Genomic DNA, 57,671 nt, shown 5'->3' with positions numbered 1-57,671 from the left:
CGGCCGCCTGACGGGCGGATCGTTCCCGCTGGCGCTTGTACTTGGCGCTGTCACCCCAGCTTGTGGAATGGCCGCACGTGCGCCGCGCACGGTACCCCTCGCTCCTTCCGTCAGCCAATCCCATGGCGGCGGATCGCCGAACGATTCCACAAGCTGAGGTGACAGCGCCTTGCACTTCCCGCAGCATTTCTTCAACTTTCCGCACCGTGGGGCGTGCGCCCCGTGTTAGCGCTACCTCAGCCGTGGCGATGGCCGTATCATGCCGTCACCCGAACATACGGAGGAGACAATGCGCTTTACCCCCCTGCTGCTGGGCGCCCTGCTGCTGACTTCCAGCGCGCTGGCCCAGCAAAGAACGATTGCCGTCGACGCAACGGCCATTCAAGGTGACCTGAACAGGAATTTCAATATGGTGGTCGGTGCCGGCCGCGCCAATGAAGGATTGCGCGCCGACTGGCAACAGCAATTGGCGGAAATTCGCCGCGATGCCGGCTTCCGGTATATCCGGATGCATGGCCTGCTGTCCGACGACATGGGCGTCTATAAAGTGGATGCGCAGGGTCGCGAACAATATAACTTCCAATATATCGATGCGCTATACGATTATCTGCTGAGCGTCGGCGTGAAACCCTTCGTCGAATTGGGTTTCATGCCGGCGGCAATGGCCAGCGGCGAGAAAACCATATTCTGGTGGCGCGGCAATGTCACGCCGCCGCGCAGCTACGAGAAATGGGAAAAACTCGTCAAGGCATTGACGCAGCACTGGACCGAGCGTTACGGCCAGAAGGAAGTGGCGAGCTGGTATTTCGAAGTCTGGAACGAACCGAACCTGGATGGCTTCTGGGCCGGCACGCAGGACGAGTACTTCAAGCTGTATGCGCATGCGGCGCGGGCCATCAAGAGCGTCAGCGCCGACTACCGGGTCGGCGGCCCCGCCACGGCCGGTGCCGCGTGGATTCCGGAAACGATCGCCTACGCCGCCAAGCACGACGTGCCGCTCGATTTCGTCAGCACCCACACCTATGGCGTCGAGCAGGGCTTTCTGGATGAATTCGGCACGCACGGCACGGTGCTCAGCAAGGATGCCGGGTCCATCAGCAACGACGTGCTGAAGAACCGCCGCGAGATCGCCGCGTCCAGCAAGCCGCGGCTGCCGCTGCATTACACGGAGTGGAGCTCGTCGTACACGCCGTCCGACCCCACGCACGACAGCTATCACCAGGCCGCCTACATCCTGCAAAAGCTGAAACAGGTGGGCGACGCGGCGCAGTCGATGTCGTACTGGGTGTTCACCGACATCTTCGAGGAAGCGGGTCCCCGCTTCGAAGCCTTCCATGGCGGCTTCGGGCTGATGAACACGCAAGGTATCAAGAAGAGCGCGTACTTCGCCTACCAGTTCCTGAACCAGCTGGGCCCGAAGACGCTCGCCAACGGGGACGAGCAATCGATCGCCACCGTCGACGGCACGGGCAACGTCGCCGTGCTGCTGTGGGATTACACGCGCACGCTGCCCGATGGCGTCAACAACCAGCAGTACTTCATCCGCGACCTGCCGCCGCGGGACAAGGGCAGCGCGCAGGTGGCGCTGCGGGGCCTGAAGCCGGGCACGTACACGCTGGCCGTGTCGCAGGTCGGCTATCGCAAGAACGACGCCTACACGGCCTACATCGGCATGGGCGCGCCCAGGCAGTTGACGCGCGCCCAGGTGACGGAGCTGAAGGCGCAGGCCACCGGCAAGCCGTCCACGCTGCGCACCGTGCGCATCGGCCGGGACGGCACGTACACGTTGCCTCTGCCGCTGCGCGAGAACGACGTGTACCTGGTGCGCCTGACGAAGGGAGGCCGGCCATGATCAGCCGCCGCGTATTGTTCAAGGCCGCCGCCGCCGGCACCGTTGCCCTGCCGGCCGCATCGATGTCGCAGGCGGCGGCCGCGCCCTGCCCGCCCGCGCCCGTGCCGCGCTGGGGCCGCGGCATCGAAGGCCAGCGCAAGGCCGACCTGGGCGACGGCACCTACCTGAACCCGATCGTCGCCGGCGACCACCCGGATCCGACGATCCTGAAGGACGGCGCCGACTACTACATGACGTTCTCGTCGTTCTATTCGTACCCCGGCCTCGTGATCTGGCATTCGACGGACCTCGTGAACTGGGCCCCGATCGGCCCGGCCCTGTCCAAGCCGCTGGGCACGATCTGGGCGGTGGACCTGTGCAAGCAGAACGGCCGTTATTTCATCTACATCCCCGCCGCGCCGGACGGCAGCAGCTGGTCGATCTACGCGATCTGGGCGGACGATATCCGCGGACCGTGGAGCGATCCGGTGGACTTGCAGATCCGCGGCTGCATCGACCCGGGCCACGCCGTCGGCGAGGACGGCAAGCGCTACCTGTTCGTCAACGGCATCCGCAAGATCCGCCTGACGGACGACGGCCTGGCCGCCGACGGCGCGCTGGAACATGCGTACAGCCCGTGGCGCTATCCTGACGACTGGGTCGTCGAGAACTTCGCGCCGGAGGGGCCGAAGCTGCTGCGCCGCGGCGGCTGGTTCTACCTGGTGACGGCGGTCGGCGGCACGTCCGGCCCGCCGACCGGGCATATGGTGATCGCCGCGCGTTCGCGCTCGATCCACGGGCCATGGGAGCATTGCCCGCGCAACCCGCTGGTACGCACGGTCGATGCGAGCGAGCCGTGGTGGTCGAAGGGCCACGCGACGCTTGTCGAAGGGCCGGCCGGCGACTGGTGGATGGTGTACCACGGCTACGAGAACGGCTTTCGCACGCTGGGCCGGCAGACGCTGCTCGAACCGATCGAGTGGACGGCGGACGGCTGGTTCCGCGCCACCGGCGGCGACCTGTCCAAGCCGCTGCGCAAGCCCAAGGGCGGCCGCGCAGGAGCTGCCGGCCAGCCGCTGTCGGATGATTTCAGCCGCAACCGTTTCGGCGTGCAATGGTCGTTCCACGATCCCGCGCCGGACGAGATGGCACGCGTGAAGTACGAAACGACGGCGGCACCGGCGGCCTTGCTGCTGCGGGCGAAAGGCAAGTCGCCGGCCGACAGCGCCCCGCTGACGTGCCCCGTCGGCGAACGCGCCTACGAGGCCGAAGTAACGCTGGAACTGCAGGGCGATGCCGAAGCGGGCCTGCTGCTGTTCTACAACCACAAGGCATTCGTCGGCGTCGGCTTCGACGGCGGCGCGATCCGCACATACAGCGCGGCCGAGGAACAGGGCTGGATGAAGAAACCGTTCGCCGGCCGCAAGCTGCGCGTGCGGTTGACCAATGACCGCAACGTCGTCACCTACCGCTATTCGGACGACGATGGCGCGACGTGGCAGCTGCACGGCCTGCGGATGGAGGTCTCGGGCATGCACCACAATGTGTTCGGCGGCTTCCTCAGCCTGAAGATCGGCATCTATTGCACCGGCCGCGGCGCGGTGCGCATCACGCGCTTCGCGTTTCGCGCGCTGCCGGACTGATCCCGCCACGGGCGCCCGCCGACGATCCCCCCGCCTTGAATGAAGGCGCGCAGCAAACCGCGCCTTCATTTTCACCTAAGACTGCCGCGCTGTCCGGAACGACTGAAATATATTTGCACGCCAGAATATTTCCCGTTGCCCCAAAATATTTAAATCCCTGCAGCCTGTTTCTCCCGTTTGCGCGCCATCAATAACGCTCAGTTCGTTTATCTCGATAGTAGGCCATGCGGGAACTTTGGTGAAAGCGACTCCCCGCCGCGGTTAATAGTTTATTAAATTGGGACACGTTTGATATTGCTCCGCGGCGAAAAAATCTTCGACAACAAAATGTGCGCAATCGACCGCCGCACAGGGACCGCTTCGCCTTTTCCCGGCACGGCAATTCATTTCAGCTGACAGGAGAAACATCATGAAATATTCCCCAATGGAAGCCGGTAATACGCTGGAGGCGGCAAGCCCGCAACTGAGGACGATGGAAGCGATGCAGCAAGCCATGCGCGACAACCTGCAACCCGGTACCGATGCGCGCGCGCAAGCGGAATCGAAACCCTTCCTGCCGACGATGCCGGCCGAGCGATACGAGGAGATCAAGGCGCAATTGCAGGGGCAGCGGCCCGCCGCCAAACGGCAACTTGCCGACCAACCGGAAATGCTGGACCAGGACAACGACGCCATGGCGCTCGACCGCGAAGCGGCGCAGGCGCTGGCGCCGATCATCCTCACCGGCCCGAACGTACCGGGCGCCACCAATGTGGATGGCCTGATGCCGCCGGATACGCATGGCGCGATCGGCCTCGATTATTTTGTCGAAGTCACCAATTCGCATATCGACATGTTCGTGCGCACCAATCCCAGCAGCCGCACCAGTATTTCGCTGGCAGCCTTTTTCGGCTATTCGACCCGTGTACTGTTCGACCCGCGTGTCGTGTATGACAGCGTGTGGAATCGGTGGATCGTGACGGCCGACGCATTCGCGGAATCGACGACACGGCAATTGTATTTCATCGCCGTCTCCACCTCCGCCAATCCGCTCGGCGGTTTTTATATCTATGCGCTCAACGTCACATTCAATACCGGCGACTTCTGGGATTATCCACAGCTGGGCATGGACCAGGATGCGGTGATCGTTACCGCCAATATCTTCTCGTCGACCGGCGCGTTCCGGTGGGCGGACATGTTCGCCGTCGCGAAGGCGCGCCTGTACAACGGGCTCGGGTTCTCGGTGCCCGTCTTCACGGGGCTGCGCGGCACGCTGGCGCCGCCGATCGTGCTGGACCAGAACGCGCGCACGTTCCTGATCGCCGCCTCCGGCGGCAGCGCCCTCAGCATGTACGCGCTGACGAACTCGAGCAGGCCGAACGGCATCGCGCTCGGCGGCCCCGTCAGCGTTACCGTGCCCGCGTACACGGCGCCGCCGTCGGCGCCGCAACCGGGCACCACCGTCCGCCTCGACACGCTCGACGGCCGCTTCGTCAACGCCAGCACGCAGAGCGGCGATTTCCTGTGGCAGACGCATACGGTGGACCTGGCCGGCTACGCGGCGCCGAAGTTCTACCAGATCAACACGGCGACCAATGCGCTGGTGCAAAGCGCGTTCTTCTTCGGCACGTCGACGTCCTACGATTTCAACGCGTCGATCGCGGCCAACAGCGCCAACGACATCTACGTGACCTGGACGATGACGGACCCGCCCAACGGCACCTTCCCGCAGGTACGCTTCTCCGGCTTCGACCACAACAACGGCGCCACGTACACGCTCAGCCCGGGCATCGCGGCCTTCACGAGCCCGACGTATTACGGCGCGACCCGGTGGGGCGACTACTCGGCGGTGACGGTGGACCCGCGCAACAGCCGGCGGGCCTGGCTGGTCAACGAGAATGCCCTGGCCAACCATGACTGGGGCAGCCGGATCGTCGGTATCGGCTTCTGAAGCCGTCGCCCGTCAGCGGATGCCGCTGTCGTAGACGATGCGCACCGGCGTCAACCGGCCGCCGGTGACGACGACGGTTTGCTGCGGAGCGTACGGACCGGCGGCACCGGACTCGGGACGCAAGCGGTAGGTGCCGGGGGCGAGAGCGATCTCGAAGCGCCCGTCCGCACCGCTGCGCACCGTTGCCACCGCGCGGCCGGCCGCGTCGACGATCGTGATCATGGCCTCGCAGGAGCGATGGTTGACGTCGCCCGGCCGCTCGACTGGCATGATGGGGCTGAGGATGACTTCACCGGCAATGCCGCTGGCTGCCGTGATGGTGGTCATGATGCGGTGTTCATGATGCGGTGGTCATGATGCGGTGTTCATGATGCGGAGGTCATGATGCGCTGGTCATATTGGAACCGTCATCACGGTAGACAGCACGCGGCGCCCGAAGTTCGCTACCCCTCCCCTGCCGCATGCAGCTTCTCCAGCGCGTAGCTGCGCGTCGTATCGAGCAGGCGGTACGGCGCGCCGCCATCCGGTTCGGCCGCCACCATCGATTTGGCGACCAGTTGCGCCACGTGGCCCGGCACGTCGTCCGCCGCGATGCCGCTGCCTTGCGCGGCGTGGACGGCATCGTCCAGCGTGAACGCGCCACGCAGCGTGGCGAGCCTGCGCAGCACGGCCTGCTCGGCCGGCGTCAGCAGGTCGTGGCTCCAGTCCAATGTCGCGCGCAGCGTCTGGTGGCGCGGCAGAGCCGTGCGCCGGCCCCGCGTCAGCACGGCGAAGCAGTCGGACAGCCGGCGCGCCAGCTCGTGCACGCCGAAGAATGCGGCGCGTCCCGCCGCCAGTTCCAGCGCCAGCGGGATCCCATCGAGGCGGCGGCAGATCGCCGCCACCGCCGCCGCATTGCCGTCGTCGAGCGTGAAGCCGCCGTCGGCGCTGGCCCGCTCGACGAACAGCTGCACGGCCGCGTAGCCGGACAGCGCGGCGGGCGCCGGCGCGTCGTCCATTGGCACCGGCAGTGGCGGCAGGCGGACCACCCGCTCGCCGTCGATGCGCAGCGGTTCGCGGCTGGTGACGACGATGTGGGGCGCATCGGTCGTGCGCCGCAGCCGGGCCGCCAGCGCGGCAACGCCGTCGATCAGGTGTTCGCAGCCGTCCAGCACCAGCAGCATGCGGCGCCGGCCCAGCGCGGCGCACAGCGCGTCGTGCGACGCGGCGCCGGGCAGCCCGGCCGCCTGCGCGACGGTGGCCAGCAGTTGCGCGGGGTCCTGCAGCGGCGCCAGGTCGGCACGCACGACGCGGCCACCAAACGCGCCGGCGCCGCGGGCCGCCAGCGCCAGCGCGACGGACGTCTTGCCCATCCCGCCCGGCCCGGCGATCGTCAGCAGCCGTTCCGATTGCACCGCGTGCGCCAGCTGGTCCAGCACGGCGTCGCGGCCGATCAGGCGGAGCAACGGCGCCGCGGCCGCCAGCGGTGGCGGCGCGGCGGCATCGGTGGCCATGCGGCGCACCGGCGCGACGAAGCTGTAGCCCCGCCCGACCACGTTCTCCACATACGTCCGTTCACCGCCCAGCGCACGGCGCAGCGCGCCCACGTGCACGCGCAGATTGCCTTCCTCGACGACAGTGCGCGGCCAGACGCGGGCGATCAGCTCATCCTTGGCGACGACGGCGCCGGCCTGCTCGACCAGCGCCACCAGCAGGTCGAATGCGCGCCCCGTCAGGCGCACCGGCGCGCCGTGCCGGTACAACGTGCGCGTGTGCGGCACCAGGCGGAAGTCGCCGAACTCCACTGTGCGCCACTGCTGTGGGTCCATGTTCCCTTACCTCGAAAGCCGGATTGATTTCCAACACGGCAAATTCTAACGTAACGGGTAGCGGCGTTAATCATTCGTCACTGTTAAATTTTTTCCACCTGAAAGGGGTACTGCCGATGATGCACCCGCCGGACCGCGCCGCCGCCGCCGCGCTGCCATTCGCCCAGGCCGGCGCCGAGCAGCGTGCCTGCCTGCTCGATGCGATCGGCGCCGCCCTCGACGGCGTGCGCCACCGCCTGCCACAACAGGCGGCCTTCGACGCGGGCATCGCGCCGGCTATCGCGCTGCACGAGCACGACACGCTGCGGCGCTGGCTGCACACGCTGGCCGCCACGCTGCGCGACGATGCGGACGGCGCCGGCACCGTGCCGCTGGGACCCGTGGCGGCCGTCGGCGCGCATGGCAGCGCGTACGGCCTGGCGGGCGTCCATGCGATGGCCGCGCTGGCCGCCGGCTGCCCCGTGCTGGCGCACGCGGTGCGCGCACCCAGCTGCGCCGAGCTGGCGAACCTGATCGCGGTGGCCGCCGCGGCGAGCCGCCTGCCGGACAGCGTGTTCGCCCTGGCCGACGACGATGCCGCGCTGCTGGAACATCACGCGATCCGCGCCGCGATCTGCCGCGGCGGCGTGTACGCGGTGCCGCGCCTGCTGCCCGCCGTGCGCGAACTGGACGGCACCGAGGCGGCTTTCGTGCTGCCCGGCGCGCTGAACGGGCGCGCCGAATACCTGGGCCGCGAACTGCTGGCGCAGCCGGGCAGCCGCCCCGTCGTCGTGGCGATCGACGGCGACGGTTACATCGACTTGCGCGAAGCGATCGGCGACGCGCTGGGCGCCAGCCCGCATGGTCCTTTCAACGAAGTCGACGCGGCCGCACTGCTGGCCAGCCCGCCGCCGCCGCAACGCGCCGGCGGCCTGCTGGTGCGCTGCGCCGATGCGGCCGAGCTGGTGGCGCTGGCCTGGGCACTGGGGCCTTTGTACTGCGCCAGCGTGCATGCGGCGGCCGACGATGCGGCGCTGTCCGCGCGGCTGCTGCCGGTACTGCGCCTGGCCGCGCGCCACATCCACCTGAACCGCTGCGGCGGCGCGCTGCATCCCACGCGGGAAGCGGCCGGCGACGCGATCGGGCGCTTTCGCCGCCCGGTGCACCTGCACCGCGCGCCACTCGATCAACCTTACGGGAACCGGACATGAACGAGAACCTCCTGCCTGCCGAGAAAGTCGGCATCGCGCAGATCCGCATCCGCAACGCGGGCCGCGGTACCGCCGTGCTGGGCTCATTCGTCGCCGCGGACAAGCTGCTGAAGGCATGGGCCGACGGGCGCCAATGCCGCGAGTGCGAATTCGAGATTCGTTACCTGGACGGCAGCCGTCTGTCCGGCCAGTATCCGATGTGGCAGAAGAGCACGGCCCGGCAATCGCTGGGCGCGCACCTGCGGCGCGTGCTGGCCAGCGGGCAGGCGGACGAGCGCACTGCCGCGCTGCGCTTCGACACGGCCGGCGGTAAGGAACGCTTCCTGGACCAGTACGAAGTCGAGGATTTCGCGCCGTCCTGATGCCAAAGTCGATGCGCTGCCGCGACAGCGCACCGCGATGTCAGCGTGTTGTAATGAAGACCACGTATGGTCGATCCGACGGCGCCTTGCCGCCCAACCGGGATCTTCCATGGCCATGCTCAAGTCGTCCATCGCAGAGTCGTCAACCACCGCGGCGTCCATCACCGCGGCGCCCATCCCTCCCGCCTGCTGGGCCGCGTTCGGCCCTTTCCGCCTGCTGCCGTTGCAACGGGTGTTGCTGGAAGACGGCCGGCCCGTCAAGCTGGGCTCGCGCGCGTTCGACATTCTTGCCGCGCTGGCCGAACGGCACGGCGCCATCGTCCCCAAGCATGAGCTGATCGCCCGCGTGTGGCCCGGCACCGTCGTCGAGGAATCGAACCTGCGCGTGCACGTGGCGGCATTGCGCCGCGCGCTGCGCGACAGCGCCGGGCGCCGCATGATCGGCAGCGTCGCCGGCCAGGGCTACGCGCTGCTGCCGCCCGTGCAGTGGCAAGCGCCGGCGGCCCCGCCGCTGCCGGACGATGCCGGTGCGCACGCGAAACTCGTGCAGGCATTGGCACAGCACTTGCCGCAACGCCGGCTCGTCACGCTGACGGGGCCCGGCGGCGTCGGCAAGAGCACCGCGGCGCAAGCTGTCGCGGCGCGGCTGGGGGCGCACTACTGCGTGCACAGCGCCGACGTGGCGGCGGCCAGCGATCCGGCCGCCGCGCTGGGCGACGCGCTCGGCCTGCCGCCCGGCACCGACCCGGTGCCACCGCTGCGCGCCGTCGTGCGCGACCGCCCCGTGCTGGTGGTGCTCGACAATTGCGAGCGTGCCATCGACGCGGCCGCCACGCTGGCCGAACGGCTGCTGCGCGACGTGCCGGACGTCGTCGTGCTGGCCACCAGCCGCGAAGCGCTGCGCGCCACCGGCGAATGGGTCGAGCGGCTCGAACCGCTGGCCTGCCCGCCGGCCGGCCCACTGGACGCGGCGGCCGCACTGGCCTTCCCCGCCGTCGCGCTGTTCATGCAGCGTACCGCCGCCGTGCATGGCTACGCACTCGCCGACGACGATGCGCAAGCCGTCGCCGAACTGTGCCGCCGCCTGGACGGCCTGCCGCTGGCGCTGGAACTGGCCGGCGAGCGGCTCGACCTGTTCCAGCCGCGCGAGCTGGCCGCGCGCCTCGATGCCCGGCTGCAGCTGCTGAAAGGCGGCCGCCGCACGGCGCCGCCGCGGCACCGGTCGCTGCGCGCCACGCTGGAATGGAGCTGGGACACGCTCACCGCCACCGAACGCACGGTGCTGTGCCGGCTCGCGCTGTGCGCCGGTCCGTTCACGCTGGAGCGGGCCACGCGCATCGCCGCGCAGGAAGACATCGGTGCGGCGCAGGTCGAGGATGCCGTTGCGGCGCTGGTGGCGAAGTCGCTGCTGGCCACCGTACGCCACAGCGGCCCGCCGCACTGCCGCCTGTACGAGAACGTGCGGGTGCACGCGCTGGCACAACTGGCACCCGGCGACGGTGCGCATGCCCGCTTCGCCGCCGACTGCATCGACACGGTGGCCGGCGACGATCCGCACCGCCTGGACGACGTGCGCACCGCCCTGGCCTGGGCGTTCGGGCCGGCCGGCGACAACGCTGTCGGCACGGCCCTGCTGGTCGCCTCCGCGACGGCCTGGTGGGACGCCGGGCGCTTGCCGGAGCACCGCGAATGGCTCGAATCGGCCCTGCTGCGCGTGACTGGGGCGGAGGGCACTGCGGGCGGCGATGCCGCAGCCGAGATGGCGCTGTGCGGCGCGCTGGGTGCCGTGCGGGTCTACCTCGACGGTCCCGGTGCCGGCCGCAGCGCCTTTGCCCGCGCGTTCGCGCTGGCCGAGCAATTGAACGACGTGGAGCGCCTGGCCGATGCGTTTTCCGGCCTCGCGCTGGAAGACATGCTGGCCGGCGACTACCCAGCCGCGCTGGCCCTGGTGGACCGCTACCGCCAGGCGATCCGCAACCGGGGTTCGCGCGCCGCCCAGCTGGTGCACGACCGCGTCGCCGCGCTGGCGCTGCACCTGGCCGGCGAACAGGGCGCCGCCGCCACGCTGGCACGCGCGCTGCAGGACCAGACGGTGCCCGCCGTCTGCACCCGCCGGCGCACTGTGCTGCATACCGATGAAAACGTTGTCGCGGGCGCCGTGCTGGCGCGCACGCGCTGGCTGCTGGGTTATCCCGACGATGCGCTGCGGCGCGCCCAGGGCGCCCTGCAGCGCGCCCGCGCCGTCGGTGCCGACACGTCGCTGTGCTATGTGCTGGGCTTCGCGCTGTTCCCCGTCGCGTGGTGGCGCGGCGACCGCGCGGTGGCGCTGGCGGCGCTGGCGGAACTGGAGCAGGCGGCGCGCCGGCTGCCGAAATGGCGCGGCCTCGCGCACCAGTACCGCGTCTGCGTCGTCGACGGCGGCCAGACGACGCTGGGCGCCGCGCTGGCCGTCGGCCCGCACCGCGAGACGCTGGCCACGCTCGACGCGCGCTACCTGGACGATGCGCTGCTGCGCCGCGCGTTGCAGGGCGATGCGCGCTGGTGTGCGGCCGAGCTGCGCCGCCTGCATGGCGAACGGCTGCTGGCCGGTGCCGACCATGCGGTGCGGCTGGAAGCGGAACGGCTGTTCCGCGATGCGCTGCTGTTGGCGCGCAACCAGGGCGCGCGGGCGTGGGAGCTGCGCGCGGCGATCAGCCTTGCGCGCATGTGGCAGCAGCGCGGGGCGTACATCGAAGCCCGCGCGTTGCTGGAGACGGCCAGCGCGGGCTGGACGGAAGGCCAAACGTCGGCCGACCTCGTCACGGCGGGCAAGCTGCTGGCCCAGTGGGCGCCGGCGGCCGGGCGGGAGCTGGCGGAGCGGGAACTGGCCGAGCGTGAACCGGCCGGATGTAACAAGGCCGGCGGCGCGCAGGGCACGCCGCCGGCCTGGCGGAACGGAAGCTGTCCGGGCGTTACAGCCTGACGACTTCCTCCTTGCCGTCCGCCGCGAACACGAGGCCGCCGTCGCGCGCATCGATGCTGATCGTGTCCTTCGGGCCGAAGCGGCCTTCCAGGATCAGCTTCGACAGCGGGTTCTCGATCTGCTGCTGGATCGCGCGCTTCAACGGCCGCGCGCCATACACCGGATCATAGCCCGCCTCGGCGATCTTCAGCAGTGCGCGATCCGTCACGTCGAGGCCCATGTCCATCCGCTGCAGCCGCTGCTTCAGCACATTCAGCTGGATCTTCGCGATCGCACCGATGTTCTTGTCGTCCAGGCCGTGGAACACGACGATCTCGTCGATCCGGTTGATGAACTCGGGCCGGAAGTGCGACCGTACCTCGGCCATCACGGCCAGCTTCGTCACGGCCGGATCGGAGTCGTCCATCGACTGGATCTTGTGTGAACCGAGGTTCGACGTCATGATGATCACGGTGTTCTTGAAGTCCACCGTGCGGCCCTGGCCATCGGTCATGCGGCCATCGTCGAGCACCTGCAGCAGCACGTTGAACACGTCGTGGTGCGCCTTCTCCACCTCATCGAGCAGGATCACGCTGTAGGGCTTCCTGCGCACCGCTTCCGTCAGGTAGCCGCCTTCGTCGTAGCCCACATAGCCCGGCGGCGCGCCGATCAGGCGGGCCACCGAATGCTTCTCCATGAATTCGCTCATGTCGATGCGGATCATCGATTCCTCGGTATCGAACAGGAACGCGGCCAGCGCCTTCGACAGCTCCGTTTTACCAACACCGGTCGGGCCCAGGAACATGAACGAGCCATACGGCCGGTTCGGGTCCGCGAGGCCGGCGCGCGAACGGCGGATCGCATCGGCCACCGCATTGATCGCCTCGTCCTGGCCCACCACCCGCTCGTGCAGCTTTTCCTCGATGTGCAGCAGCTTGTCGCGCTCGCCCTGCATCATGCGCGACACGGGAATGCCCGTCGCGCGCGACACCACTTCGGCGATTTCCTCGGCACCCACCTGCGTGCGGAGCAGCTTCGGCTTGTCCTTGCCTTCCTCGTCGCTGGAGGATTCGGCCTGCTTCAACTGCGCTTCCAGCTGCGGCAGGCGGCCATACTGCAGTTCCGACACGCGCTGCCAGTTCGACGCGCGGGTGGCTTCCTCCATCTCCAGGCGGATGCGCTCGATCTCTTCCTTGATGTGCGTGGTGCCCTGCACATTGGCCTTCTCGGCCTTCAGCACTTCCTCGTAATCGTTGTACTCGCGCTGCAGCTTGGCGATTTCCTCGTCGATCAGGTCCAGGCGCTTCTTCGATCCTTCGTCCTTCTCGCGCTTGACGGCTTCCTTCTCGATCTTCAGCTGGATCAGCCGGCGTTCGAGCTTGTCCATCACTTCCGGCTTGCTGTCGATCTCGATCTTGATCTTCGAAGCCGCTTCGTCGATCAGGTCGATCGCCTTGTCCGGCAGGAAGCGGTCGGTGATGTAGCGGTGCGACAGCTCGGCCGCGGCGATGATCGCCGGGTCGGTGATCTCCACCTTGTGGTGCAGTTCGTACTTGTCCTGCAAGCCGCGCAGGATCGCGATCGTCGCTTCCACGGTCGGCTCGTCGACAAGGATCTTCTGGAAGCGGCGCTCCAGCGCGGCATCCTTCTCGATGTACTTGCGGTACTCGTCCAGCGTGGTCGCGCCGACGCAATGCAGCTCGCCGCGCGCCAGCGCGGGCTTCAGCATGTTCCCGGCATCCATCGCACCCTCGGCCTTGCCGGCACCGACCATCGTGTGCAGCTCGTCGATGAAGACGATCGTCTGGCCTTCGTCCTTCGCCAGTTCGTTCAGGACGCTCTTCAGCCGCTCTTCGAATTCGCCGCGGTACTTCGCACCGGCCAGCAGTGCCGCCATGTCGAGCGACAACACGCGCTTGCCGCGCAGCGAATCGGGCACTTCGTTGTTGACGATGCGCTGCGCCAGCCCTTCGACGATCGCCGTCTTGCCGACACCCGGTTCACCGATCAGCACGGGGTTGTTCTTCGTGCGCCGTTGCAGTACCTGGATCGCGCGGCGGATCTCGTCGTCACGGCCGATCACGGGGTCGAGCTTGCCCTGGCGGGCCCGCTCGGTCAGGTCCATCGTGTATTTTTTCAGCGCCTCGCGCTGGCCTTCCGCTTCCTGCGAATCGACCTTGCCACCGCCGCGCACGGCATCGATCGCCGCTTCCAACGACTTGCGGGACAGGCCGCTTTCCTTGGCCAGGCGGCCCGCGTCGGACTTATCCTCCGTCAGCGCCAGCAGCACCATCTCGCTGGAGACGAACTGGTCGCCCCGCTTCTGCGCTTCCTTGTCCGCCAGGTTCAACATGTTGACGAACTCGCGGCTGACCTGCACGTTGCCGCCCGTGCCGGACACCTTCGGCAGCCGCTCGATGCCGCTCTTGAGCGCCGCAGCCAGCCCGCCGACGTTGACGCCGGCGCGCTGCAGCAGCGAACGTGCACCGCCGTCGTCCTGGTTCAGCAGGGCCGTCAGCAGGTGCAGCGGTTCGATATAGGGATTGTCGTTGCCGACGGCGAGGCTTTGCGCGTCGGCCAGCGCTTCCTGTAACTTCGTTGTCAGTTTGTCTTGACGCATTTTGGTAATGCTCCAGTGATTGTCTGACGATAAAGTAAGGATGCGCCTACACGATTTCAAGCGGGTGTTTTGACCTCGATCAATTCAAGCTGCCAGGGTCAGACCCGGCACGGGTCTGACCCTACCCCCACTTCTTCAGCGCCTCGTCATCGGACACGCGCGCATCGACCCAACGTGCGCCATCCGGCGTCTGTTCCTTCTTCCAGAACGGCGCTTCCGTCTTCAGGTAGTCGATGATGAATTCGCATGCAGCGAAAGCTTCGCCGCGGTGCGCAGAGGTGACGGCGACGAGCACGATCTGGTCGCGCGGCAACAGCGGGCCGACGCGGTGGATCACCAGCGCATCGAAGATCGGCCAGCGCGCCTGGGCCTGGTCGATGATGCGCTCGATCGACTGTTCCGTCATGCCGGGATAATGCTCGAGCTCCATCGCCGCCACGTGGGCACCCTCGTTCAGGTCGCGCACGGTGCCGACGAACGTGACGACGCCGCCGACCTTGGCATTGCCGGCGCGCAGCTGGGCTACCTCGGCTGCAAGATCGAAATCCTCCTGCTGGATCCTGACACGGCTCATCGGGCCTGCTCCGCGCCGATCTTGCGGAACAGCTGCTCGATGCGGCTGGCGGTGCGGTCGTCGGCCAGCGCCGGCATGGCGCACAGTTCGACGAACTGGGCGGCCTGCGCCGCGGCGGAGCCGGCCTTCTGGCCCGACTTCAGCGAGTTCTGCAACACCTCGACCTGCATCTTCAGCCGGTCGCGGGCGAACTCGGCGCCGCTGTCGATGCCGGCAATGATTTCCAGCCGCAGCACTTCCGACAGCAGCCGCGCCCGGTTGGACTCGAGCGTGCCGGCATACGCGGCCCGTGCCGACGGTTCGCCGCCGGCCGCCTGCAGCGCCGCGTTGAAGCGGGCGTGCAACGTGCGCTCGTAGTCGGACGGCAGCGCCGGCAACGCCTGCCAGCGGCCGTTCCAGTCGTCCGCATCGACGTCGCCCGGCGCGGCCAGCGCGTTTTCCAGCGCCTGCGTCAGCCGCAACTTGTCGCGCAACGCATTGGCCTGGGCGGCGCCGGCGCGCTTCCTCAAGGCATCGGACTGGCCCTGCAGCTTCGCGACGGCGGCACGGTAGCGCTGCTCGATGCGCTGCTCGGCCGCGCGCGGCACGGCCCCCGACGCATGCCACGCAGTGGCGGCTTCGCGCAGCGCCTTGCCGATGGCGGCCTGCTGGGCCTTGTCGTCGCCCTCCGGCGTGAAGGCTTCCAGCTGCGCGCAGATCTCCTCGCGCGCATGCAAGTGGGCCTTGCGTTCGTGGTCGGCCGCATGGGCCGATTGCTTACGCTTGGCAAAGATCGTGTCGCAGGCGGCGCGGAACTTCTGCCACAGCGCCTGTTCCTGGCGGCGCTCCAGCGGCAGCGCCTTCGCGTGGCCCTGCCACGCTTCCTGCAAGCCGCGCAACGTGTCGACGGTGTGGCGCTCCGTCGGGTTCAGCTTGTAGACTTCCTCGATCAGCTGCTCGCGCCGGGCCACCTCGATCTTGCGCTGCTCTTCCAGCGGCGCCATCAACGCTTCCATCGCCTTGCCGAACGCCGTGTCGAGGCGCTTCTTGTCCTTGCGGTCGATCGTGCCCAGCCGGCTCCAGGCCTGGCGCAGCCGCTGCGTGCTCGATGCCAGCGCGCGCCAATCCTCGCGTGCGGCCGGAGAGTCGGCGGCCAGCGCGTGCACCTCGTCCACCAGCGCCTGCGCCTTCGCGGCATTCGCATGGCGCTCGTCGGCCAGGTGGCGGAAGTGCGCGGCGGCCGGCGCATACGCCGCGGTGCAGGCGGCGTCGAACTTCTCCCACAGGCTCTTCGGCGCCGCGCCGGACACCGTGTCGAGCGCCTTCCAGCGCTCACGCATCGCGCTGACCTTCTTGGCCAGCTCGCTCATCGACAGGTTCTGCGCCGGCAGCTCTTCCACGGCGTGCACGAGCTCCTCGCGGGACACGTTGCCGCCCCAGCGGGCCCAGGCGGACAGCCGCTTGAACTCGGCGCGGACGTGGGCCAGGCGGTCGGCCTGCTGCGTCGTCAGGCGCCCCGTCTTGCTGTCTTTCAGCGTCTTGTCGTGCTCGGCGGCGACGTGCAGCTGGCCCTGGTTCAGTGCCGCCTCCATCGCATCGACGAGGGCCATGAATCGCTCATTGGCTTCCCGGTCGGCCGGCGTAAGTTTCTTTTCCTTTGGCGGGCGCGGCGGTTCCTGCGGCGCTGGTGCGGCCGCGGCCGGAGCCTCGGCTGCCGGCTCCGCGGCCGGTGCCGCATGGTCGGTATCGTTCGGCGCCGGCGCCGAGGCTTCGGCCTGCTCCCGCTCCGGGACCGCCGCCGGAGCGGTGGTTGCGGGCGCGGCGGGTGCCGGCTTTTCCAGCTTCTCAGCCTTTTCCGGCGCGGCCGGCCGTGTCAATGCGGCGCGGGCGGCCTCGAGCGCCTGCTCGATGTCCGTGCGCAGGTGGCGCGGCAGCGATGCCTGTTCCGGTGCGGCCAGCCGGGCCGCATGATCGGCGGCCAACCGGTCCAGCTCGGCCTGGGCGGCCGCCGGATCGTCCGGCACGGGCGCGGCGGCCAGCTTGCGCAGCGCGGCCAGCGCGTCGATCGTGGCGCGCTGCAGGCTGACCTGCGCTTCCAGCCGGCCACCGAGCGCGGCGCGCAGCTGGTCGAACTGCGCGGCCAGCTCGGGCGGCGCATCGATCACTTTCCACAGGCGGTCCAGATCGGCCACGAGGTTCGGTGTCAGCTTCTCATCCTGCAACAGCCGCTGTGCGCTGGCAATGCTGGCTTCGGCCTGGCGCTGTTCCATCTGGCGATGGCGGATCGCATCGAGGCGCTGCTGCATCAGCTTGGCGACGCGGCGGTCCGTATTGCGCACGGCTTGCTGCACGCGTTCCAGCATCGGCTGCGATACGACGTGCTCGGCGGCGGCCAACCGCACGTCGGCGAATTCGCTCTGCAGGATCAGCTCGACGGCGGCCGCTTCGTCGCCGGCCAGCGACTTCGCGCGCTCGGCCTGCTCGGCACGCCGCACGGCGTTGGCGTGGTCCTTGCCGCCGTCGCCAGCACCATGCGGGCTGCCGTGATTGCCGTTCCCTGGCTCGGCCGTGTTGTGCCCCTGCGCGCCGGGCGCGTCGGGGCCCTTGTCGCCGGGCCGTTTGAAGAGGAATTCAAACATGATGTGCTATGGATGGATCAAAACCGCCATCATAGCGCAGCGCCGCTTTTCGCGGCGTCGCAACCCGGGCGCGGCGCCGGGCGGTCGGGTCAGTCGGCCGAGGCGGCACGCGGCAGCACCCGCCCGCGTGCGCGCACCGCGGGCATGCGGGGCTCGATCGCGGCCACCGGTTCGGCCGGCGGGGCCAAGCGCGGCACCAGGGTGATCACGTCGGCTTCGTCGTTGTCGCCGCCATGCCGGCGCGCTTCCTGCAACTGCGCGTCGTGCGCCAGCAGCTTGTTGGCGATGGCGAACCAGGCCTCGCCGCAAATGGCGCTGCGGGCGATCGCGAACAATTCCTGCTCCTCTTTCTCCAGCCTTTGCAGCATCGCCGAGCAGAAGCTGTCGATCGACTCGCAGACGGCCGTCACCTGCTCCTCGCTTTTCGGGCCGACGTGCTCGAGGCGTTCCTTCAGCCGGCGCACGACGCCCAGCGCCAGCTGGTTCAGGCGCGACAGTTCGTCCAGCAACTGGTCGGCGCGCTGCGTGGCCTGGCGTAACGCGGGGATCAGGTACAGCTCCACCTTGCGCCAGCTGCACGCCTCGTACAGGCGTTCCAGCGTGACGCATGCGTATTCAAGCTGGGACAGCGTCAGGCTCTGCTGGCGGGTCAACGTCGATTGCACATATTTCTGGAATGAAAGCAGGCTGAGGCGGATATTGGCCTGCTCGACGGACAGCGCAACCAGCGTATAAGTGGCCGTTAACATTCTCTCTCCCTGTGCGAAACGGAAGTTCAAAGTGTAAATAAGACCGACAGGACCACTTTGAGGCAGCGCAAGCTTGCTTGCGAGCTTTCTGACTCACCTTAGGATGTTTTCCCATGCAATGCAAGTTCGAGCCGCACCATCCCCGGCTCGCTGCCGGGCAGCACGGCGCCGCCGCAACGCCGCACGAGGTGCTGCACGCCGGTGTTCTCGGCCAGCGCTTCGCCCGTCAGCGCGCCCGTGCCGCGGCCGCGGAAGTACTCGATCAACTTGCGGAACAGGACCATGCCGAGCCCCTTGCCTTTCAGGTCCGAACGCACGGCGATCGCGAATTCGGCGCGGCGATTGTCCGGGTCGGCCACGGCGCGCACGACGCCCAGCGTTTCCGGCATGCCGCCGGGGCCGGGCCGGGTGGCGATGAACGCCATCGCGCGGTCGTAGTCGATCTGCGTCAGGCGCGCCAGCTGGACCTGCGGCAGTTCGCGCAGCACCGTGAAGAAGCGCAGCCGCACGTCGTCCGGATCGAGTTGCGCGAAGAAACGCGCATGGGCCGGCGCATCTTCCGGCCGGATGGGCCGCAGCAGCAGCGTGGTGCCTTGCCACGCCACTGTTTCCTCCAGCGCCTGCGGATACGGGCGGATCGCCATCGCCGCTTCCGGCCGCGGCGGGCCAAGGACGATGCGGGCACGCTGCGCAACGAGCGCGCCGCCGGGGCGCCAGCTCAGCGGGTCCAGTTCCAGTTCGGCGACTTCGCACAGGTCCGTCACCAGGTCCGCTGCGCGCACCAGCGCCTGGCAGACGGCGGCATCGCCACCGGGCAAGCGGGCGGCGCGGCTGCGGCCGACGATGTCACGCGCCAGCACCATGTTCAGCGGCGGCAGCCCGGCCGCGTGGCCACCGGCGGCGCGCCCCGCGCTGCCGCCCAGGCCGAATTCCAGCGCGGGGCCGAACACGGCGTCGACGTGCATCGCGATGCGCAGCGGCGGCACGTCGTCGTCCAGCGCGGCTGGCGCGGCTGCGAGCTCCAGGCCGTACGCGGCCAGCACGATGCGGCATTCGTCCGCATCCAGTACGTGGCGGCCGGCCCGGCGCGCCGCCGTGACGAGCGCCCGGGCGGAGGCCCGCGTCGCCGCATCGGTACTCGGCACCTGCGCCGGCACTTCCGTCAGCAAGGCCTGGTTGCGCTGGTATTGCACCACCTGGCGGAACGCGCGCACGGCCTTTTCCGGCGTGTCGTAGCTGGGCAGGCCCGCATCGGCAAACACGGCGCGCGCCTCCTGCACCGCATCGCCGCCGAGCCAGCACGACAGCACGGTGCGGCGCGCATCGCGCACCAGCGGCACCAGAGCGCGCGCCACCTCTGTGCTGCCGGCGGCCGGCGTCGGCACGTGCACCAGCAGCAGGGCGTCGGCCTGCGGTTCGTCCAGCAGCGCGCGCACGGCCGCCACGTGGCGGGCGCAATCGGCGCGCACGCCGATGTCCAGCGGATTGCCGGGTGCCACGCCGTCCGGCGCCAGGTCATTCAATGCGCGCAAGGTCGGCGGCGACAGCGGCGCCAGCTCGCCGCCGATGAATGCCAGCGCGTCCGTCGCCAGCAGGCCAAGGCTGGTGGCGTTGCTGACGACGGCCAGGCGTTCGCCCGGCAGCGGGCGGGCTCTCGCCACCGTCTGCACGGCGTCGAACAGGTCGGCCGACGAGTACACCCGCAGCATGCCGGCGCGGCGGATCGCCGCATCGACGACGCGGTCGGCGCGGTCCGTACCGCGGCCCGACTTCAGCACGACCACCGGCTTGCCGCGCGCCGCGATGCGGGCCGCCGACAGGAATTTGCGGGCATCGGCGATGCTTTCGATGTGCAGCACGATGGCCTGGGTGTCCGCATCGCCGGCCAGGTAATCGAGCAGGTCGGCCACGTCGACGTCGCCGCCCTCGCCCACCGACACGACGCGCGAGAAGCCGATGTGATGGTGCTGCGCCCAGTCCAGCACGGCCGTCATCAGCATGCCGGACTGCGACACGAACGCGATCCGGCCCGGCCGCGCGCCGACGTGGGCGACGCTGGCGTTGACGCCGGCGGCCGGGCCGATCAGGCCGATGCCGCCGGGACCCAGCAAGCGCAGCACGTGCGGCCGCGCCGCCTTCAGCATCGCCGCGCGCACGGCCGGCGGCACGGCCGTCAGCACGATCGCCGCACGGGTGCCACGTGCGCCCAGGTCGGCAACGATCCCGGGGATCGTGTCGGGCGGCGTGCAGATCACGGCCAGGTCCGGCGCGGCCGGCAGCGCGGCAATGCGCGCATAGCACGGGATGCCGAGCAGCGTGTCGTACTTCGGATTGACGGGCCACAACGGGCCGGCAAAGCCGCTGGCGGCCATATTGTCCAGCACTGTGGTGCCGATCCGCCCTGGGCGCTGCGAGGCGCCGATGACGGCGACGGTGCGCGGTTCGAACAGGCGGTCGAGGTGGCGGATGCTCATCGTGTCCTCATGTACCCGCCTACCAGCGGGCGAAATGCTGTTCGGTGACGCCGGCCAGCTGCGTCACGATGCGGCGCGGCGCGTCCGGTGCGCTGCGCACCCAGCCGGTGAAGGTGCCGAGCGGCTGCACGTAGCGGCTGGCGGCGATGCGCAGGTTGCGCTGCTCGCGGCGCGCGGCGACGGGCGTGAACACCAGGTCCAGGCAATCGTCCTCGGTGAAGATGCGCCACGGCTCCAGCGGGTCCTTGGCATCGTACACGAAGCGGGCCGGCGCCAGCGGATGCACGGCGCCGTCCAGCCACAGCGCGTTCTCGTTGGCGCCGAAGTAGCCGGCCTGCACGTTGAAGCCCACGTCGAGGTCGTGGCCGGAAGCCCAGCGCCATGCCGTCTCGCGCGGCAGCAGGCCGTTCGAATAGTCGATGCTGGCGGTGCCGCCGTCCAGGCTGTACTCGTTGCGCCACGTGCGCACTTCGCCCGTCAGGGCCAGGCCGCCCGTCTTTTGCGTCGCGTGCACGCCGCCGCCCGCCACCACGCCGCTGGCCACCAGTGCCGGCGCCGTGGGCGCGGCAAAGGAGGCGTCGACCTCCAGCCATGGGCTGCGCAGCGACAGGCCCTGCGGGCCCAGGTCGATGTACACGCCGGCGCGCCCGAACGTGCTGGTGCCGGCGCCGTCCTCGGCCAGCGTGGCCGAGAAGCGGCCCGGCAAGCCGTCCTGCGAGAAGTTCGCCATCATGTCGCCGTCGGCGCGGTCGAACGCGTATGCGAAGCACGTCGTCATCCAGCCGACGTCGACGATCGCCACGGCGCAGAACATCTGGTCGGACGCCAGCGCCGCGTAATGCCAGCGCTTGTGGTGCAGCCTGCGCCACAGCGCGCCCCGTGCGTAAGGCGGTGCCAGCCGATGCCAATCGCAGCCGCGCAGGGTGCCGGCGTGGCGGCCCAGCGCAGGCATGCCGTCCGGCCCGACGATACAGGCCGGTGCCGGCGGCAGGATCGTGTGCGCCGCGTTCATGCCGCCCTCACCTCATCATCATCGTCGCTGCCCAGCAGTGCCTGCAGCGGCGCCGCAAAGGCCGCGGGCTCGGTGCGCACCACGGCGATGCTTGCGCAGCCGTGCCATTGGGCGCAGCGACGCAGCGCCTGGGCCAGGTCGCGCGTGAAGCGTTCGCTGATGCGCACGCCCGGCTCCAGCCACAGCGCCTTCAGTTCGAACACGCCGTCGCGGCGGTGCGCCTTCGCATCGACGCGCCCGACCAGCGCGCCACGCCGCAGCAGCGGCAGCGTGAAATAGCCGTGGCGGCGCTTGTCCGCCGGCGTGTAGCATTCGAGCCGGTAGTCGAAGCCGAACAGCTCCAGCGCGCGGCGGCGGTCCCACACGACCGGGTCGAACGGCGACAGGATCGTCGTCAACGTGGGCGCCAGCGTGCCGGCGGCGGCCTGCGCGGCCAGGTCGGCATGGTCCGGGTGGATGTAGACGGGCTCCTTCCAGCCTTCGACGCGAGCGCGCAGCAGCAGCCCCGCATCGGCCAGCGCGGCCTGGTCGACGTGCGGCGGCTTGGTGCGGTAGTAATCGGGAATCCAGCCGGCTTTCGCAACGCCCAATGCGCGCACGGCGTTCAGCGCCAAGGTGCGGCGCACGTCGCCATGCGACGGCAGCTGCGCATCGCTCCAGCCGGGCAGCAGATGGGGGATGATTCGGGACAGCACGCGCTCGGCCACGTCATAGACGCGCTGGAACTGCTGGCGCCGCGCGATCATCAGTTCGCCCACCATGAACAGCGCTTCGAGCGTGCGCTTTTCCGGCTTCCATTCCCACCAGCCGCCCGCCTTGCCGTCGGTGCGTTCGAAATCGGCCGAGCGGACCGGCCCGTGCGTGCGCACGTGCGCCAGCAGCGCGTCGGCCTCGGCACGCCGCTCGCGCAGCCACGCCGTCGAACGCCTCCAGCCCATCGCCTCCGGGTCAAGCATGCGGTGGCGCAGCAGCGGGTAATCCGCGGCCGGCACGAAGCACGCCTCGTGGGCCCAGTATTCGAACAGCGCGCCCTCGGCCAGCAGCTCGTCGAGCCACTGCTGCGGGTAGTCGCCCAGCCGGCTCCACAGCACCAGGTACGGGCTGCGCGCGACGACGTGGATCGTGTCGATCTGCAGCACCAGCATGCGGCGGATCGCGGCCAGCACATCGGCCTTGGTAGCGCGGGCGCGGCGCGGCGCCGCCAGGCCCTGGGCGGCGAGATGCAGCGCCCGCGCGGCGGGCAAGGTAAGAGTCAGGTCGGTCAAATGGCGTCCTTCAGCATGGGCAGGGCGAGGCTATTCTAATGAACTTTGCCAGCCCGGCGGGGATTTGTCATGCCGCTGCCTTCCCGCCCGCGGCCGGGATGCGCTACACTTGGGCGCTTTCGCCACTGCCGGGCGCGCCGCGCCTGCTTCTCTCCATCATTTGCCACCATGCGGCTGCTGCACACGTCGGACTGGCACCTGGGCCAGTCGCTCCATAATTTCGACCGCCACTACGAGCACCAGCGCTTCCTGGACTGGCTGCTGGAGACGATCGTCGCCGAACAGGCCGATGCGCTGCTGATCGCCGGCGACGTGTTCGACAACGCGAACCCGTCGGCCGCATCGCAGCGCCAGCTGTACCAGTTCCTGCAGCGGGCGCGCCAGGCCGTGCCCGGCCTGGACGTCGTCGTCGTCGCCGGCAACCACGATTCGCCCGGCCGCATCGAGGCGCCCGGGCCGCTGCTGGAAGCGCACGGCACGCGCGTCGTCGGCCACGTGCTGCGCAATGCCGACGGCAGCATCGACGTCAGCCGCCTCGTCGTGCCGCTGACGAACCGCGACGGCGCCGTGGCGGCCTGGTGCCTCGCGGTGCCGTTCCTGCGCCCGGCCGACGTGCCACGTGCCGGCGACGAAGGCGATCCCTATTTGACCGGCATCGCCGACCTGTACCGCCAGGCGCTGGCGCACGCCGAAACGCTGCGTCTGCCGGGCCAGGCCATTGTCGCGATGGGTCACTGCCATATGGTGGACGGGCAGATGTCGGCCGACTCCGAGCGCCGCATCGTCATCGGCGGCACCGAGATGCTGCCGGCCGGGATGTTCGGCCCCGGCATCGCGTATGCCGCGCTGGGGCACCTGCACCTGGCCCAGCAGATCGGCCCGCACAGCCACATCCGCTATTGCGGCAGCCCGCTGCCGCTGTCGTTCTCCGAGGTGCATTACCAGCACCAGGTGCTGCGCGTGGACCTGGACGGCCACTCGCTGCGCGACGCCGTGCCGATCCTCGTGCCGCGCGCCGTGCACCTGCTGCGCGTGCCGACCCGGCCGGCGCCGCTGGCGCAGGTGCTGGACGAGCTGGAGGCACTGGACTTCCCGCCGATGCCGCACGAAGCGCAGCCTTACCTGGAAGTGCGCGTGCGCCTGGACGCGCCAGAGCCGGGCCTGCGCGCCCGCATCGAGGCCGCGCTGGAGGGCAAGCACGTGCGCCTGGCGAAGATCGAAACGACGAGCGCCGCGCGCGGCAACACGTTCGAGGACGCGGCCGTGTCGCTGGACCAGCTGGCGCGGCTGCAGCCGGCCGACGTGTTCGCCCGGCTGTACTGGCAGAAGTACGGCAGCGACGCGCCGCCCGACCAGCTGGCGGCGTTTGCCGAACTGCTGCTCGCGGAGGCGGCCGGATGAGGATCCTGCGCATCGGCGGCAAGAACCTGGCGTCGCTGGCGGACGAATTCTCCGTCGACTTCGGCAGCGAGCCGCTTGCCTCCTCCGGCCTGTTCGCGATCAGCGGCCCCACCGGCGCCGGCAAGAGCACGCTGCTGGACGCGCTGTGCGTGGCCCTGTACGACCGCACGCCGCGCCTCGTCCATGCGCGCGGCAAGACGCCGGACGCGGGTGAACACATCGGTTCCGACGACACGCGCAACCTGCTGCGCCGCGGCACGCCGGAAGGCTACGCGGAGGTGGACTTCGTCGGCAGCGACGGCCTGGCCTACCGGGCGCGCTGGAGCGTCCGCCGCGCCCGCACGAAGGCCGCCGGCGCGCTGCAGCCGACGACGATGACGTTGCACACGCTGCCGGAACTGCAGCCGGTCGGCGCGACGAAGACGGAAGTGAAGCAGGAGATCGAGCAGCGCGTGGGCTTGAACTTCGACCAGTTCACGCGCGCCGTGCTGCTCGCGCAGAACGAATTTGCCACATTCCTGAAGGCGCAGGACGACGAGCGCGGCCTGCTGCTGGAAACGCTGACCGGCAGCACGATCTACAGCGACCTGTCGCGCCGCGCGCACGAACGGGCCAAGGCGGAATCGCAGGCGCTGCAGCAGTTGCAGGCGCGCCTGGCGGACCAGAAGCCGCTGCCGCTCGATGAACGCGAACAGGCCGAGCGCCGGCTGGCCGATGCCGATGCGGCATGGGCCACGCTGGAGCAGCGCAAGGCCGCGCTGGAGACGGCACTGCGCTGGCACGAGCAGCACGACCGGCTGACCGACGGCGTCAAAGAGGCGCACGCCGCGTGGCAGGAGCGCGTCGCGGCCGTCGAAGCGGCGGCGCCCCGCCGCGCCGCGCTCGACCAGCTCGACGCGGTGCAGGAAGCGCGTCCGCTGCACGACGACGTGCAGCGCATCGCCCAGGAGACCGAACAGGCGCGCGCCGCGATCGCCCGCTGCGCCGACGAAGCGCGGCAGGCGGCGCAGGCGCAGCAGCTGGCCGCCACCGCGCAGCAGGAAGCGGCGGCGCGCGTGCAGGCCGCCGAGGCGGCGCGGCATGACGCGGCACCAAAACTGGACCAGGCCAAGGCGCTCGACGCGCGCATCGACGCGATGGGCCCGCAGCACGCGCAGGCGCGCGCCGCGCGGGACGCGGCGGTGGCCGCGGCTACGCAGGCGGCAAGCAGCCTGTCGGACAAGCGCAATGAACGGCGCAACCTCGTCGCCGCGCAGGACTTCGCGCAAGGCTGGCTGGCCGAGCACCGGCACTGGGCCGTGCTGGGCGAACAGTGGGCGCGCTGGGACGAGTTGTTTGCCCAGGCCGGCCGTGCCGCCACGCACGTGCAGGCCATCGCGGCCAAGCTCGCGGCGGCGCAGCAACGCGCCGCCCGCCACCGCGACGACGAAGCGGCCGCCCGCGCCGGCGTGGCCGCGGCGGCGGACAAGCTGCGCGCGGCCGAAGCGGAACGCGATGCCGCGTCGCAGGCCGTGGCAGCATTCGACGCGGACGCGCTGGCCGCGCGGCGCGGCGCCGCCGAGGCACGCCGCACGGCGCTGCAGGATGCCGAGCGGCTGTGGCAGGAACTGGCCGCGCGCGGCGAGCGCCAGGCCGCACTGACGGCGCAAGCCGCGCAACTGCAGCAGGCGCGCGACGGCGCCCATGCGCTGGCCGACCAGGCCAGGGTCGACCTGGCCGCCGGCAAGGCCGCGCTGGCGCAGGCGGAACGGGCCCTGGCGCTGGCCGAGGCGGCGTGCGGCGAAAGCGTCGAACGGCTGCGCGAGACGCTCGAAGACGGCACGCCCTGCCCCGTGTGCGGCGCCACCGAACACCCGTACCACGGCGACGACCGGCTGCGCGGCATGCTGGAGGAACTGCGCGCCGACGTGACGCGCTGGCGCGCCGCACAGGAACGGCAGATCGAACACGAGGCAACCCAGCGCGCGCTGGTGGCGTCCAGCACCGAACGGCTGGCGCAGGTGCAGGCGGAACTGACGTCGCTGGCACCGGCGCTGGCCACGCTGGAGCAGCGCTGGCATGACACGTTGGCCGCGCTCGGCGGCGCGGCGGACGCGGACCACGCCGCGTGGCTGGCCGGCCGATTGGCCGCCGCAGGCACGGATCTGCAAGACGTGGCCCGGCAGGAGCAGGCGCTGCGCCAGGCGACGGCCGCGCGCGATGCCGCCCGTCAGGCATGCGAACAGGCCAGCGCCGCGCAGGCGCAATGCCAGGCCAGCCTGGCCACCGCCGCCACTGCGCTGGCTCAGGCACAGGCGCAGGCCGACGCGCTGCAGGCGCAGCACGGCGATGCGGCCGGGCACCTGGAGTCGCTGCTGGACGGACTGGATGCCGCGTTTGCGGACAGCCCGCAGGACGGCTGGCGGGACCAGTGGCGCGCGGACCCGGCCCACTTCCACGCGTTGCGCCAGGCCGAAAGCCGCCAATGGCTGAAGCAGCGCGCCGACCTCGACGAACGCGCCGCGAAGATCGCCGCGCTGGACATCGAACTGACCGCGCTGCAGGAAGCGCATGCGCGCGTCGCGGCCGAGGAACAGGCTGCGCGCGCAGCCTTCATCGCGGCCGACGAAGCGTTGCAGCAGGCGCGTAGCCAGCGGCTGGCGCTGTGGAACGGCGCACCGGTCGGCGACGTCGAAGCGAAGCTGCGCGCGGCCTGCGAGGCGGCCCATGCTGCGCTGCATGCGCAACAGGAGGCCGGCCAGCAGGCGGCGCAGCGGCGCGCCCGTTGCGATGAGGCGCTGGCGCAGGGTCAGCGCCGTATCGCCGACCTGGACGAGGCGGCGGGCGCCGCGCGCAACCGGCTTGCCGCCTGGCTGGACGCGTTCAACGCCGCCCATGCGGAGCCGGACCTGTTCACGCCGCAGGTCGGCGTTGGCTCGCTGGACGAGCTGCTGGCATTGCTTGCCCAGCCGCTGGACGCCGTGCGCGCCGAACGGCAGGCATTGCAGGCGCTGGACCACGCTGTCGCCCATGCGCTGGCGGTGTTGCGCGAACGCGAGGAACAGCTGCAGCGTCACGTGGCGCAAGCGCCGGCCGACGGACCTGCGGCCGATGCGCTGCGCGAGGCGTTGACCGCGCTGGCGGCCGAGCGCGTGGCCGCGCAGGAGCAGCTGTCGACGCTGAAGGTGGCACTGGCGCAGGACGACGAGCGCCGCCGCCGCGCCAGCGCCGTGCTGGCGGAACTGGAGCGGCAGGAAGCAAGCCAGCGCCGCTGGGCCGCGCTGGACGATCTGATCGGCTCATCGGACGGCAAGCGCTTCCGCAACTATGCGCAGCAGTTCACGTTGGACGTGCTGCTCGGTTACGCCAACGCGCACCTGCGCCAGCTGGCACCCCGCTACCAGCTGCTGCGTATCGACAATCCCGCGCAACCGTCGCTGGGCCTGTTGGTGCGCGACCTGCACATGGGCGACGACCTGCGTTCGGTGCACTCCCTGTCCGGCGGCGAATCGTTCCTCGTGTCGCTGGCGCTGGCGCTGGGGCTTGCCTCGCTGTCGTCGAACCGCGTGAAGGTCGAGTCGCTGTTCATCGACGAAGGCTTCGGCAGCCTCGATGCCGAGACGCTGAGGGTGGCGATGGACGCGCTCGACAACCTGCAGGCGATGGGCCGCAAGGTCGGCGTCATCTCGCACGTGCAGGAAATGACGGAGCGGATCGCCACGCGCATCCTCGTGCAGCCGGGCGCTGGCGGGCGCAGCCATGTCAGCGTGGCCTGATAAAATACGCGTTTATAGGAATTTAGCTGCAGAAATCATGCTGAAAGCACCACGTACCCTGACGTTCAAATGCGCCAAGTGCGCCAAGGCGGTCAAAGTTACCGTTCAGAAAGTATCCGCCTGCTCGCACATCACGCCGTACTCCGGCGTGTGCGCGTGCGGCGAAGTGAAGCTGCACGCGATCGGCCAGCCGGACGCGGTGCAGGCTTACCTGGCCTCCAACGGCCTGTGGACGCATCACCACTGACCCTCTCAAGAAATCGGCGGTTTTGCCGATGTAGAGGGATCCGGTAACAAACCGCGTAACAAGACGAACAGAGGCCTGCCATGTCTTCGATCTCTCCGCTCGGCGCCCGCCAGTACCAAAATACCGCCCTCGCCGGCTCCAGCCAGCAACCGCAGCGCGGCAATTCGGCCGTGCAGCAGACGGGCGCTGCGAAGTCCAGTAACGTCGCGCTGTCGCCGGGCGGCGTGGACCTGCAGCAGCGCGTCGACGCGCTCGGTAACAACACGATCGATCTCGCCCAGCAGTTCCTCGGCAGTTTCGCGCAGAAGCTCCTCGGCGACGATGCCAAGAGCGCGACGATCGCGTTCGATTCGGTGGCGCTGGAAGCATCGTCGTCGATGGCGGCCGGCGTCATGCATGCGGAAGGCGGCGGCCGCGTCACGGATGCTGCGGCGTTCAGCCTGAACGAAAGCTCGCACTTCCTCGGCAAGGGCACGATCACGCTGGCCGACGGCAGCAAGTACGACTTCGAAGTCGAGGTGCAGTACGAGGCATCGATGACGGCGGGTGCGAGCCAGGATTCGGAACGCGAGAAGCTGATCGAGCAGAACCCGGCGATGCCGCTGCCGGCGATCGAGTTCCCCGACATCGACTGGCCGGGCAGCCTGGCCGACCTCTTCAAGCTGATGGACAAGCAGGTCTCGGGCGACGTGCGCGGCACGGACCAGCAAGGTGTGGACGGCCAAGGCGTGGGCGGACAAGATGGGGCGGGCGACAAGCTGGGCACCTTGTCGCTGCGCCTGCTGAAACTCGTCAACAGCGCCGAAGCGCTGGACACGTACGGCCCGCCGGACGCGAAGGCGGCCGCGAAAGCCTATGCCGCCGAGCTGGCGGCCGGCGCCGGCAAGGAAGCGGACAAGGAAACCACTAAGGACGCCATCAAGACGCCCGTGAAGACGGACCAGGTGGACACCCCCGTGAAGTCGGCCGCGGACATCCCGCTGACGATCTCCACGAACCCGCCGGCGCCCGACGAAGCCTGATCCGGGCCGTGAACCCGGCGGCCGGTCCATGCCGGCTATAATGCGCGCTTGTATCGAAACCGCCGATCGGCGGTTTCGCCTTTTTTGCCGTCTACTCCGCCTACACCATGCAAGCAGCCCCTCCCCTGATCCACTGGACCGAACAAGGTACGGACCACGCCGTCCGCTGGCATTCGGAAGCGGGCATGCCGCCGCCGAAGCGCGTCGCCGTGGCCGACGACACGATGAATGCCGACACCGCATACCGCCTGGCCTGCGAAGGCACGGCGCTGCTGTGGCGCGGCGACTTCCAGAACGCGCGCCAGCTGCTGCAGGCGCTGGCGCGGCGCGCCGACCACAAACATGGCAAGGGCAAGAAGAAGCCGGCGAAGGTCGCCGCGTCGCCGACCGAGGCGTTCCACCTGCACCGGCAAGCGCAGTCGCAACGGGCGCGCACCCTGGCGATGCTGCTGATTCCATTCGAGCCGGGCTACACGATCCCGCTGCGCCGCGCGCCGGACGTGAAGCTGGCCTGCAACGAAGCCTACGGCCGCGGCGACGATGCGTTCGTGATCTCGCTGCGCGAGCTGCTGGGCCTCGTCGGCGCGCACGAGTGGCGCAAGGCCGGCGTGGCGATCCCCGCGCTGGGCGCGCGCATCCACCCGCACTACGGCGTGTTCTCGCCGGTGCGCGGCGAGTACGTGCAGTTGGTGGCCGATACGCCGCTGCCGAAGAACACCAAGGTGGCGTTCGACATCGGCGCCGGTACCGGCGTGCTGTCCGCCGTGCTGGCCCGGCGCGGCGTGCCGCAGGTAATCGCAACGGACATGGACCGGCGCGCGCTGTCCTGCGCGCGCGAGAACATCGCCCGCCTCGGCCTCGACGAACAGGTGCAGCTGCTGGAAGCGGACATGTTCCCGCCGGGCCGCGCGCCGCTCGTCGTCTGCAATCCGCCATGGGTGCCGGCACGGCCCAGCTCCTCGATCGAGCATGCCGTCTACGATCCGGAGAGCCGCATGCTGAAAGCCTTCCTGGCCGGCCTGAAGGACCACCTGAGCGAGGGCGGCGAAGGGTGGCTGATCCTGTCCGACCTGGCCGAGCACCTTGGCTTGCGCCCCCGCGAGCACCTGCTCGAATGGATCGCGCAGGCGGGCCTCGTGGTGCTGGGCCGGCACGACGTGCGCCCGGTGCACCCGAAGGCGACGGATGCGGACGATCCGCTGCATGCGGCGCGGGCGGCGGAAGTGACGTCGCTGTGGCGCCTGGGCGCCGCCTAAGCTTCGGGCAGCCCCAGCTCTTCGCGCCACATGGCGGCCAGCGTCGCCAGTTCGTGTTTCAGGTCGAACGCCGGATCGTCGCGCGGTTCGATCACGTCCAGCACCTGGAACTCGACGCCGGCCTCGCCGTGCGCCGCCCAGTCGCGCTGTAACTCCGCATCGCGATGCATCTTCATCTTCAGCTCGAAGCGGTGCCGGTTCAGCGCACCGTTGACGTCCGTGCTGCCGGCCACGATCGCTCGCCCGCTGCTACCGCGCACGAGGTAAACACCGGCCTGCGGCCCCTGCTCGCGATATTGCCGTTTCAGTTCGCGCTTGTCGGCGTTCATGGCTGCTCTCCAAACGCCAGGCGCGTCACGTACGTCAGCACGTCGCGCGGCCAGCCCTGCGCGTGGCGGGCGAACAGCGCCGCATCGTCCGCGAACAGCGCGCGTGTGGCTTCCTCGTAGCCTGGCAGGTTGCCCGCCAGCGCATTCATCACGCGATACGCGCGCTCCTGCGCGGCGCGGCGCGCATCGCGGTCCGCATGCACGCGGCGCGCCTCTTCGACCAGCTTGCGCAACGTGACGGACGCACCACCCGGCTGCGCCTCCAGCCATTCCCAATGCCGCGGCAGCAGCGTGACTTCGCGGGCGACGACACCCAGCCTGGGCCGGCCACGGCCGCGCGGCTCAGCCGCCGGCATGTGTTCTTGCTCCTGCGCCGCGGGCTGCGGCGCTTCGCTGGTGCGCAGGTCGATGTCGACCTGGGTGCCGGTGCCGTCGTCGAAGGTCAGCACGGCACCGGCCCCCTGTTGCGCCAGCGCCTGCCGGACGGCCTGCGCGTTGGCGGACATGTCGCCGGCAGCAATCAGCCGATCGCCGTGAAAGCTCGTGTACGTGGTCATGTTGTCGCCCAAAAGTATCGAGACCGAATATTACCGGGGTAAAAATGCGACGTCAATATTACCCGGGTAAATATAGAAACCAGAGCCGGCCTTGCGGACGGCCGCATAAAGGTATATAATTCTTGCCTCAGACGCGGGGTGGAGCAGTCTGGCAGCTCGTCGGGCTCATAACCCGAAGGTCACAGGTTCAAATCCTGTCCCCGCAACCAGATTCGAAAAACCGCCGGTACTCGCAAGGGTCCGGCGGTTTTTTCATGGGTCCTCGCCTTGACGCGGCGGTTCGCGATGTTACACTCCGGCACTTTGTAGCCATACAGGAGCCGCGCGTGTCGGACCATAACGATTCCCCCACCAAACCGTCCCGCCGCCGGCTGTTCCAGGCCGCAGCAGCCGCCGGCGCCATCGGCGCCCTGCCCGCACTGAACCAGGAATCCGCTGCGGCGCCGAAGGCTGCATCGAAGCCCGTGAAGGGTTCGCTGGACGCCAAGCTGAAGGCGCACGTGAAGAACGTCGTCGTCATCTACCTGGAGAACCGCAGCTTCAACAACCTGTTTGCCGGCTTCCCCGGCGTCGCGCAGCCATTGGCCGACGTGCCGCCGGAACAGTACCGCCAGCGCGACTACGACGGCAGCGTGCTGCCCGAGCTGCCGAAGGTCTGGGGCGGCATCATGGCCGCGCCGCAGGAAGTGGCGGGCAAGCGCTATGAGCTGAAGGAAGACGACGTGAAGGGCTTGCCGAACGCGCCGTTCGAACTGAAGGACGTCAACGGCAAGCCGCTGCCCGAATCGATCGTGACGCGCGACCTGTGGCACCGCTTCTACCAGAACCAGATGCAGATCAACGGCGGCAAGAACGACGGCTTTGTCGCGTGGACGGATGCGGGCGGCCTCGTGATGGGCCACTACGGCCAGACGCACAAGAACCTGGGCCTGTGGCAGGTGGCGCGCGAGTACACGCTGTGCGACAACTTCTTCATGGCGGCTTTCGGCGGCTCCTACCTGAACCACCAGTTCCTGATCTCCGGCCGCACGCCCGAGTACTTCAACGCGAAGGACACGAAGGCGAAGAAGAAGATCGCCGTGCTGGCCGACGGCCCGACGGGCAGCCGCCTGGCGCTGGCGCCGGACAGCCCGAAGTCCGCGCTGGAAGGCCGCGCCAAGTTCGTGAACGACGGTGCGATCACGCCGGACGGCTATGCGGTGAACACGATGTCGCCGCCGTACCAGCCCAGCTACGTGCGGCCGGCGCCGGGCGGCGATCCGCTGCATGCGGACCCGCTTGATGCCAGCGTGCTGCCGCCGCAGACCTACGACACGATCGGCGACCTGCTGTCGAAGAAAGGCGTGTCGTGGGCCTGGTATGCGGGCGCGTGGCAGGCCGCGCTGGACGACAAGGGCGGCGGCAGCAAGCCGAACTTCCAGGCCCACCACCAGCCGTTCAACTACTTCCGCAACTACGCGCCGGGCACCGCCGCGCGCGCCGAGCACCTGCGCGACGGCGGCCTGGGCGACAGCCCGATCTCGAACCGCTTCCTGGCCGACGTCGTCGCCGGCAAGCTGCCGGCAGTCAGCTTCTACAAGCCGCAGGGGAACCTGAACCTGCATGCGGGCTACTCGGACATCGAGTCGGGCGACCAGCACATCGTCAACGTGCTGGAACACCTGAAGCACTCGCCGCAGTGGGACAACATGGTGATCGTCCTCACGTTCGACGAGAACGGCGGCTGGTGGGACCACGTCGCGCCGCCGCAGGGCGACCGCTGGGGCCCAGGCTCGCGCATCCCGGCGCTGGTTGTCTCGCCGTTCGCGAAGAAGGGTGCGGTGGACCACAGCTTCTACGACACGACGTCGATCCTGCGCTTCATCACGCGCCGCTTCGACCTGCCGCTGCTGGAAGGGCTGGCCCTGCGCAACAAGGCGTGCGCCGCACGGGGCGCGCTGCCGCCGGGCGACCTGACGGGGGCGCTGGCGTTCCGCTGAGGGGTTATCGAGCGGCCCGGTGCGCGAGCACCGGGCCGCGGTGAAAGAGCGCCCGCGGCGGCGGCATCGTCTACTGCGCCAGCTTCAGCTTGCCGTCCGCGATGGCCTTTTTGTAGCAATGGATATTCGCATGATTGGCGCGCATCTCCGGGCTGTGCACCAGCTCATGGATATGCACGATGCCGTATTGATAGCTGTTCAGGTTCACACGCTCCGGGTCCGCAAAACCGAGCTTGCGGAAAATGTCGGTCGCCGGGTCGGCCAGCGCTTTCATCGTGCCCCCGGTCGATAACGCGAGGCCAAAACACAGCGCGCCCGCCGCCACAGCGCCCCATCCGATAGTTTCGAGCTCGCTCATCCTTGGATTCACGCCAAGGAAGAATGTGCAGGCGGTGATACCCAGCATGGCGAAGCCGAAACACCATGCAGCGATCTTGAAATTGACTTTGCGCTCGGCTTGCTGCCCCACGCGTGGGGCACCCACACGAGGCCCTTGTCTTCGCTGAGGATGCCGCGAGCGATCAGCACGTCCTCGTGCCTCGAAACCACCGCCCGGACTTTCTTCCCGGCAGGCAGCTTGCTGGCGCCGCCAAACGTGCCACACATGATTTGCTTGTCGATCAGGCAAGCAAAGTTCTCGGTGTCCTCGCCGTCATACAACGCGACGGACGCGGCCGCCGCGACCTGGCCGTGAAAGCCGCTCAGCGCGTCGCCAAGTGCGGTCGCCGCGCTGCCGGCCCGATAGTGCCGGTCTATCCGGGCCAGCAGATTCTCCCTGCCAAGGGCGACCTGCAGTTCCGTGATGACGCCTTCGATGACGAAGGTGTCGCCGGAATCGTATTGCGGGGTTGTTTTCGTCATCCTCCTCCGGCGCCGATGGCGCGCGACGCTTTCTCGAGCTCTTCCAGTTAGCAGGCGCTCGAGCCTTGCTCGTATCCGCATTCAGGCTGCTGTGGGCGAGGTGGCGCACACGCACGACGGCGAAGCAGGCAGCGTGTGCCGACCCAGGCCCCGGCTCGCCGCGTCGCCATCGTTTTCGAAGAAGTACAACATCCCCTCCTCGCTCATCGACCGCTCGACGAACGCCAGGTCGCTCTCCAGGTATTGGGTGATGGTGCTGCGCCGGACGCAAACACCAGAATTGGCGATGTCCAGGCGCCAGGCCGGCGCCAGCTTGCCTTGACGTCGCAGCCCTACCGCGAAGGTTAGTAAAAAAACCACATTATAGTGCAGTCAGGAATCTTTACCGCTCTCTTGGTCCGGATATTTCATCAGTGCGATGCGCGGCAGGCTACCCCGCGCTCCGGCCGCCGCACAAAGGGTTGCCGTTGTGTTACACTGCGCGCCGCTTCAGATCGAAAGAGCCCGACTGCCTCAGCCGGGCTTTTGTTTTTGCACGCCGCCGATGAGAGACAAAAAAGACAACGCGACCTTCGACCTGCCCGGCTTCGGCTCCGCCGAACCTTTGGCGCCGGAACCGAAAAAGCCGCCGCCGCCGCGTGCCCGCCGTGCCGCGCTGAAGCAGGAACAGCTCGAGCTGCTGGAACCGACCGATGCCACCGGCCTGCCCGTCTGGCAGCGCGACGAGAACCTGGACGTGACCGGGCTGCCGGTCTGGCAGAACTGAGATGCGTGACCGGCTGGCTTGACCGGGTACCGCAATTCGGGACGCCACCGCCGCAACCGAGTGGCACAAAAACCGGCGCAAATGCGCCAGCGCCGCGGGCATGAGGCCCGCACCTGTTAGACTATCCACCCCTTACCTTACCCCTCGTGCCGCCGCACGCCGCCATGACTTCCTTCTCTTCCCTGCCCCTGTCCGACGCCTTCCTCGCGAACCTCGCGCAACTGGGCTATCACACGATGACGCCGATCCAGGCCGCCAGCCTGCCGCCCGTGCTGGAAGGCCGCGACCTGATCGCGCAGGCGCAGACGGGCAGCGGCAAGACGGCCGCTTTCGGCATCGGCCTGCTGTACAACGTCAACCCCGCGTGGTTCGCCACGCAGGCGCTGGTGATGTGCCCGACGCGCGAGCTGGCCGACCAGGTGGCGAACGAACTGCGCCGGCTGGCCCGCAGCGTCGCCAACATCAAGGTGCTGGTGCTGACAGGCGGCGCGCCGATGCGGCCGCAGATCGCGTCGCTGGAACACGGCGCGCATATCGTCGTCGGCACGCCGGGCCGCATCCGCGACCACATCGGCCGCCAGACGCTGGACCTGTCCGGCGTGCGCACGCTGGTGCTGGACGAGGCGGACCGGATGACGGACATGGGCTTCTACGACGACATCGCGGCGATCGTGAAGCTGTGCCCGAAACGGCGCCAGACCTTGCTGTTCTCGGCCACCTACCCGCAGGACATCCGCCAGGCGACCGAGGCGTTCCTGGTCGATCCGGTGGAAGTCGTCGTCGAAGCGCAGCACGCGCAGTCGACGATCGAGCAGCGCTTCTACGAGATCGGCTTCGACGAGCGCGACGACGCGGTGGCGCGCCTGCTGCGGCACTTCAAGCCGGCGTCCGCGATCGTGTTCTGCAATACCAAGGCGCACTGCCGCGAACTGGTCGACACGCTGCGCGCACAAGGCTTCTCGGCGCTGGCGCTGTACGGCGAACTGGAACAGCGCGAGCGCGACGAGATCCTCGTGCTGTTCGCGAACCGCAGCTGCCAGATCCTCGTCGCGACCGACGTCGCCGCGCGCGGCCTCGACATCCAGGACCTGGAAGCCGTCATCAACGCCGACGTGTCGAAGGACACCGAGGTGCACGTCCACCGCATCGGCCGCACCGGCCGCGCCGGCGGCAGCGGCCTGTCGCTGACCTTGTGTGCGCCGAACGAGAAGAAGTGGGTCAAGCTGATCGAGGAATACCAGGGCGGCCCCGTGGACTGGCACCCGCTGTCCGAACTGGACGAGGACGACCCCGGCCACGGCGACCCGGCACCGATGCTGACCTTGTGCATCGCCGGCGGCAAGAAGGACAAGCTGCGCCCCGGCGACGTGCTGGGCGCGCTGACGGGCGAGGCAAAGCTGGCCAAGGAACACGTCGGCAAGATCAACGTGTTCGAATTCCAGACCTACGTGGCGCTGGACCGCCGCATCGCCCACGACGCGTTCGACCGCCTGGCCGCCGCCAGCCGCATCGCCGGCGACTTCGGTAGCGAGTTCGGCGCGATTAAAGGGCGCAACTTCAAGATGCGCTTCATCGACGTCTGACCACGGTTGCGCGGCCACGACAAAAACCGTTGCCCAACATCGGGGACTGTCCCTCGTTTTTGGAAATATTTCCAATTTTGAGGGACTGTCCCCGATTTTAGGAAACATTGATGCCGGGTATTTTCTGCGTGTTTTGACGCCTTTACCGCAGGGTTTTAGCTAGGATGCGAGGCAATGCCGGCACATACCGGCGCTGACAGCGCAAGAAGCTGCATCCCAGATTAGACCACGGTTGCGCGGCCGCGACAAAAAGTGTTGCTTGAACTGCCGGGACTGTCCCTCGTTTTTGGAAATATTTCCTGTTTCGAGGGACAGTCCCCATTTTTTGGAAAGATCTTGTCAGCGCACTTTCAGAGGAATCGATGCGGGGAATGTGGGGGCGCGGCGCAGGTGGGTGGCTTGTTCGTAGGCGTAGGCCATGCCGATCAGCGCGCTTTCCGTGTACGGGCCGCCGACGAATGACAGCCCCACCGGCAGGCCGTGCACGTGGCCGGCCGGGACCGTGATGTGCGGGTAGCCGGCCACCGCGGCGGGTGACGAGAAGCTGCCGCCGTAGTGGTCGCCGTTGACGAAGTCCGTCAGCCATGCCGGGCCGCCCGTCGGGGCGACCAGCGCGTCCAGGCCGTATTCCTTCATCACCTTGTCGATGCCTTCGTCGCGCGCGTAGCGGTGGTTGTTCGCCAGCGCGGCCTGGTAGTCGGGGCTGTCCAGGCCGGCCTTGGCCTGCGACTGCTCGAGGTGCTCCTGGCCGAAGTAGCGCAGCTCCTTGTCCGCGTGGCGACGGTTGAAGGCGATCAGGTCGGCCATGTTGCGGATCGGCGCGCCCGGCGCGTAGTCCTTCAGGTAGTCGGCCAGGCCCGGCTTGAATTCGTGCAGCAGCACGGCCGTTTCGGTGTCGCCGTACTTGTCCGTGTTCGGCACCTGCACGTCGACCAGTACGGCGCCCTGCCCCTGCAGCACCAGCAGCGCCTTCTCGATCGCGTCGTCCAGCTCGTCGCTGGAGCCGAAGAAGTTGCGGGCGACGCCCAGCCGCTTGCCGCGCAGCGCGTTGCGGTCCAGCGCCTTCGCGTAATCGGTGTCGTGGGTGCCCTGCTGCGTCACGGGATCCAGCGGGTCGGGGCCTGCCAGCACGGCCAGCATCAGCGCCGCGTCGGTCACGCTGCGTGCCATCGGGCCTGCCGTGTCCTGCGACGCGGCGATCGGGATGATGCCGCTGCGGCTGACGAGGCCGATCGTCGGCTTGATGCCGACCAGACCGCAGATCGACGCCGGCGACACGATCGAGCCATCCGTCTCCGTGCCGACGGCCAGTGTGGCCAGGCTTGCCGTGATCGCGGCGGCCGAGCCGGAACTGGAACCGCTGCAATTGCGATCCAGCGCATACGGGTTGCGCGTCAGCCCGCCCCGCCCGCTCCAGCCGCTGACCGAATGCGTCGAGCGCATGTTCGCCCACTCGGACAGGTTCGTCTTGCCCAGGATGACGGCGCCGGCCTCGCGCAGCCGCGCGACGACATGCGCATCGCGCGCGGCCCGCACACCGTCCAGCGCCAGCGAGCCCGCGGTTGTGCTCATGCGATCGGCCGTGGCGATATTGTCCTTCAACAGCACCGGGATACCGTGCAGCGGGCCGCGCACCTTGCGCGCCATCCGCTCGCGGTCCATCTCGCGGGCGATCTTCAGCGCTTCGGGATTGAGTTCGATGATGGCATTGATGCGGGGGCCGGACTTGTCGATCTTGCCGATCCGGGCCAGATATTGGGAGGTCAGTGCGTGGGACGTCAGCTTGTTTGAGGACATCAGCTGCTGTTGCTCGCGCACGCCGGTGTCGAGAAGGCCGCCCTGCAGCGCCTTCGGCACCGCGTGCACCGGCGTCACCGCGGCCGCACCGCCGACGGCCAATCCCATCCGTACGAACTCCCTGCGATCCATGCAACCCCTCCCCTCTGGTCAATCGTGTAAGGATAGCAGCGCCCGGACATTATCTGTCGAAAAACAAACATTTCCCTTGAGAAGTATTGTTGAAAATACGACAGGTGGGCTGATTGGGAGTTGTGGGCACTGGCGTGCCTGGAGGCAGCACGGATGAGACCGCCAACAAGTTCGGGTGACAGAGCCGCCCGCCGATGGCCAACCGGCTCACAGACGAGCCCGCCAACAAGCTCGGGTGACAGCGCAAAAAAAAACGCTGCCGGCGGCAGCGTTTTTTCACAGCAGCAGCCCTGGGGCCGCCGCTCGTCGCACATCTTAGTTACGGATGATGCGCTTGTACTCGTTGGTACGGGTGTCGATTTCGATGAAGTCGTCCTGGCTGACGAACAGCGGCACTTGCACGCTGTGGCGCTTCGATTCGATCGCGTTTTCGATCTTGGCTTCCTTCAGGACGTTACCCGAGGTGTTGCCCTTGACGGCCGGCTCGGAGTACACCACCTGGCGCACGATCGTGGTTGGCAGTTCGACGGAGATCGCCTTGCCGTCGTAGAACACGGCTTCGCATTCCATACCGTCTTTCAGGTAGTTCAGTGCGTCGCCCAGGTTCTCTTCTTCGATTTCGTACTGGTTGTACTCTTCATCCATGAACACGTACAGCGGATCCGCGAAGTACGAGTAGGTCACCGGCTTCTTATCCAGGATAACCACGTCGAACTTGTCGTCGCCGCGGAAGACGTTTTCCAGCGGAGCGTTCGTCAGAAGATTCTTCATCTTCCACTTGTAGGTGAAGCCCGTGCGGCTCGAACCGTTGACGTCGGAGCGCAGCACGATGAAGGGCTTGGCGTCAACCATGATGATGTTGCCAACACGAATTTCTTTTGCGGGTTTCATAAGAGAGAGTACCTACTAAAAATGGGTTTCAGTAACCGCTCATCATACCATGTTCTTCCGGCGGCGCCTACCGCAGGGAACCGGCGAAAGACAGCAGATTCGACGCCAGGTCGCCGTTTTCCAACATCCGCTTTTGCCAATTGGCAGAGAGGCATGCCAATTGATCGATATGACTGGATAAGGTTTGCCATAAATGCAGCCAATCCTGATTTTGTTCGACGCCGGCGCCATTGAAGCGCAGCGTGAATTCCTCCAGCGAGGCGATATCCGGGCAATACCGCGCAATAAAAGCCCGCAGTTTTTTAAGGTGCAGGTTTTCATCCTGCGGATAGATATGCCAGGCGAATGGACGATTTGCCCATTGCGCGCGCACGAACGAATCCTCGCCGCGCACGATATTGACATCGCACGCCCACAGCAAACGGTCGTAATCGGGCTGCGGCACGAACGGCAGCACGCGCACCGTCAACGGGCCGTCCGTGCGGCTGGCGCCCGCTACCGGCTCAGCGCCGAGGAAAGCCCGCACGTCGTCGCGGACGACGCCCTCCGGCACCAGGCAAGTCACGGGCTCGCCACCGCGCCGCCATGCGTCGAACAGCTCAGCGGCCGGGGCATGGGGATAGCAGAACAAGGATACCTTGCGCGCCGCCTGCTGGGACGGCGTCAGCCCCAGCGTGCCCAGGAATGCCGTGACGGCAACCGGATCGCGCTGGAAACGGTCGCGCTCCTCCAACAGCCCGGCTTCGCGCAACAGGCCACCCGTCTTCGCGGTAAAACCGGGGAAAAAGAAATGCTTCGTCAGCGGCAGCCGCGGATGCATCGACGGCAGCGTGTGGCATCCTTCGACCCACTCCTCGGCCGTCAAGCCTTCCAGGTTCAGCCACACGGGCTTGACCTGCCGCTGCGCCATCGCCGTCACATAGCCGGGCGGCAGGTCGACGGCAAAGAATTCGATGACGATGTCCGCCACGTCCTCGGCAAAGTACGTGCCTTCCTGGTCGCGCCAGTGGTACACGGCCACGCCGTCCACCTGCTGTGCCTGGGCCGTGGCGTCGACGCCGGGATGGATGCGGGCAAAACTCTTCAGGTCGTCGACCCACAGGGTGACGGCGATGCCGTGCTCGTGTGCCAGCTGCCGCGCGAGGCGCCAGCAGATGCCGATGTCGCCATAGTTGTCGACGACCTTGCAGAACAATGCCAGCGTAGTGGGTTGGTTCATGGCGGTGAAAAGCAAAAAGCCGCGCTGGAAATCCAGTGCGGCTTGAATTCTTGGCGTCCCCACGGGGATTCGAACCCCGGTACTCACCGTGAAAGGGTGATGTCCTAGGCCTCTAGACGATGGGGACCCGAACAGTGCGCGCATTTTAACACGCGCGGCGTGCATGCAACAAGGGCGGCGCCTGCCGCCGGCGCACCGCATCGCGGTGCTATGATGGCCGCATGACGATTGCCTGAGTTTGCCCGGGTTCGCTGCACAGGCTTTGCCCCCGGGCCCACCACCTTGCCGCCACCGCGCGGCCGTTCTGCCTTGCTCCGTTCGGTGCAAGCGCAGCTGCTCATCATTCAAATTCATCAAGGAATCGTCATGACTTCCATTCACCTGCTCGTCACGGGCGCGTCCGGCCAGTTGGGCCAGCTCGTGCTGCAACACCTCGCCCGCCTCGCTCCAGGCGGCCACACCGTCATCGCTGCCAGCCGCACGCCCGAACGTTGCGCCGCGCCATTTGCGATCGCGCGCCACGCGGACTTCGACGATGCCACCACGCTCGATGCGGCGTTCGACGGAGTTCACCGGATGCTGCTGATCAGTACCGCACTGGACAACGTCGGCCCGCGTCGGATCGCGCAGCACCGCAACGCGATCGATGCGGCCATGCGCGCCGGTGTCGAACACATCGTCTACACATCGTTGCTGCATCCGGATGCGTCGCCGCTGGGCGCCGTCGCGGAGGATCACGCGCAAACGGAGGCACTGCTGCGCGCCAGCGGCATCGCCCACACGGTGCTGCGCAACGGCTTCTACATGGACCCGCTGTGCCAGACGATCGCCGCGGCGCTGCCGAGCGGAGTGCTGGTATCGGCCAACCGCACGGGGCGGGTCTCCTACATCGCACGGGACGATTGCGCGCGGGCAGCGGCGTGTGCCCTGCTCGCGCCGGCCGGCACGCGCACGCTCGATATCGCGGGACCGGAGGCGCTGGACGGCGCCGATATCGCGCGTATCGCCGCCGCAGCCTGTTCCAGGCCGCTTACCTTCCAGGGTGTGAGCACGGCCGAACGCGTCGACGGGCTCGTCAGCGAAGGCACGCCGCCCCAGCTGGCGCGGATGATCGCTCATGTCGAAACGGCGCTGGAGAGTGGCGTGATGGCCGCGGCACCCGGCAGCTACACGATGCTGACGGGACAGGCGCCCCGCTCGCTGCAATCGTTGTTGCCGTCGCCATCCATGTAGTACCCGCGTGCGCGAGTCGGCAGCTTGCGAACCGCGGAAAGCAAAACAGGCCGCATCGGCGGCCTGTTTTGTGGAAGCTTGCGGCGCTTAGCTATGATGCGCGAACGGCAAACCTGCATGAATTCTGTGGCGTCCCCACGGGGATTCGAACCCCGGTACTCACCGTGAAAGGGTGATGTCCTAGGCCTCTAGACGATGGGGACGTCGTAAAAGCGTGCGCGAATTATAGCACCGGCGTTCTTGCCGTTACAAGGGTGAAACTAAAGAGCGGCTGCCCGGTCAGCGGAAGTACGTGCTGCGCAACAGGAACACATACTCCGATTCGGCGACCATCATGCCGGCGAGCACCAGCAACGCGGCCGGCGGCACGACGACCAGGCAGATCAGCGCCAGCCGCTCCCAGCGCAGGTGCATGAACACTGCCACGATCAGCCCGGCCTTGGCCAGCATCAGCAGCAGGATCAGGCTCCAGCGCAGCAAGCCCTGCAGATGAAGCACATCGACCAGATAGGACAAGGCACTGAGCAGGAACAGCAATCCCCATACCTTGAAGTACAGGCCGATCGGATGCTGCTGCCCTTTTGCCGCATGGCTGGCTTCCGCAGGGGTGGCTTCAAGATGGGTGGGTTCCTGATGGGTGGCGTCCATATTCCCTCACCACAGGTAGAACAACGCAAAGATGAAGACCCACACGAGATCGACGAAGTGCCAGTACAGCCCGGCGATCTCGACGATCCCGTAATTGCCCGCGCGCTCGTAGCGTCCCCGCAGCACATTGCGCGCCACGATGCTCAGGTAGATCCCGCCGGCCGTCACGTGCAAGCCGTGGAAACCGGTGATCATGAAGAAGCTTGCGCCGAACTGGGCCGAGCCCATCGGATTGCCCCACGGACGCACGCCTTCCGCGATCAGCTTGCTCCATTCGAACGCCTGCATGCTGACGAACAGCGCTCCGAACGCCGCCGTGACGAGCATCAGCGTCGCACACCGTTTGCGCTCGCGCCGGTACGCATAGTTGACCGCCATCGCCATCGTGCCGCTGCTCGAGATCAGCACGAACGTCATGATGGCGATCAGGATCAGCGGCAGCGTCCTGCCGCCGATCGTCAGCGCGAATACTTCGCTGGGGTTCGGCCATTGCGTCGTCGTGGCCATGCGCACCGACATATACCCCGTCAGAAAACTGCCGAAGATGAACGTGTCGCTGAGCAGGAAGATCCACATCATCGCCTTGCCCCACGGGACCCGGAACGCTTGCCGGTCGCCCGCCAGGTCGCTGACGACGCTGGCCGCAAGGCGCGCCCGTGCAGCGCGCCAGCCATGCTGCGGCTTGCCGTCGGGCTGTATCCATTCCTGTTGTGCCGACATTGCCGCCTCCGTCATCGCACCGGAATGCCGACCGTCGAGCAGATCGTCTGCACGACATCCGGCGTGACCCAGAACAGCAGGCCGAACAACGCGAGCCACAGCGCCAGCAGCAAGTGCCAGTAGCGCGCGCACAGCGCCAGGCTCTCGCTGATGCGCACGATGTCCACGCGACCGCCGCCGCCCGCACGGTTGACGACACGCTTGCCGGCACCCTCGCCGGCACGCTCACCGGCACGCACACCGGCACGGTCGCCGCCACCGAAGCGCAGTACCACGCGCCCCGCGGCGATCACGCCGCCCAGCACATGCACGCCATGCAGCCCCGTCAGCATGTAGAAGAACGCGGCGGCCGGGCCCGAGCCGAGGCCCGCATGCTGCGTTGCCAGCGCGCGCCATGCGCCCAGCTGGCTGGCGATGAAGGCGAGCGCAAGCGCGACGCCCAGCACGGCCAATCGGTGCGCCAGGACACGGCGCCGGCGCATCGCGGCCAGCGCCGCCAGCTGCCAGACGGCGTCGCCCGTCCCCAGCAGCGCGGTGGACAGCCACAGCTGCCACGGCGCCGCCGGCAGCACGCGCCAGTCGTCGTAGCCGATCCGCATCACGTACGCGACGCCGAACAGCGCGAACAGCACGCAGACGACGCCCATGAACGTCCACAACCCCACTTGCCGCGTGCCGTACGGTGCGGCACCGTCGCCGGGCCAGTAGCCGTCCGGCTGGAACCCGCAGCGGGGCAACGGGCAGATGATGAAGCGCATCATGTTCCCTGCCCTCCTTCCCGCGGCACGGCCGTGCCCGGTGGCCGTGCGCGCGCCCTGCCCTGATCATCCTCATCGTCCTCATCGGGCTCGTCGCCCTCATCCGGCCCGACGTTCTGCGGCAGATAATCCGCGACGACCTCCGCGACGCCGGCCTCCGCAGCGCCAGCTTCGGTAGTGCCGGCGTCTGCTGCGCCCGCGCGGCCGTAGTCATACGGGCCGCGATACACCACCGGCAGCTCGTTACCCCAATTGCCGTGCACGGGTGGAGTCTGCGGCGTCTGCCACTCCAGGCTGGCGGCACGCCACGGGTTCGGGCCGGCAGGGCGGCCGTTGCGCACGCTCCACGCGAAGTTCGCCAGGAACAGCAGCTGCGCCAGCCCGACGACCAGCGCGACCACCGTGATGAACGCGTTCAGCGATTGCGCCGACGGCGGGATGAAGTTGTAGTTGTCGAATGCGTAGTAACGGCGCGGCATGCCCAGCAGGCCCAGGTAATGCATCGGGAAGAAGATCGCGTAGGCGCCGACGAACGTGATCCAGAAGTGCAGCCGCGCGAGCCCTTCGTGATACATGCGCCCCGTGACCTTCGGGTACCAGTGGTAGAGACCGCCGAATACGGCCAGCACCGGCGACACGCCCATCACCATGTGGAAGTGCGCGACGACGAAGTAGGTGTTCGACAGCGGGATGTCGACGCTGACGTTGCCGAGGAATAGCCCCGTCAGGCCCCCGATCAGGAACGTGCTGATGAAGCCCAGCGCGAACAGCATCGGCGCCGTCAGGTGGATATCGCCGCGCCATAACGTCAGCGTCCAGTTGTACACCTTCAGCGCCGTCGGCACGGCGATCACGAGCGTTGTGATCGCGAAGAAGAAGCCGAACAGCGGGTGCATGCCGGACACGTACATATGGTGGGCCCACACGACGAACGATAGCGCGCCGATGATGACGATCGCCCACACCATCATCCGGTAGCCGAAGATGCATTTGCGCGCGTGCACGCTGATCAGGTCGGAGATGATGCCGAACGCTGGCAGCGCGACGATGTACACCTCGGGATGGCCGAAGAACCAGAACAGGTGCTGGAACAGCAGCGGGCTGCCGCCGCGGTAGTTCAGCGCCTGCCCCATCGACACGATCGCCGGCATGAAGAAGCTCGTGCCGAGCGTGCGGTCGAGCAGCATCATCACGCCGGACACGAACAGCGCGGGAAACGCGAACAGCGCCAGCACCGTCGCGATGAAGATGCCCCACACCGTCAGCGGCATGCGCATCAGCGTCATGCCGCGTGTGCGCGCCTGCAGGATCGTCGTCACGTAGTTCAGGCCGCCCATCGTCGCGGCCGCGATGAACACCAGCAGCGACACCAGCATCACGACGATGCCCGCCTCGACACCGGGCGTGCCCGGCAGGATCGCCTGCGGCGGGTACAAGGTCCAGCCCGCGCCGGTGGGCCCGCCCGGCACGAAGAAGCTGCCGACGAGGATCGCGACGGCAGCCAGGTAAAACCAGAAGCTCAGCATGTTCAGGTAGGGGAACACCATGTCGCGCGCGCCCACCATCAGCGGGATCAGGTAATTGCCGAAGCCGCCCAGGAAGATCGCCGTCAGCAGGTAGATCACCATGATCATGCCGTGCATCGTCATGTACTGGTAATAGCTGTTCGGGTCGATGAATTCGAAGCGGCCGGGAAAGCCCAGCTGCAGCCGCATCAGGTCGGACAGCACGATGCCGATCACGCCGACCGCCAGCGCCGTCAGCGTGTATTGCACGGCGATCACCTTGTGGTCCTGGCTCCACACGTAGCGGGTCCAGAAACCGCTGGGCGCATGCGCCTCGGGTTCCGCGCCCTGCTCCGCATTCGTCTCGTGCGCCATTGCCTTTCTCCCGTGCTTGCTGCCGTGCTTTATGCCGTGCTTGCCGCGATGCTTTTTGCAGTGCTTGCTGCCGCGCTTTATGGCAGTGCTTGCCGCCGTGCTTGTTGTCGTTACCGCAGCGTCTTGATGTAGTCCACCAGCGCCGCCTGTTCCGCCGCCGACAGCTGCACCGGCGGCATCACGGGCGCATACCCCTGCACGATCGCGGCCTGCGGCGCGGCGATCGACTGGCGCAAATAGGCCTCGTCGACGTGCACCGTGGCACCGCCTTGCAGCACTTCCGACTTGCCGTACAAGCCCTTCCACGACGGGCCGACGCCGCGGCTGCCATCCACGCTGTGGCAGGCGGTGCAGCCCTTCGCCTGCGCCAGCAGCCGCCCCGCCTTGCCCGGTTCCGCCGGGCCGCCGGGAACACCCTGCGTCCCAGCAGTACCACCCGCGCCAATCGCGCCAGCCATGCCGGCCGTGCCAGCCGCACCAGCCGCACCTGCCGTACCGGCCTTGCCAGCCATACCTCCCCCGCCAGACGAGCCAGCCGGACCAGGCGGCCCGGTGGGCCCAGCCGAGCCGCCCGGGCCGGCGGCGCTCCCAGCCCCGCCCTGCCCGGCACTACTCGCCTGCCCCGCCCCGGCCGCCCGGCCCGCGCCGCCCGGCACGGCAGGCCCGCCGCCGAACGTCGGCTGGTGCGCCAGCCATGCGCCGTATGCCCCCGGCTCGTCGATGACGACCCAGCTGCGCATGTTCGAATGCCCCACGCCGCACAGCTGCGCGCACAGCACTTCATACCTTCCCGTGCGCTCCGGTGTGAACCAGAAATGCGTCACCATGCCGGGCACCATGTTCATCCGCGTGCGGAACTGCGGCACATAAAAATCGTGCAGCACGTCCTGCGCACGCAATTGGGCACGAGCTGGGATGCCCACGGGCAGGTGCAGCTCCTGGCCATCCACCAGCACGTCGTCCTGCCCGTATGGATCTTCCGGGTCGATGCCGAACGGATTGGCGGCGGCGATGAAGCGCACGTCCGCCGCGCCCAGCCGGCCGTCCGCGCCCGGCAACCGGTAATGCCATTGCCACTGCTGGCCCATCACTTCGAACACCCGCGCATCGGGTGGCGCATCGATCAGCCGCGCATACACGGTAAGCCCCGGCGCGAGCAGGCCGATGATGCCGAGCGTCGTGATGCCGATCAGCCACCATTCGAGCCGCCGGTTGCCGTGTTCAAGCGACGCGCGATGCCCGGCGCGGTGCCGGTACCGCACCACCGCATACGCGACGAACAGGTGCAAGGCGACGAACGCGACGCCGGTGATCACCATCGTCAGCCGCAACGCTTCGTCCATCGACTGCCAGTTCGACGCGATCGCCGTCGGCTGCCACGGGCTGGCGAAATGAAATGCCACCGCGCCCAGCGCGATCAGGACCAGCACGACGGCAAGCGCCACGGCCATGTTCGCCTCAGCGCCGCCGCAATACCCGGTAGATCAGTGCCGCCGTCATGCCGAACACGACGTGGCCCAGCACCGTCGTCCAGCCCCGCAGCTCGGTAAACCACGGCAGCACGCTTGCCATCACGTAGAAATCGAACAGATACAGCAAGGCCCCGAACACGGCGCCCGCCACGAGGGCCATCGCGATGCTCGAGTCGAAACGGAACGGTGCCATCAGCCCCGCCAGCACGAGGCCGAAGAACGTGCCGAGGAAGTAATGCACGGCCAGCGCGCCGACGACGACGGCCATGCTGTAGCCGCCCACCTGCAGCACGGGATCGCCCAGCACCAGCGCGGCGATCAGCCGCGGCGTGCGCCACGGATCGATGCCGGCCACTGCCGCAAAAGCCAGTTCCAGCACCATGACGATGCCGCCCGCCGCGAACCCGGCCAGCGCACCAACGACCCAATCGGGCTCGCGCGCCGTCCAGCGATGCGAATGGGTTTGCGGATGAAGAATCCGCTGCAGATAGGATTCGATGCCATGCAGTTCCATGCGTGCCTCCATCGCCTCCTCGACTGTTCGAGTGTAGGTCGGAAAAGCGCGGACGCAAGGAGAGAACTTTTCGCGAAAACGGGAACTTTTGGAGGGGGAGTGAGTTCAGCGCGAGGACGAAAAAAAAGCCGCTGCTGCGGCCGATTTTCATGACGTGCTGTATGCCTTTGGCGTCCCCACGGGGATTCGAACCCCGGTACTCACCGTGAAAGGGTGATGTCCTAGGCCTCTAGACGATGGGGACCCTGGACTGCTACCGCTTTTGCCTCTGCCGCTTTTGGTGGAGGTAAGCGGGATCGAACCGCTGACCTCTTGCATGCCATGCAAGCGCTCTCCCAGCTGAGCTATACCCCCGCTGGCACAGACGATGTACTACTACGATGTACTGCTATCCACTACAAAACCACTGGCGTCCCCACGGGGATTCGAACCCCGGTACTCACCGTGAAAGGGTGATGTCCTAGGCCTCTAGACGATGGGGACCTCGGAACGATCATCTGCACCTTGTGGTGGAGGTAAGCGGGATCGAACCGCTGACCTCTTGCATGCCATGCAAGCGCTCTCCCAGCTGAGCTATACCCCCGCTGGCACAGGCAAAATAAAAGCCGCTTGCGCGACTTTTGTCACTACTGCCACCAACCGCGTGGCAATCACAACAAAACTTGGCGTCCCCACGGGGATTCGAACCCCGGTACTCACCGTGAAAGGGTGATGTCCTAGGCCTCTAGACGATGGGGACCCTGGACTGCTTTTACTGCTCTTTCTTCTGCAAACTGGTGGAGGTAAGCGGGATCGAACCGCTGACCTCTTGCATGCCATGCAAGCGCTCTCCCAGCTGAGCTATACCCCCGTTTGCGAAGAGACAGAAGTATAGCAGCGGATCAGGAAAACGCAAATACCCCTCTGAAATATTTTCCAACTGCTTTCACAGGTACCTGGCGACGCGCGCCATCACCTCGTCGCGGCCGAACAGCTGCAGCACGGCGTCGATCGCCGGGGTCTGCAACTGGCCCGTGACGATCAGGCGCAGCGGCATCGCCAGCTGTGGCATCTTCAGGCCATGGGCCGCCAGCACTTCCTTCAGCATCGCGGCGATGGCTTCCTTGGTCCACTCGATCTTGTTGATGCGCTCGGCGAACGCGGCCAGCGCCGGCTTGACGGCGTCCGTGAAGTGCTGCGTCATCAGCGCCGCGTCCGGCTGCGGCGCGCGGTAGAACAGCATCGCCGCATCGGCCAGCTCGTTGACGGTGTTGGTGCGTTCCTTCAGCAGGCCCAGCACGGTGGCCAGGTCCGGCGCGCCGTCGAACACGGCGCCGGCGGCCAGCATGCGCGGCCGCGCCAGCTCGGCCAGGCGGGCATTGTCGGCCTGCTTGATCCAGTGGTTGTTCAGCCACGCCAGCTTCTCGTTGTTGAACTGCGCCGGCGACGCCGTCAGATGCTCCAGGTTGAACCATTCGCAGAACTGTTCCATCGAGAACACCTCGTCGTCGCCATGGCTCCAGCCCAGGCGCGCCAGGTAGTTCAGCATCGCTTCGGGCAGGAAGCCCTGGGCCGGATACTCCATCACGCTGACGGCGCCGTGGCGCTTGGACAGCTTCTGGCCGTCCGAACCGAGGATCATCGGCAGGTGGCCGTATTGCGGCAGCGGCGCGCCGATCGCGCGCAGGATGTTGATCTGGCGGGGCGTATTGTTCACGTGGTCGTCGCCGCGCAGCACGTGGGTGATGCGCATGTCCCAGTCGTCCACGGCCACGCAGAAGTTGTACGTGGGCGTGCCGTCCGTGCGGGCGATGACCAGGTCGTCCAGTTCCTTGTTCGAGATCGTGATCGGGCCCTTGACGACGTCGTGCCACGTGACGTCGCCATCAAGCGGGTTACGGAAGCGCACGACGGGCTTGCGGCCTTCCGGAACGGCAGGCAGCACCTTGCCCGGTTCCGGACGCCAGGTACCGTCGTAGCGCGGCTTCTCGCCGGCCGCGCGCAGGCGCTCGCGCATCGCTTCCACTTCCTCCGGCGTGCAGTAGCAGTGGTAGGCGGTGTCCGCCTCCAGCATCTGCGCGATCACTTCGCGATAGCGGTCCATCCGCTGCATCTGGTAGAACGGGCCTTCGTCGTGGTCCAGGCCCAGCCACTGCATGCCGTCGAGGATCGCCTGCACGGCTTCGGGGGTCGAGCGTTCCAGGTCGGTGTCCTCGATGCGCAGCACGAAGGTGCCGCCGAAGTGGCGCGCATAGGCCCAGGAATACAGCGCCGTGCGGGCGCCGCCCAGGTGGAGGAAGCCGGTCGGGCTCGGGGCGAACCGGGTACGGACGGGGGTAGCTGCGGGGGTGGCGTCGGTGGTCATGTGGTTCTGATGCGATAACTGGAAAGGGGTTATTTTACCCGCAACTCGCTTATACTCGGACGATCGTCAACACAGGAGCCGCCCTTGAAGAAACCGCTCGCCCTCGCCCTCCTCCTTTGCGCACTGCCGGCATTCGCTGCCGACGACCCGGGCCTGGCGGCCCGCATCGCGGCCGTCGAACAGGGCTTGCAGAGCGCCGTCGCGATCGACAAGGCGCCGCCCATGCGCCGCGTGCTGGCCGACGAAATGGCCCGCCTCGGCGTGCCCGGCGCCAGCATCGCCGTGATCCATGCCGGCGAGATCGAATGGGCGAAGGGCTATGGCGCCGTGACGCCGGGCGGCGCGCCCGTCACGCCCGCCACGCTGTTCCAGGCCGGGTCGATCAGCAAGCCCGTCACCGCGGTCGCCGCGTTGAAGCTCGTCGAGAGCGGCACGCTGGCGCTCGATGCGAACGTGAACGGCTACACCACATACTGGAAGCTGCCGAACAACGTCGACAACACGCCCGTCACGTTGCGCCAGCTGCTGTCGCACACGGCCGGCACGACGGTGCACGGCTTCCCCGGCTATGCGGCCGGCGCCAAGGTGCCGACCCTGGTGCAGGTGCTGAATGGCGCCCCGCCCGCCAACACGCGCGGCGTGCACGTGGGGACGAAGCCCGGCACGAAGTGGCGCTATTCCGGCGGCGGCTACGAGGTGGTGCAGTACGTGATGGGCGAGCGCAGCAAGAAGGACTTCGCGCAACTGCTGCAGGACACGGTGCTGCGCCCGCTGGCGATGAACGACAGCACGTTCGCCCAGCCGCTGCCCGCGGCGCTGCTGGCGCGCGCGGCCCTGCCGCACGACGGCGCCGGCAAGCCGATCGCCGGCGGCCCGCACACGTATCCGGAACAGGCGGCGGCGGGCCTGTGGACGACGCCGACGGACCTGGCGAAGTTCGCGATCGAAGTGAAGCGTTCGGCGGCGGGCCAGTCGAACAAGGTGCTGTCGCAGTCGATGACGCAGCTGATGCTGTCGCCGGTGCGGGAAAACTTCGGCCTGGGCTGGCGCATCGACGGCGACGGCCAGGCGCAATCGTTCAGCCACGGCGGCGCCAACGCGGGCTACCAGAACATGCTGGTGGCGTACACGGAACGGGGCGACGGCGTCGTCGTGATGACGAACGGCGACCGCGGCGGCGAACTGGCCGGCGAAGTGGTACGGGCCGTCGCGACGGCGTACAACTGGCCGACGCATCGCGCCCAGGTGCGCGCCGCGGTACCCGCGCCGGCCGCCGCACTGGCCGCGCTGCCGGGCCGCTACGTCATCGACGGCCTGGGCGACTTCACGATCGCCCGCGCCGGCGACGGCCTGACGGTCGCGCTGCGCGACGGCGCCAGCGAGCCGCTGTACGCGGCGCCGGACGGCAGCTGGTTCGTCACATCGATGGAAGCGGAACTGCGCTTCTCGGCCACGAACGACCGCGGCCGCCTGATCGCTCCAGGCTTGAATGCCACGTTCGAGAAGGCCAAGTAACTGCGGCTGTGTTCGTGTCCACCGTGGGGTCAACACCGATTTCGGACACGAACTCAACCATGCAGCGGCCGAGCTCGTGTCCGTTTTTGGGGTTGACCCCAAGGTGGACACGGGCTCATCCTTAGTGGCTTGATCGAGCGCTTATTTGACGGTGACCGTGATGGTCTGGCTCACCGCCGGACCATACGACTGGTGGGCGCCGTTGGCGAATTGCGCCGTCAGCTTGTACTGGCCGGCGGGCAGGCGGATCTTCTGTTCCGTCTGGCCTTTGCCCCAGTGCAGATGGGTGGGATCGGCGGGGATCGGCTGGCCTTCCGGCACGGCGTCGCCGTTGATGATCAGCACGTGGTGGCCGGAGTTCGGCACGACGGCGCCCGCTTTGGCGACTTCCATGCCGACGACGGCCAGCTTCACGCGAAACGGGCTGCGCACCGTGGCACCGTCCTTCGGCTCGACAAACGACAGCGCTGGCGACTGGGTCGATTGGGCCAGCGCCGTCAATGGCAGCGCAAGTGGCAGCAGCAGCGTGGCGGCAAGCAGAACTTCACGCATGGTCGTCCTCCCTCTCTGGTTCAGCGGTTCAGCGGCGCCCCGACGTATTTCAGCACGAGCCCCTTCGGCCCAACGGCCCAGCCGGCCGTTGGCGATGCGAAGCCGACCGTGTTGACGGGCGTGCCGTCCAGCGCCTTCCAGCTTCGCCCCGCATCGACAGAATAGCCGGAACCGGCCAGCCCCGCCGCCACGAACGTGTCCGGGGCGCCGGGCACCGGCACCACGACCGACATGTACCCGGCCGGCAGCACCTGCACGGGCGTCCAGCTGGCGCCGCCGTCCTCGCTGCGCGCGCCGTTCGCGCCTGCCATGTGTACGTCCTTGTAGTCGCCGCCCGTCGCGATGCCGACCCGCGCATCGCGGAAGCCCACCGAGAACAGCCCGCGGGCCGGTGCGCCGGCGGCGACGGGCACGGCCGATGCCTGCCACGTGCGCCCGCCATCCTTCGAATGGAACACGCGCGGCGTCTGCGCGCCGCCGGTGGCGAACCACGCGTCGGCGCTGCCGGCCACCGTCAGGCATGTGCCGCTCGCGGCAAACGCGCCTTCGTCCGGCAGTGCGCGCAAGCCTTCCTCGTCCGTCACGGCGCGCCAGGTGTCGCCGCCGTCATTCGTCACGCGCACTTGGAAGCGGCCGTCGACGGGGTCGCCGAAAACGACACCGTGCCGCGCATCCCAAAACGCGATCGCGTCCCAGAAGCCTTTCGCATCGGGATTGGTGATCAGGAGCTGCCACGTCGCGCCGCCATCGCGGGTGCGGTAGATGCGCGACGCGGCGCCAGGGCCGGCGCTCATCGCGATCGCCGTGTCGGCGTCGAATGCGGCGATGTCGCGCAAATCCAGCGCCTCGGCGCCCGGCACGGCCAGCGCCGTCCACGTGCTGCCGTCGGTGGTGCGCAGCACCGTGCCCTTCGCGCCGCTCGCCCACGCCACCGTGGCGCTGACGACGGCCAGGCCGCGCAGTTCCACCTGGGTGCCGCTGGCCTGCGGCTGCCAGGCGCGCTGCTGGGCCAACGGTTGCTGGGCCAACGCCGGCAGCGCGGCGGCGAGCGACGTGACGGCGGCGAAGGCGATGGCGCGCATCAGTCGTTCTTGACGACGATCGTCGGGAACTTGCTGGTCATGTCCTTCGCCTTCTCGGCCACGCGCACGGCGATCTTGCGGGCGATCTCCTTGTAGATCGTGGCGACCGGGCCGTCCGGCTCGGCGACGACGGTCGGCCTGCCGGAGTCGGTCTGCTCGCGGATCGACATCTTCAGCGGCAGCTTGCCCAGGAAATCCACCTTGAAGTCCTGCGTCATCTTCTCACCGCCGCCGGCGCCGAAGATCTCCTCGACGTGGCCGCAGTTCGAGCAGATGTGCGTGCTCATGTTCTCGACGACGCCCAGGATCGGGATGCCCACCTTCTCGAACATCTTCAGGCCCTTGCGCGCGTCCAGCAGCGCGATGTCCTGCGGCGTCGTGACGATCACCGCGCCCGTCACCGGCACCTTCTGCGACAAGGTCAGCTGGATGTCGCCCGTCCCCGGCGGCATGTCGATGACGAGGTAGTCCAGGTCGTGCCAGTTGGTCTGATCCAGCAGCTGCTGCAACGCCTGCGTGACCATCGGGCCGCGCCACACCATCGGTTCGTCCGGGTCGATCAGGAAGCCGATCGACGACACCTGCACGCCGTGGCCTTCCATCGGCTCCATCGACTTGCCGTCCTTCGTGATCGGCCGGCCGGACACGCCCAGCATCATCGGCTGCGACGGGCCATAGATGTCGGCATCGAGCACGCCGACCTTGGCGCCTTCCGCGGCCAGGGCCAGCGCCAGGTTGACGGCCGTGGTGGACTTGCCGACGCCACCCTTGCCGGAAGCGACGGCGATGATGTTCTTCACGTTCGGCAGGGGCTTCAGGCCGCGCTGCACCGTGTGGGCAATGATCTTGCTGTAGACGTTCACGCTGGCCGGCAGGCCGAAGCCCGCGAGGGCTTGCTGCACGCTGGCGCGGATCGGTTCGATCTGGCTGTTGGCCGGGTAACCCAGCTCGATGTCCAGGCTGATCTGTCCATTCTCGACCTTCAGGTTGCGGACCGATTTGCTGGTCACGAAGTCCTTGGTGGTGTTCGAATCGACCACTTTGGACAATGCGGCCTTGACGTCTTCGACTGTGATGCTCATGTAAATCTCCGTGTATTGAAGCGGCAGTCTAGCGCAAAACGCGCGCCACCACACGTAATCCCATGCTCGGGCAGGGGCTGGTAAAATGGACCTTTTACTCACCTTCTACTGCGCTGACCATGACCCGCAAGCTGTTCGTCACCACCGCCCTGCCGTACGCAAACGCCGCCTTCCACATCGGCCACATGATGGAATACATCCAGGCCGACATCTGGGTCCGTTTCCAGCGCATGCAGAGCGATAACGGCCAGCCGCGCGAAGTGCATTTCGTCGGCGCGGACGACACGCACGGCACGCCCATCATGATCGCGGCGGAGAAGGAAGGCATCACGCCGCAGGAATTCGTCGCCAAGATCGCCGCCGGCCGCGCCCAGTACCTGGACGGCTTTCATATCGCTTTTGACAACTGGTACTCGACCGATTCGCCGGAAAACGTCGAGCTGTCGCAGGGCATCTACCGCAAGCTGCGCGACAATGGCCTGATCCAGACGAAGACGGTCGACCGCTTCTTCGACCCGGTGAAGGGCATGTTCCTCGCCGACCGCAACATCAAGGGCGAATGCCCGAAATGCGGCGCGAAGGACCAGTATGGCGACAACTGCGAAGTGTGCGGCGCCGCCTACCAGCCGACCGACCTGGTGAACCCGTACTCGGTGTTCACCAACGCCACGCCGATCCTGAAACCGTCGGAGCAGTACTTCTTCAAGCTGTCCGACCCGCGCTGCTTCGAATTCCTGCGCGACTGGCTGAACACGCCGGGCCGCCTGCAGCCGGAGATGGTCAACAAGGTCTCCGAATGGCTGGGCGAGTCGGGCGAGAAGCTGGCCGACTGGGACATCTCGCGCGACGCGCCCTACTTCGGCATCCCGATCCCCGATGCGCCGGGCAAGTTCTTCTACGTGTGGCTGGACGCGCCGGTGGGCTACCTCGCCTCGCTGAAGAACTACTTCGGCAAGATCGGCGTCGACTACGACGCGTTCCTGCGCGACCCGGCCACCGAGCAGATCCACTTCATCGGCAAGGACATCGTGTCGTTCCACATCCTGTTCTGGCCGGCGATGCTGAAGTTCGCCGACCATCCGGTGATCGACAAGCTGAAGGTGAACGTGCACGGCCACCTGACGGTCAACAATGAAAAAATGTCCAAGTCGCGCGGCACCGGCATCTCGCCGCTGCGCTACCTGAACCTGGGCATGAACCCGGAATGGCTGCGCTACTACATCGCGTTCAAGCTGAACTCCAAGGTGGAAGACCTGGACTTCACGGGCGAGGACTTCGTCGCCCGCGTGAACTCGGACCTGATCGGCAAATACGTCAACATCGCCAGCCGCTGCGCGGGCTTCATCGCGAAGAAGTTCGATGGCAAGCTGGCAACCCAGTTGTCCGAGACGGCGCTGGGCTGGATCCGCCGCGCGCTGACCAATGCGGAAGGCCACGTGCGCGCCGATTCGATCGCGCTGAACTTCGAGAGCCGCGAGTTCGGCAAGGCGCTGCGCGAAGTGATGGAGATCGCCGACGTGACGAACCAGTACGTCGACGAGAACAAGCCGTGGGTGCTGGCGAAGGACGAGACGAAGACGGCGGAACTGCACGAAGTGTGCACGACGGCGCTGATCCTGTTCCGCCAGCTGACGATCCTGCTGTCGCCGGTGCTGCCGGGCGTGGCCGCGAACGTCAAGACGTTCCTCAACGACGAGCGCTTCACGTGGGCCGATACCGGCGTGGAAGCGGCGTCGCAGGCGATGCTGGGCCGCACGATCGGTGCGTACAGCCACCTGATGACGCGCGTCGATGCGAAGATGATCGACGAGCTGTTCGATGCGCCGAAGCCCGCTGCTGCCCCTGCCGTTGCTGCTCCCGCCGCTGCCGCTTCGGCATCCGCTGCGCCGGCGACGGCGACGGCGACGGCGACAGGTATCGAACCGCTGGCGCCGGAAATCAAGATCGACGACTTCGTCAAGATCGACCTGCGCATCGCCAAGATCGTCAACTGCGAGCACGTCGAAGGCTCCGACAAGCTGCTGCGCCTGACCCTGGACGTGGGCGAAGGCCGCCACCGCAACGTCTTCTCCGGCATCAAGTCGATGTACCAGCCGGAAGACCTGGTGGGCAAGCTGACGGTGCTGGTGGCGAACCTGGCACCGCGCAAGATGAAATTCGGCGTTTCGGAAGGCATGGTATTGGCCGCATCGGCCGCCGATGAAAAAGCCAATCCGGGTATTTACATCCTGAACCCATGGCCGGGCGCCGAGCCGGGCATGCGGATTCGTTAAAAGGAGTATTGCCGCCGATGAAAGTCGTAGTACGGCACGCCACTACCGACGATGCGCCGTTAATTGCCGGCCTCACGCGCACCGCGTGGGCCGGTAAAGTCAGCGTCACATCGAGCGGCCACCGCGAGACCGCCGTCCTCGTCGCAGAACATCTGCGGCAGGGCGGCGGTTTTATTTTGTCGACCGCCGAGGAACCGATCGGCTCCGTGCGCTGGTTACCCCACGATACCGAAGCGGACACGTGGGAAATTCTCCGGATGGGCATATTGCCGGCATATCGCGGCAATAACCTGTCGCAGCATTTGCTGGAAGCCGTGATTCACCACGGCATGGAATGTGGCATCGGCGAATTAAGGCTGGCCGTGCGCAGCGATCAACCGAAACTGGTCGACTTTTATTCCGCCTTTGCCTTCGAGTTGGCCGAAGAACTGGAATACAGCCACGCCAACCCGCTGGAACCCGCGCCGCTCGTGATGCGTCGGCAGCTGCGCTAGCCGTAGCGAAAACACCACAGCCCGTGCCAACCTCTGGCGCGCTCGCGCCAACCACTGGCATGTCGCGCCTGCGCACTCCGAATGACGACAGCCCCTTGGCAGGTCGCGCAAGAAATATTTCCAAAATTCGGGGACAGTCCCCGAATTTTGGAAACATTCTGAATAAGATCCGGCGTCAGCTCGGCTTCACCGAATACACTCATGCCGTCTTGGCTGGCATGCCTGCGTTCGCACGGTTCGTTGCCGAAATTCGGGGACAGTCCCTCGACTTTGGAAATGTTCTTAGCCGGAA

46 protein-coding genes and 9 tRNA genes (1 of these 55 only partly in view) are annotated in these 57,671 nt (G+C 67.8%); 20 read left to right on the top strand and 35 right to left on the bottom strand.

From position 1 onward, the window contains the following. From IP92_RS04855 to IP92_RS04840, 4 genes are all read left to right on the top strand, one after another. A protein-coding gene (locus IP92_RS04855; protein ID WP_145873420.1) for a helix-turn-helix domain-containing protein crosses the window boundary here: on the top strand, positions 1 to 11 show its 3' end. It extends 1,156 nt beyond the left edge of the window; 11 of the gene's 1,167 nt are visible here — the last part of the coding sequence; its start codon lies beyond the left edge, outside the window; it ends in the stop codon at positions 9 to 11. 278 nt (positions 12 to 289) lie between these two features. After that, positions 290 to 1,852, top strand: coding sequence for a GH39 family glycosyl hydrolase (locus IP92_RS04850; protein ID WP_145873419.1), 1,563 nt, complete (start codon positions 290 to 292; stop codon positions 1,850 to 1,852). Next, complete coding sequence (locus IP92_RS04845; protein WP_145873418.1) at positions 1,849 to 3,474, top strand: family 43 glycosylhydrolase; 1,626 nt, start codon at positions 1,849 to 1,851, stop codon at positions 3,472 to 3,474. The genes IP92_RS04850 and IP92_RS04845 overlap by 4 nt, the downstream gene beginning before the upstream one ends. 409 nt (positions 3,475 to 3,883) lie before the next feature. After that, entirely contained in the window at positions 3,884 to 5,404 is a 1,521-nt protein-coding gene (locus IP92_RS04840; RefSeq protein ID WP_145873417.1) for a hypothetical protein, read from the top strand. A gap of 12 nt (positions 5,405 to 5,416) precedes the next feature. Here IP92_RS04840 and IP92_RS04835 read toward each other — a convergent pair whose 3' ends face one another. Both IP92_RS04835 and IP92_RS04830 read right to left on the bottom strand, forming a co-directional pair. Further along, the gene (locus IP92_RS04835) at positions 5,417 to 5,731 is read right to left on the bottom strand and encodes a carboxypeptidase-like regulatory domain-containing protein (protein ID WP_145873416.1); all 315 of its coding nucleotides are present in this window, start codon (positions 5,729 to 5,731) and stop codon (positions 5,417 to 5,419) included. Between the two features lie 116 nt (positions 5,732 to 5,847). Then, positions 5,848 to 7,212, bottom strand: coding sequence for an ATP-binding protein (locus tag IP92_RS04830; RefSeq protein WP_145873415.1), 1,365 nt, complete (start codon positions 7,210 to 7,212; stop codon positions 5,848 to 5,850). A gap of 116 nt (positions 7,213 to 7,328) precedes the next feature. On the opposite strand from IP92_RS04830, the gene IP92_RS04825 reads away from it, so the two are divergent. The 3 genes from IP92_RS04825 (at position 7,329) to IP92_RS04815 (ending at position 11,726) form a co-directional block, all read left to right on the top strand. After that, positions 7,329 to 8,402, top strand: a complete 1,074-nt coding sequence (locus IP92_RS04825) for an aldehyde dehydrogenase family protein (protein WP_145873414.1) — start codon at positions 7,329 to 7,331, stop codon at positions 8,400 to 8,402. Continuing rightward, positions 8,399 to 8,764, top strand: coding sequence for a hypothetical protein (locus IP92_RS04820; protein ID WP_145873413.1), 366 nt, complete (start codon positions 8,399 to 8,401; stop codon positions 8,762 to 8,764). The genes IP92_RS04825 and IP92_RS04820 overlap by 4 nt, the downstream gene beginning before the upstream one ends. Positions 8,765 to 8,873: 109 nt before the next feature. Beyond that, entirely contained in the window at positions 8,874 to 11,726 is a 2,853-nt protein-coding gene (locus tag IP92_RS04815) for an ATP-binding protein (RefSeq protein WP_158206694.1), read from the top strand. Here IP92_RS04815 and clpB read toward each other — a convergent pair. From clpB to IP92_RS04780, 7 genes are all read right to left on the bottom strand, one after another. Further along, positions 11,716 to 14,325 carry an ATP-dependent chaperone ClpB gene (gene clpB, locus IP92_RS04810; protein ID WP_145873411.1) on the bottom strand — a complete coding sequence of 870 codons (2,610 nt, stop codon included), beginning with the start codon at positions 14,323 to 14,325 and terminating at the stop codon, positions 11,716 to 11,718. The two genes, IP92_RS04815 and clpB, sit on opposite strands and share 11 nt — an antisense overlap. Before the next feature lie 121 nt (positions 14,326 to 14,446). Continuing rightward, the gene (moaE, locus tag IP92_RS04805; RefSeq protein WP_145873410.1) at positions 14,447 to 14,899 is read right to left on the bottom strand and encodes a molybdopterin synthase catalytic subunit MoaE; all 453 of its coding nucleotides are present in this window, start codon (positions 14,897 to 14,899) and stop codon (positions 14,447 to 14,449) included. Beyond that, positions 14,896 to 17,517, bottom strand: coding sequence for a DUF349 domain-containing protein (locus IP92_RS04800; protein WP_145873409.1), 2,622 nt, complete (start codon positions 17,515 to 17,517; stop codon positions 14,896 to 14,898). Before IP92_RS04800 ends, moaE begins: the two co-directional genes overlap by 4 nt. Positions 17,518 to 17,606: 89 nt before the next feature. Next, positions 17,607 to 18,266: a hypothetical protein gene (locus tag IP92_RS04795; protein ID WP_145873408.1), complete on the bottom strand. Its 660-nt coding sequence runs from the start codon at positions 18,264 to 18,266 to the stop codon at positions 17,607 to 17,609. Positions 18,267 to 18,364: 98 nt separating this feature from the next. Beyond that, positions 18,365 to 20,740: a bifunctional acetate--CoA ligase family protein/GNAT family N-acetyltransferase gene (locus IP92_RS04790; protein ID WP_145873407.1), complete on the bottom strand. Its 2,376-nt coding sequence runs from the start codon at positions 20,738 to 20,740 to the stop codon at positions 18,365 to 18,367. A gap of 19 nt (positions 20,741 to 20,759) precedes the next feature. Then, positions 20,760 to 21,752: a DUF2804 domain-containing protein gene (locus tag IP92_RS04785; protein WP_145873406.1), complete on the bottom strand. Its 993-nt coding sequence runs from the start codon at positions 21,750 to 21,752 to the stop codon at positions 20,760 to 20,762. Beyond that, complete coding sequence (locus IP92_RS04780; RefSeq protein WP_145873405.1) at positions 21,749 to 23,017, bottom strand: winged helix-turn-helix domain-containing protein; 1,269 nt, start codon at positions 23,015 to 23,017, stop codon at positions 21,749 to 21,751. The genes IP92_RS04785 and IP92_RS04780 overlap by 4 nt, the downstream gene beginning before the upstream one ends. 168 nt (positions 23,018 to 23,185) lie before the next feature. Between IP92_RS04780 and IP92_RS04775 the strand changes: the two genes are divergently transcribed. From IP92_RS04775 to IP92_RS04755, 5 genes are all read left to right on the top strand, one after another. Then, on the top strand, positions 23,186 to 24,418 hold the full coding sequence (locus IP92_RS04775) for an exonuclease SbcCD subunit D C-terminal domain-containing protein (RefSeq protein ID WP_145873404.1): 1,233 nt from the start codon (positions 23,186 to 23,188) through the stop codon (positions 24,416 to 24,418). Next, the gene (locus IP92_RS04770) at positions 24,415 to 28,173 is read left to right on the top strand and encodes an AAA family ATPase (RefSeq protein ID WP_145873403.1); all 3,759 of its coding nucleotides are present in this window, start codon (positions 24,415 to 24,417) and stop codon (positions 28,171 to 28,173) included. Before IP92_RS04775 ends, IP92_RS04770 begins: the two co-directional genes overlap by 4 nt. 37 nt (positions 28,174 to 28,210) lie before the next feature. Beyond that, positions 28,211 to 28,420: a hypothetical protein gene (locus IP92_RS04765; protein WP_131144849.1), complete on the top strand. Its 210-nt coding sequence runs from the start codon at positions 28,211 to 28,213 to the stop codon at positions 28,418 to 28,420. Between the two features lie 80 nt (positions 28,421 to 28,500). After that, a complete protein-coding gene (locus tag IP92_RS04760; RefSeq protein WP_145873402.1) occupies positions 28,501 to 29,442 on the top strand; it encodes a hypothetical protein in 942 nt (313 codons plus the stop codon). A gap of 107 nt (positions 29,443 to 29,549) precedes the next feature. Next, positions 29,550 to 30,698, top strand: a complete 1,149-nt coding sequence (locus tag IP92_RS04755) for a methyltransferase (protein WP_145873401.1) — start codon at positions 29,550 to 29,552, stop codon at positions 30,696 to 30,698. On the opposite strand, the gene IP92_RS04750 is transcribed toward IP92_RS04755, so the two are convergent. Together IP92_RS04750 and IP92_RS04745 are read right to left on the bottom strand one after the other, a co-directional pair. Continuing rightward, positions 30,695 to 31,027: a GIY-YIG nuclease family protein gene (locus IP92_RS04750; protein WP_145873400.1), complete on the bottom strand. Its 333-nt coding sequence runs from the start codon at positions 31,025 to 31,027 to the stop codon at positions 30,695 to 30,697. The two genes, IP92_RS04755 and IP92_RS04750, sit on opposite strands and share 4 nt — an antisense overlap. Then, positions 31,024 to 31,584, bottom strand: coding sequence for a DUF2239 family protein (locus IP92_RS04745; RefSeq protein WP_145873399.1), 561 nt, complete (start codon positions 31,582 to 31,584; stop codon positions 31,024 to 31,026). The genes IP92_RS04750 and IP92_RS04745 overlap by 4 nt, the downstream gene beginning before the upstream one ends. A 132-nt stretch (positions 31,585 to 31,716) precedes the next feature. Here IP92_RS04745 and IP92_RS04740 point away from each other — a divergent pair. Together IP92_RS04740 and IP92_RS04735 are read left to right on the top strand one after the other, a co-directional pair. After that, positions 31,717 to 31,793: transfer RNA gene (locus tag IP92_RS04740), tRNA-Met, on the top strand. A gap of 117 nt (positions 31,794 to 31,910) precedes the next feature. Then, a complete protein-coding gene (locus IP92_RS04735) occupies positions 31,911 to 33,563 on the top strand; it encodes an acid phosphatase (protein ID WP_229418631.1) in 1,653 nt (550 codons plus the stop codon). A 70-nt stretch (positions 33,564 to 33,633) separates the two neighbouring features. Here the strand turns inward: IP92_RS04735 and IP92_RS04730 are convergent, their stop codons facing one another. The 3 genes from IP92_RS04730 to IP92_RS04720 form a co-directional block, all read right to left on the bottom strand. Further along, positions 33,634 to 33,921: a hypothetical protein gene (locus tag IP92_RS04730; RefSeq protein WP_145873397.1), complete on the bottom strand. Its 288-nt coding sequence runs from the start codon at positions 33,919 to 33,921 to the stop codon at positions 33,634 to 33,636. Between the two features lie 8 nt (positions 33,922 to 33,929). Then, the gene (locus tag IP92_RS04725) at positions 33,930 to 34,424 is read right to left on the bottom strand and encodes a hypothetical protein (RefSeq protein ID WP_145873396.1); all 495 of its coding nucleotides are present in this window, start codon (positions 34,422 to 34,424) and stop codon (positions 33,930 to 33,932) included. 81 nt (positions 34,425 to 34,505) lie between these two features. Continuing rightward, positions 34,506 to 34,784, bottom strand: a complete 279-nt coding sequence (locus tag IP92_RS04720; protein WP_229418630.1) for a contractile injection system protein, VgrG/Pvc8 family — start codon at positions 34,782 to 34,784, stop codon at positions 34,506 to 34,508. Positions 34,785 to 34,968: 184 nt separating this feature from the next. Here IP92_RS04720 and IP92_RS04715 point away from each other — a divergent pair, with 184 nt between their 5' ends. Continuing rightward, entirely contained in the window at positions 34,969 to 35,190 is a 222-nt protein-coding gene (locus tag IP92_RS04715) for a hypothetical protein (protein ID WP_145873394.1), read from the top strand. A gap of 164 nt (positions 35,191 to 35,354) precedes the next feature. Next, on the top strand, positions 35,355 to 36,773 hold the full coding sequence (gene dbpA / locus IP92_RS04710; protein WP_145873393.1) for an ATP-dependent RNA helicase DbpA: 1,419 nt from the start codon (positions 35,355 to 35,357) through the stop codon (positions 36,771 to 36,773). Between the two features lie 339 nt (positions 36,774 to 37,112). On the opposite strand, the gene IP92_RS04705 is transcribed toward dbpA, so the two are convergent. The 4 genes from IP92_RS04705 to IP92_RS04690 all read right to left on the bottom strand — a co-directional run bounded on the left by IP92_RS04705 (position 37,113) and on the right by IP92_RS04690 (position 40,939). Next, positions 37,113 to 38,702: an amidase gene (locus tag IP92_RS04705; RefSeq protein WP_145873392.1), complete on the bottom strand. Its 1,590-nt coding sequence runs from the start codon at positions 38,700 to 38,702 to the stop codon at positions 37,113 to 37,115. Between the two features lie 315 nt (positions 38,703 to 39,017). Continuing rightward, entirely contained in the window at positions 39,018 to 39,593 is a 576-nt protein-coding gene (locus tag IP92_RS04700; RefSeq protein ID WP_145873391.1) for an elongation factor P, read from the bottom strand. 67 nt (positions 39,594 to 39,660) lie between these two features. Further along, on the bottom strand, positions 39,661 to 40,812 hold the full coding sequence (earP, locus tag IP92_RS04695) for an elongation factor P maturation arginine rhamnosyltransferase EarP (RefSeq protein WP_145874033.1): 1,152 nt from the start codon (positions 40,810 to 40,812) through the stop codon (positions 39,661 to 39,663). 51 nt (positions 40,813 to 40,863) lie between these two features. Next, positions 40,864 to 40,939: transfer RNA gene (locus tag IP92_RS04690), tRNA-Glu, on the bottom strand. 239 nt (positions 40,940 to 41,178) lie between these two features. On the opposite strand from IP92_RS04690, the gene IP92_RS04685 reads away from it, so the two are divergent. Further along, complete coding sequence (locus IP92_RS04685) at positions 41,179 to 42,045, top strand: NAD(P)H-binding protein (protein ID WP_145873390.1); 867 nt, start codon at positions 41,179 to 41,181, stop codon at positions 42,043 to 42,045. 127 nt (positions 42,046 to 42,172) lie between these two features. Here IP92_RS04685 and IP92_RS04680 read toward each other — a convergent pair. The 14 genes from IP92_RS04680 to gltX form a co-directional block, all read right to left on the bottom strand. Then, a tRNA-Glu gene (locus tag IP92_RS04680) sits at positions 42,173 to 42,248 on the bottom strand. 76 nt (positions 42,249 to 42,324) lie between these two features. Beyond that, positions 42,325 to 42,693, bottom strand: a complete 369-nt coding sequence (locus tag IP92_RS04675) for a cytochrome C oxidase subunit IV family protein (protein WP_145873389.1) — start codon at positions 42,691 to 42,693, stop codon at positions 42,325 to 42,327. Positions 42,694 to 42,699: 6 nt separating this feature from the next. Next, positions 42,700 to 43,413: a heme-copper oxidase subunit III family protein gene (locus IP92_RS04670; RefSeq protein ID WP_145873388.1), complete on the bottom strand. Its 714-nt coding sequence runs from the start codon at positions 43,411 to 43,413 to the stop codon at positions 42,700 to 42,702. Between the two features lie 11 nt (positions 43,414 to 43,424). Next, complete coding sequence (locus tag IP92_RS04665; RefSeq protein WP_145873387.1) at positions 43,425 to 44,174, bottom strand: cytochrome c oxidase subunit 3 family protein; 750 nt, start codon at positions 44,172 to 44,174, stop codon at positions 43,425 to 43,427. Next, positions 44,171 to 46,051 (bottom strand): cytochrome c oxidase subunit I, encoded by a 1,881-nt coding sequence (gene ctaD / locus IP92_RS04660; RefSeq protein ID WP_145873386.1) that lies wholly within the window; start codon positions 46,049 to 46,051, stop codon positions 44,171 to 44,173. Before ctaD ends, IP92_RS04665 begins: the two co-directional genes overlap by 4 nt. 110 nt (positions 46,052 to 46,161) lie before the next feature. Next, entirely contained in the window at positions 46,162 to 47,496 is a 1,335-nt protein-coding gene (locus tag IP92_RS30370) for a cytochrome c oxidase subunit II (protein ID WP_229418682.1), read from the bottom strand. Positions 47,497 to 47,509: 13 nt separating this feature from the next. Continuing rightward, positions 47,510 to 48,037 carry a hypothetical protein gene (locus tag IP92_RS04650; RefSeq protein WP_145873384.1) on the bottom strand — a complete coding sequence of 176 codons (528 nt, stop codon included), beginning with the start codon at positions 48,035 to 48,037 and terminating at the stop codon, positions 47,510 to 47,512. 168 nt (positions 48,038 to 48,205) lie between these two features. After that, positions 48,206 to 48,281 (bottom strand) — tRNA-Glu (locus IP92_RS04645). A 34-nt stretch (positions 48,282 to 48,315) separates the two neighbouring features. Further along, positions 48,316 to 48,391: transfer RNA gene (locus tag IP92_RS04640), tRNA-Ala, on the bottom strand. A gap of 53 nt (positions 48,392 to 48,444) precedes the next feature. Beyond that, positions 48,445 to 48,520, bottom strand: a tRNA-Glu gene (locus tag IP92_RS04635). Between the two features lie 24 nt (positions 48,521 to 48,544). Then, positions 48,545 to 48,620: transfer RNA gene (locus IP92_RS04630), tRNA-Ala, on the bottom strand. Positions 48,621 to 48,700: 80 nt separating this feature from the next. Continuing rightward, positions 48,701 to 48,776: transfer RNA gene (locus IP92_RS04625), tRNA-Glu, on the bottom strand. Between the two features lie 35 nt (positions 48,777 to 48,811). Beyond that, positions 48,812 to 48,887, bottom strand: a tRNA-Ala gene (locus IP92_RS04620). Positions 48,888 to 48,962: 75 nt separating this feature from the next. Next, positions 48,963 to 50,381, bottom strand: coding sequence for a glutamate--tRNA ligase (gene gltX, locus IP92_RS04615; protein WP_145873383.1), 1,419 nt, complete (start codon positions 50,379 to 50,381; stop codon positions 48,963 to 48,965). Between the two features lie 84 nt (positions 50,382 to 50,465). Here gltX and IP92_RS04610 point away from each other — a divergent pair, with 84 nt between their 5' ends. Continuing rightward, entirely contained in the window at positions 50,466 to 51,896 is a 1,431-nt protein-coding gene (locus IP92_RS04610; protein ID WP_145873382.1) for a serine hydrolase domain-containing protein, read from the top strand. A gap of 141 nt (positions 51,897 to 52,037) precedes the next feature. Here the strand turns inward: IP92_RS04610 and IP92_RS04605 are convergent, their stop codons facing one another. From IP92_RS04605 to apbC, 3 genes are read right to left on the bottom strand one after another with little or no spacing between them, the layout of a single operon-like run. Then, positions 52,038 to 52,448 (bottom strand): DUF4399 domain-containing protein, encoded by a 411-nt coding sequence (locus IP92_RS04605; protein ID WP_145873381.1) that lies wholly within the window; start codon positions 52,446 to 52,448, stop codon positions 52,038 to 52,040. A gap of 20 nt (positions 52,449 to 52,468) precedes the next feature. Next, the gene (locus IP92_RS04600; protein WP_145873380.1) at positions 52,469 to 53,530 is read right to left on the bottom strand and encodes a WD40/YVTN/BNR-like repeat-containing protein; all 1,062 of its coding nucleotides are present in this window, start codon (positions 53,528 to 53,530) and stop codon (positions 52,469 to 52,471) included. Further along, positions 53,530 to 54,612: an iron-sulfur cluster carrier protein ApbC gene (apbC, locus tag IP92_RS04595; protein ID WP_145873379.1), complete on the bottom strand. Its 1,083-nt coding sequence runs from the start codon at positions 54,610 to 54,612 to the stop codon at positions 53,530 to 53,532. The genes IP92_RS04600 and apbC overlap by 1 nt, the downstream gene beginning before the upstream one ends. A 119-nt stretch (positions 54,613 to 54,731) precedes the next feature. Here apbC and metG point away from each other — a divergent pair, with 119 nt between their 5' ends. Continuing rightward, positions 54,732 to 56,885 (top strand): methionine--tRNA ligase, encoded by a 2,154-nt coding sequence (gene metG / locus IP92_RS04590; RefSeq protein ID WP_145873378.1) that lies wholly within the window; start codon positions 54,732 to 54,734, stop codon positions 56,883 to 56,885. A gap of 17 nt (positions 56,886 to 56,902) precedes the next feature. Continuing rightward, on the top strand, positions 56,903 to 57,379 hold the full coding sequence (locus tag IP92_RS04585; RefSeq protein ID WP_145873377.1) for a GNAT family N-acetyltransferase: 477 nt from the start codon (positions 56,903 to 56,905) through the stop codon (positions 57,377 to 57,379). Positions 57,380 to 57,671 lie beyond the last annotated feature (292 nt).

It is taken from the genome of Pseudoduganella flava (assembly GCF_007830495.1).
GTDB classification, from domain to species: Bacteria; Pseudomonadota; Gammaproteobacteria; order Burkholderiales; family Burkholderiaceae_D; genus Rugamonas; species Rugamonas flava.
Note: the sequence above shows the minus strand (reverse complement) of the source record. Positions and strands in the feature narration are given on the sequence as shown.

Coding starts and splice junctions, on each gene's coding strand:
- IP92_RS04820 (WP_145873413.1), top strand. CDS start 8,399: ATGAACGAGAACCTCCTGCCTGCCGAGAAAGTCGGCATCGCGCAGATC.
- moaE (WP_145873410.1), bottom strand. CDS start 14,899: ATGAGCCGTGTCAGGATCCAGCAGGAGGATTTCGATCTTGCAGCCGAG.
- IP92_RS04585 (WP_145873377.1), top strand. CDS start 56,903: ATGAAAGTCGTAGTACGGCACGCCACTACCGACGATGCGCCGTTAATT.
- IP92_RS04605 (WP_145873381.1), bottom strand. CDS start 52,448: ATGCGTGAAGTTCTGCTTGCCGCCACGCTGCTGCTGCCACTTGCGCTG.
- IP92_RS04730 (WP_145873397.1), bottom strand. CDS start 33,921: ATGAGCGAGCTCGAAACTATCGGATGGGGCGCTGTGGCGGCGGGCGCG.
- IP92_RS04705 (WP_145873392.1), bottom strand. CDS start 38,702: ATGGATCGCAGGGAGTTCGTACGGATGGGATTGGCCGTCGGCGGTGCG.
- IP92_RS04850 (WP_145873419.1), top strand. CDS start 290: ATGCGCTTTACCCCCCTGCTGCTGGGCGCCCTGCTGCTGACTTCCAGC.
- metG (WP_145873378.1), top strand. CDS start 54,732: ATGACCCGCAAGCTGTTCGTCACCACCGCCCTGCCGTACGCAAACGCC.
- IP92_RS04835 (WP_145873416.1), bottom strand. CDS start 5,731: ATGACCACCATCACGGCAGCCAGCGGCATTGCCGGTGAAGTCATCCTC.
- clpB (WP_145873411.1), bottom strand. CDS start 14,325: ATGCGTCAAGACAAACTGACAACGAAGTTACAGGAAGCGCTGGCCGAC.
- IP92_RS04755 (WP_145873401.1), top strand. CDS start 29,550: ATGCAAGCAGCCCCTCCCCTGATCCACTGGACCGAACAAGGTACGGAC.
- IP92_RS04650 (WP_145873384.1), bottom strand. CDS start 48,037: ATGGAACTGCATGGCATCGAATCCTATCTGCAGCGGATTCTTCATCCG.
- apbC (WP_145873379.1), bottom strand. CDS start 54,612: ATGAGCATCACAGTCGAAGACGTCAAGGCCGCATTGTCCAAAGTGGTC.
- IP92_RS04790 (WP_145873407.1), bottom strand. CDS start 20,740: ATGAGCATCCGCCACCTCGACCGCCTGTTCGAACCGCGCACCGTCGCC.
- IP92_RS04700 (WP_145873391.1), bottom strand. CDS start 39,593: ATGAAACCCGCAAAAGAAATTCGTGTTGGCAACATCATCATGGTTGAC.
- IP92_RS04840 (WP_145873417.1), top strand. CDS start 3,884: ATGAAATATTCCCCAATGGAAGCCGGTAATACGCTGGAGGCGGCAAGC.
- dbpA (WP_145873393.1), top strand. CDS start 35,355: ATGACTTCCTTCTCTTCCCTGCCCCTGTCCGACGCCTTCCTCGCGAAC.
- IP92_RS04815 (WP_158206694.1), top strand. CDS start 8,874: ATGGCCATGCTCAAGTCGTCCATCGCAGAGTCGTCAACCACCGCGGCG.
- gltX (WP_145873383.1), bottom strand. CDS start 50,381: ATGACCACCGACGCCACCCCCGCAGCTACCCCCGTCCGTACCCGGTTC.
- IP92_RS04725 (WP_145873396.1), bottom strand. CDS start 34,424: ATGACGAAAACAACCCCGCAATACGATTCCGGCGACACCTTCGTCATC.
- IP92_RS04665 (WP_145873387.1), bottom strand. CDS start 44,174: ATGATGCGCTTCATCATCTGCCCGTTGCCCCGCTGCGGGTTCCAGCCG.
- IP92_RS04600 (WP_145873380.1), bottom strand. CDS start 53,530: ATGCGCGCCATCGCCTTCGCCGCCGTCACGTCGCTCGCCGCCGCGCTG.
- IP92_RS04685 (WP_145873390.1), top strand. CDS start 41,179: ATGACTTCCATTCACCTGCTCGTCACGGGCGCGTCCGGCCAGTTGGGC.
- IP92_RS04770 (WP_145873403.1), top strand. CDS start 24,415: ATGAGGATCCTGCGCATCGGCGGCAAGAACCTGGCGTCGCTGGCGGAC.
- IP92_RS04830 (WP_145873415.1), bottom strand. CDS start 7,212: ATGGACCCACAGCAGTGGCGCACAGTGGAGTTCGGCGACTTCCGCCTG.
- IP92_RS04750 (WP_145873400.1), bottom strand. CDS start 31,027: ATGAACGCCGACAAGCGCGAACTGAAACGGCAATATCGCGAGCAGGGG.
- IP92_RS04775 (WP_145873404.1), top strand. CDS start 23,186: ATGCGGCTGCTGCACACGTCGGACTGGCACCTGGGCCAGTCGCTCCAT.
- IP92_RS04675 (WP_145873389.1), bottom strand. CDS start 42,693: ATGGACGCCACCCATCAGGAACCCACCCATCTTGAAGCCACCCCTGCG.
- IP92_RS04760 (WP_145873402.1), top strand. CDS start 28,501: ATGTCTTCGATCTCTCCGCTCGGCGCCCGCCAGTACCAAAATACCGCC.
- IP92_RS04745 (WP_145873399.1), bottom strand. CDS start 31,584: ATGACCACGTACACGAGCTTTCACGGCGATCGGCTGATTGCTGCCGGC.
- IP92_RS04785 (WP_145873406.1), bottom strand. CDS start 21,752: ATGAACGCGGCGCACACGATCCTGCCGCCGGCACCGGCCTGTATCGTC.
- IP92_RS04670 (WP_145873388.1), bottom strand. CDS start 43,413: ATGTCGGCACAACAGGAATGGATACAGCCCGACGGCAAGCCGCAGCAT.
- IP92_RS04825 (WP_145873414.1), top strand. CDS start 7,329: ATGATGCACCCGCCGGACCGCGCCGCCGCCGCCGCGCTGCCATTCGCC.
- IP92_RS04800 (WP_145873409.1), bottom strand. CDS start 17,517: ATGTTTGAATTCCTCTTCAAACGGCCCGGCGACAAGGGCCCCGACGCG.
- IP92_RS04795 (WP_145873408.1), bottom strand. CDS start 18,266: ATGTTAACGGCCACTTATACGCTGGTTGCGCTGTCCGTCGAGCAGGCC.
- IP92_RS04845 (WP_145873418.1), top strand. CDS start 1,849: ATGATCAGCCGCCGCGTATTGTTCAAGGCCGCCGCCGCCGGCACCGTT.
- earP (WP_145874033.1), bottom strand. CDS start 40,812: ATGAACCAACCCACTACGCTGGCATTGTTCTGCAAGGTCGTCGACAAC.
- ctaD (WP_145873386.1), bottom strand. CDS start 46,051: ATGGCGCACGAGACGAATGCGGAGCAGGGCGCGGAACCCGAGGCGCAT.
- IP92_RS04765 (WP_131144849.1), top strand. CDS start 28,211: ATGCTGAAAGCACCACGTACCCTGACGTTCAAATGCGCCAAGTGCGCC.
- IP92_RS04715 (WP_145873394.1), top strand. CDS start 34,969: ATGAGAGACAAAAAAGACAACGCGACCTTCGACCTGCCCGGCTTCGGC.